Annotated in this window: 65 protein-coding genes (2 of these 65 running past the window's edge); all 65 read right to left on the bottom strand. The window is 37.9% G+C overall.

Annotated elements, in window-relative coordinates:
- Window positions 1–98 carry the beginning of a homocysteine S-methyltransferase family protein gene (locus tag H8S51_RS05960; RefSeq protein WP_186899076.1) on the bottom strand. 2350 nt of this gene lie to the left of the window's left edge, so only the first 98 of its 2448 coding nucleotides appear in the window; the start codon lies at window positions 96–98; the stop codon falls past the left edge of the window.
- A gap of 97 nt (window positions 99–195) precedes the next feature.
- Window positions 196–1287, bottom strand: coding sequence for a tRNA 2-thiouridine(34) synthase MnmA (gene mnmA, locus H8S51_RS05955; protein ID WP_117919781.1), 1092 nt, complete (start codon window positions 1285–1287; stop codon window positions 196–198).
- A 266-nt stretch (window positions 1288–1553) separates the two neighbouring features.
- The gene (fliD, locus tag H8S51_RS05950) at window positions 1554–2345 is read right to left on the bottom strand and encodes a flagellar filament capping protein FliD (RefSeq protein WP_241070928.1); all 792 of its coding nucleotides are present in this window, start codon (window positions 2343–2345) and stop codon (window positions 1554–1556) included.
- Between the two features lie 414 nt (window positions 2346–2759).
- The gene (locus H8S51_RS05945) at window positions 2760–3437 is read right to left on the bottom strand and encodes a uracil-DNA glycosylase (protein ID WP_186898990.1); all 678 of its coding nucleotides are present in this window, start codon (window positions 3435–3437) and stop codon (window positions 2760–2762) included.
- A gap of 23 nt (window positions 3438–3460) precedes the next feature.
- The gene (gene hisF / locus H8S51_RS05940) at window positions 3461–4222 is read right to left on the bottom strand and encodes an imidazole glycerol phosphate synthase subunit HisF (protein ID WP_117919785.1); all 762 of its coding nucleotides are present in this window, start codon (window positions 4220–4222) and stop codon (window positions 3461–3463) included.
- Between the two features lie 15 nt (window positions 4223–4237).
- Window positions 4238–4843, bottom strand: coding sequence for an imidazole glycerol phosphate synthase subunit HisH (hisH, locus tag H8S51_RS05935; RefSeq protein WP_117919786.1), 606 nt, complete (start codon window positions 4841–4843; stop codon window positions 4238–4240).
- A 150-nt stretch (window positions 4844–4993) separates the two neighbouring features.
- Window positions 4994–6235 carry a tyrosine-type recombinase/integrase gene (locus H8S51_RS05930; protein ID WP_186898991.1) on the bottom strand — a complete coding sequence of 414 codons (1242 nt, stop codon included), beginning with the start codon at window positions 6233–6235 and terminating at the stop codon, window positions 4994–4996.
- A 79-nt stretch (window positions 6236–6314) separates the two neighbouring features.
- Window positions 6315–6497 (bottom strand): excisionase, encoded by a 183-nt coding sequence (locus tag H8S51_RS05925; protein WP_186898992.1) that lies wholly within the window; start codon window positions 6495–6497, stop codon window positions 6315–6317.
- Window positions 6498–6634: 137 nt separating this feature from the next.
- Complete coding sequence (locus H8S51_RS05920; RefSeq protein ID WP_186898993.1) at window positions 6635–7081, bottom strand: phage holin family protein; 447 nt, start codon at window positions 7079–7081, stop codon at window positions 6635–6637.
- A gap of 78 nt (window positions 7082–7159) precedes the next feature.
- On the bottom strand, window positions 7160–9256 hold the full coding sequence (locus H8S51_RS05915; protein ID WP_186898994.1) for a tail fiber domain-containing protein: 2097 nt from the start codon (window positions 9254–9256) through the stop codon (window positions 7160–7162).
- 6 nt (window positions 9257–9262) lie between these two features.
- Window positions 9263–9640, bottom strand: coding sequence for a hypothetical protein (locus H8S51_RS05910; protein WP_186898995.1), 378 nt, complete (start codon window positions 9638–9640; stop codon window positions 9263–9265).
- Between the two features lie 18 nt (window positions 9641–9658).
- Window positions 9659–11701 (bottom strand): tail fiber domain-containing protein, encoded by a 2043-nt coding sequence (locus H8S51_RS05905; protein ID WP_186898996.1) that lies wholly within the window; start codon window positions 11699–11701, stop codon window positions 9659–9661.
- Window position 11702: 1 nt separating this feature from the next.
- Window positions 11703–12773, bottom strand: a complete 1071-nt coding sequence (locus tag H8S51_RS05900) for a hypothetical protein (RefSeq protein ID WP_186898997.1) — start codon at window positions 12771–12773, stop codon at window positions 11703–11705.
- 1 nt (window position 12774) lies between these two features.
- Window positions 12775–15210: a fibronectin type III domain-containing protein gene (locus tag H8S51_RS05895; protein ID WP_186898998.1), complete on the bottom strand. Its 2436-nt coding sequence runs from the start codon at window positions 15208–15210 to the stop codon at window positions 12775–12777.
- Window positions 15211–15213: 3 nt separating this feature from the next.
- A complete protein-coding gene (locus tag H8S51_RS05890) occupies window positions 15214–21858 on the bottom strand; it encodes a tape measure protein (protein WP_207724005.1) in 6645 nt (2214 codons plus the stop codon).
- The gene (locus H8S51_RS05885) at window positions 21855–22232 is read right to left on the bottom strand and encodes an HK97 gp10 family phage protein (RefSeq protein WP_186898999.1); all 378 of its coding nucleotides are present in this window, start codon (window positions 22230–22232) and stop codon (window positions 21855–21857) included. The genes H8S51_RS05890 and H8S51_RS05885 overlap by 4 nt, the downstream gene beginning before the upstream one ends.
- A gap of 11 nt (window positions 22233–22243) precedes the next feature.
- Window positions 22244–23026: a peptidoglycan recognition protein family protein gene (locus tag H8S51_RS05880; protein WP_186899000.1), complete on the bottom strand. Its 783-nt coding sequence runs from the start codon at window positions 23024–23026 to the stop codon at window positions 22244–22246.
- Between the two features lie 9 nt (window positions 23027–23035).
- Window positions 23036–23578 carry a hypothetical protein gene (locus tag H8S51_RS05875; RefSeq protein WP_186899001.1) on the bottom strand — a complete coding sequence of 181 codons (543 nt, stop codon included), beginning with the start codon at window positions 23576–23578 and terminating at the stop codon, window positions 23036–23038.
- Window positions 23579–23595: 17 nt separating this feature from the next.
- Window positions 23596–24009, bottom strand: coding sequence for a hypothetical protein (locus H8S51_RS05870; protein ID WP_186899002.1), 414 nt, complete (start codon window positions 24007–24009; stop codon window positions 23596–23598).
- Between the two features lie 64 nt (window positions 24010–24073).
- Entirely contained in the window at window positions 24074–24781 is a 708-nt protein-coding gene (locus H8S51_RS05865) for a hypothetical protein (RefSeq protein WP_186899003.1), read from the bottom strand.
- Window positions 24782–25094: 313 nt separating this feature from the next.
- The gene (locus H8S51_RS05860; protein WP_186899005.1) at window positions 25095–25424 is read right to left on the bottom strand and encodes a DUF7253 family protein; all 330 of its coding nucleotides are present in this window, start codon (window positions 25422–25424) and stop codon (window positions 25095–25097) included.
- A gap of 21 nt (window positions 25425–25445) precedes the next feature.
- Window positions 25446–27329 (bottom strand): HK97 family phage prohead protease, encoded by a 1884-nt coding sequence (locus H8S51_RS05855; protein ID WP_186899006.1) that lies wholly within the window; start codon window positions 27327–27329, stop codon window positions 25446–25448.
- The gene (locus H8S51_RS05850) at window positions 27319–28551 is read right to left on the bottom strand and encodes a phage portal protein (RefSeq protein ID WP_186899007.1); all 1233 of its coding nucleotides are present in this window, start codon (window positions 28549–28551) and stop codon (window positions 27319–27321) included. Before H8S51_RS05850 ends, H8S51_RS05855 begins: the two co-directional genes overlap by 11 nt.
- Window positions 28552–28570: 19 nt before the next feature.
- Window positions 28571–30319 (bottom strand): terminase TerL endonuclease subunit, encoded by a 1749-nt coding sequence (locus H8S51_RS05845; protein ID WP_186899008.1) that lies wholly within the window; start codon window positions 30317–30319, stop codon window positions 28571–28573.
- Between the two features lie 14 nt (window positions 30320–30333).
- The gene (locus tag H8S51_RS05840; protein ID WP_186899009.1) at window positions 30334–30753 is read right to left on the bottom strand and encodes a DUF7211 domain-containing protein; all 420 of its coding nucleotides are present in this window, start codon (window positions 30751–30753) and stop codon (window positions 30334–30336) included.
- Between the two features lie 26 nt (window positions 30754–30779).
- On the bottom strand, window positions 30780–31124 hold the full coding sequence (locus tag H8S51_RS05835; RefSeq protein ID WP_186899010.1) for a phage head-tail connector protein: 345 nt from the start codon (window positions 31122–31124) through the stop codon (window positions 30780–30782).
- 13 nt (window positions 31125–31137) lie between these two features.
- Window positions 31138–31458: an SH3 domain-containing protein gene (locus tag H8S51_RS05830; RefSeq protein ID WP_186899011.1), complete on the bottom strand. Its 321-nt coding sequence runs from the start codon at window positions 31456–31458 to the stop codon at window positions 31138–31140.
- Window positions 31459–31460: 2 nt separating this feature from the next.
- Window positions 31461–31895: a hypothetical protein gene (locus H8S51_RS05825; RefSeq protein WP_241070927.1), complete on the bottom strand. Its 435-nt coding sequence runs from the start codon at window positions 31893–31895 to the stop codon at window positions 31461–31463.
- Window positions 31867–32211 carry an NUDIX hydrolase gene (locus tag H8S51_RS05820; RefSeq protein ID WP_241070926.1) on the bottom strand — a complete coding sequence of 115 codons (345 nt, stop codon included), beginning with the start codon at window positions 32209–32211 and terminating at the stop codon, window positions 31867–31869. Before H8S51_RS05820 ends, H8S51_RS05825 begins: the two co-directional genes overlap by 29 nt.
- Window positions 32212–32509: 298 nt before the next feature.
- Window positions 32510–32740 carry a hypothetical protein gene (locus tag H8S51_RS05815; protein WP_186899013.1) on the bottom strand — a complete coding sequence of 77 codons (231 nt, stop codon included), beginning with the start codon at window positions 32738–32740 and terminating at the stop codon, window positions 32510–32512.
- Window positions 32741–32767: 27 nt separating this feature from the next.
- Complete coding sequence (locus H8S51_RS05810) at window positions 32768–35518, bottom strand: helix-turn-helix domain-containing protein (RefSeq protein ID WP_186899014.1); 2751 nt, start codon at window positions 35516–35518, stop codon at window positions 32768–32770.
- Between the two features lie 2 nt (window positions 35519–35520).
- Window positions 35521–36078 (bottom strand): PD-(D/E)XK nuclease family protein, encoded by a 558-nt coding sequence (locus tag H8S51_RS05805; RefSeq protein ID WP_186899015.1) that lies wholly within the window; start codon window positions 36076–36078, stop codon window positions 35521–35523.
- Window positions 36050–36340: a hypothetical protein gene (locus tag H8S51_RS05800; RefSeq protein ID WP_186899016.1), complete on the bottom strand. Its 291-nt coding sequence runs from the start codon at window positions 36338–36340 to the stop codon at window positions 36050–36052. The genes H8S51_RS05805 and H8S51_RS05800 overlap by 29 nt, the downstream gene beginning before the upstream one ends.
- 148 nt (window positions 36341–36488) lie before the next feature.
- Window positions 36489–37343, bottom strand: coding sequence for a DUF6591 domain-containing protein (locus H8S51_RS05795; protein WP_186899017.1), 855 nt, complete (start codon window positions 37341–37343; stop codon window positions 36489–36491).
- Between the two features lie 10 nt (window positions 37344–37353).
- Window positions 37354–38283: a DUF6591 domain-containing protein gene (locus H8S51_RS05790; RefSeq protein ID WP_186899018.1), complete on the bottom strand. Its 930-nt coding sequence runs from the start codon at window positions 38281–38283 to the stop codon at window positions 37354–37356.
- Between the two features lie 446 nt (window positions 38284–38729).
- Window positions 38730–38915, bottom strand: coding sequence for a hypothetical protein (locus H8S51_RS05785; protein WP_186899019.1), 186 nt, complete (start codon window positions 38913–38915; stop codon window positions 38730–38732).
- A 5-nt stretch (window positions 38916–38920) separates the two neighbouring features.
- Complete coding sequence (locus tag H8S51_RS05780) at window positions 38921–39133, bottom strand: hypothetical protein (RefSeq protein ID WP_186899020.1); 213 nt, start codon at window positions 39131–39133, stop codon at window positions 38921–38923.
- Window positions 39134–39149: 16 nt separating this feature from the next.
- The gene (locus tag H8S51_RS05775) at window positions 39150–39386 is read right to left on the bottom strand and encodes a hypothetical protein (protein ID WP_186899021.1); all 237 of its coding nucleotides are present in this window, start codon (window positions 39384–39386) and stop codon (window positions 39150–39152) included.
- On the bottom strand, window positions 39383–39598 hold the full coding sequence (locus H8S51_RS05770) for a hypothetical protein (RefSeq protein ID WP_186899022.1): 216 nt from the start codon (window positions 39596–39598) through the stop codon (window positions 39383–39385). Before H8S51_RS05770 ends, H8S51_RS05775 begins: the two co-directional genes overlap by 4 nt.
- A 2-nt stretch (window positions 39599–39600) precedes the next feature.
- The gene (locus tag H8S51_RS05765; protein ID WP_186899023.1) at window positions 39601–39798 is read right to left on the bottom strand and encodes a hypothetical protein; all 198 of its coding nucleotides are present in this window, start codon (window positions 39796–39798) and stop codon (window positions 39601–39603) included.
- A complete protein-coding gene (locus H8S51_RS05760; protein WP_241070925.1) occupies window positions 39795–40652 on the bottom strand; it encodes a hypothetical protein in 858 nt (285 codons plus the stop codon). The genes H8S51_RS05765 and H8S51_RS05760 overlap by 4 nt, the downstream gene beginning before the upstream one ends.
- Complete coding sequence (locus H8S51_RS05755) at window positions 40649–40846, bottom strand: nucleoside triphosphate pyrophosphohydrolase family protein (protein WP_241070924.1); 198 nt, start codon at window positions 40844–40846, stop codon at window positions 40649–40651. The genes H8S51_RS05760 and H8S51_RS05755 overlap by 4 nt, the downstream gene beginning before the upstream one ends.
- Before the next feature lie 128 nt (window positions 40847–40974).
- The gene (locus tag H8S51_RS05750) at window positions 40975–42264 is read right to left on the bottom strand and encodes a hypothetical protein (protein WP_241070923.1); all 1290 of its coding nucleotides are present in this window, start codon (window positions 42262–42264) and stop codon (window positions 40975–40977) included.
- Between the two features lie 85 nt (window positions 42265–42349).
- Complete coding sequence (locus H8S51_RS05745) at window positions 42350–42859, bottom strand: DUF5662 family protein (protein ID WP_186899024.1); 510 nt, start codon at window positions 42857–42859, stop codon at window positions 42350–42352.
- Between the two features lie 112 nt (window positions 42860–42971).
- Window positions 42972–43148 carry a hypothetical protein gene (locus H8S51_RS05740; RefSeq protein WP_186899025.1) on the bottom strand — a complete coding sequence of 59 codons (177 nt, stop codon included), beginning with the start codon at window positions 43146–43148 and terminating at the stop codon, window positions 42972–42974.
- On the bottom strand, window positions 43148–44530 hold the full coding sequence (locus H8S51_RS05735; RefSeq protein ID WP_241070922.1) for a hypothetical protein: 1383 nt from the start codon (window positions 44528–44530) through the stop codon (window positions 43148–43150). The genes H8S51_RS05740 and H8S51_RS05735 overlap by 1 nt, the downstream gene beginning before the upstream one ends.
- Complete coding sequence (locus H8S51_RS05730) at window positions 44518–44826, bottom strand: L-tyrosine decarboxylase (RefSeq protein ID WP_186899026.1); 309 nt, start codon at window positions 44824–44826, stop codon at window positions 44518–44520. Before H8S51_RS05730 ends, H8S51_RS05735 begins: the two co-directional genes overlap by 13 nt.
- The gene (locus H8S51_RS05725) at window positions 44823–45683 is read right to left on the bottom strand and encodes an N-6 DNA methylase (RefSeq protein ID WP_186899027.1); all 861 of its coding nucleotides are present in this window, start codon (window positions 45681–45683) and stop codon (window positions 44823–44825) included. Before H8S51_RS05725 ends, H8S51_RS05730 begins: the two co-directional genes overlap by 4 nt.
- 111 nt (window positions 45684–45794) lie before the next feature.
- Window positions 45795–46271 (bottom strand): hypothetical protein, encoded by a 477-nt coding sequence (locus H8S51_RS05720; RefSeq protein WP_186899028.1) that lies wholly within the window; start codon window positions 46269–46271, stop codon window positions 45795–45797.
- A 33-nt stretch (window positions 46272–46304) separates the two neighbouring features.
- Window positions 46305–50525, bottom strand: a complete 4221-nt coding sequence (locus tag H8S51_RS05715) for a DUF5906 domain-containing protein (RefSeq protein ID WP_186899029.1) — start codon at window positions 50523–50525, stop codon at window positions 46305–46307.
- 7 nt (window positions 50526–50532) lie between these two features.
- The gene (locus tag H8S51_RS05710) at window positions 50533–50769 is read right to left on the bottom strand and encodes a hypothetical protein (RefSeq protein ID WP_186899030.1); all 237 of its coding nucleotides are present in this window, start codon (window positions 50767–50769) and stop codon (window positions 50533–50535) included.
- Window positions 50770–50791: 22 nt separating this feature from the next.
- Window positions 50792–51334: a hypothetical protein gene (locus tag H8S51_RS05705; RefSeq protein WP_186899031.1), complete on the bottom strand. Its 543-nt coding sequence runs from the start codon at window positions 51332–51334 to the stop codon at window positions 50792–50794.
- A 24-nt stretch (window positions 51335–51358) separates the two neighbouring features.
- Complete coding sequence (locus H8S51_RS05700) at window positions 51359–51913, bottom strand: hypothetical protein (protein WP_186899032.1); 555 nt, start codon at window positions 51911–51913, stop codon at window positions 51359–51361.
- Window positions 51903–52067 carry a histidine kinase gene (locus tag H8S51_RS05695; RefSeq protein ID WP_186899033.1) on the bottom strand — a complete coding sequence of 55 codons (165 nt, stop codon included), beginning with the start codon at window positions 52065–52067 and terminating at the stop codon, window positions 51903–51905. Before H8S51_RS05695 ends, H8S51_RS05700 begins: the two co-directional genes overlap by 11 nt.
- A 109-nt stretch (window positions 52068–52176) precedes the next feature.
- Window positions 52177–52560, bottom strand: coding sequence for a cell wall hydrolase (locus tag H8S51_RS05690; RefSeq protein ID WP_241070921.1), 384 nt, complete (start codon window positions 52558–52560; stop codon window positions 52177–52179).
- Window positions 52561–52749: 189 nt separating this feature from the next.
- Entirely contained in the window at window positions 52750–53664 is a 915-nt protein-coding gene (locus tag H8S51_RS05685) for a DUF6353 family protein (protein WP_186899034.1), read from the bottom strand.
- 4 nt (window positions 53665–53668) lie between these two features.
- On the bottom strand, window positions 53669–53983 hold the full coding sequence (locus H8S51_RS05680) for a hypothetical protein (RefSeq protein ID WP_186899035.1): 315 nt from the start codon (window positions 53981–53983) through the stop codon (window positions 53669–53671).
- A 22-nt stretch (window positions 53984–54005) separates the two neighbouring features.
- Complete coding sequence (locus tag H8S51_RS05675) at window positions 54006–54611, bottom strand: hypothetical protein (RefSeq protein WP_186899036.1); 606 nt, start codon at window positions 54609–54611, stop codon at window positions 54006–54008.
- An 11-nt stretch (window positions 54612–54622) separates the two neighbouring features.
- On the bottom strand, window positions 54623–54814 hold the full coding sequence (locus H8S51_RS05670) for a hypothetical protein (protein WP_186899037.1): 192 nt from the start codon (window positions 54812–54814) through the stop codon (window positions 54623–54625).
- A gap of 63 nt (window positions 54815–54877) precedes the next feature.
- On the bottom strand, window positions 54878–55156 hold the full coding sequence (locus H8S51_RS05665) for a hypothetical protein (RefSeq protein WP_186899038.1): 279 nt from the start codon (window positions 55154–55156) through the stop codon (window positions 54878–54880).
- Window positions 55157–55219: 63 nt separating this feature from the next.
- On the bottom strand, window positions 55220–56053 hold the full coding sequence (locus H8S51_RS05660; protein WP_186899039.1) for a DUF6353 family protein: 834 nt from the start codon (window positions 56051–56053) through the stop codon (window positions 55220–55222).
- A gap of 51 nt (window positions 56054–56104) precedes the next feature.
- Window positions 56105–56863: a DUF6273 domain-containing protein gene (locus H8S51_RS05655; protein WP_186899040.1), complete on the bottom strand. Its 759-nt coding sequence runs from the start codon at window positions 56861–56863 to the stop codon at window positions 56105–56107.
- Window positions 56864–56904: 41 nt separating this feature from the next.
- A complete protein-coding gene (locus H8S51_RS05650) occupies window positions 56905–57198 on the bottom strand; it encodes a hypothetical protein (protein ID WP_186899041.1) in 294 nt (97 codons plus the stop codon).
- A gap of 35 nt (window positions 57199–57233) precedes the next feature.
- On the bottom strand, window positions 57234–57404 hold the full coding sequence (locus tag H8S51_RS05645) for a hypothetical protein (protein ID WP_186899042.1): 171 nt from the start codon (window positions 57402–57404) through the stop codon (window positions 57234–57236).
- Between the two features lie 48 nt (window positions 57405–57452).
- On the bottom strand, window positions 57453–57671 hold the final stretch of the coding sequence (locus H8S51_RS05640) for a DUF6353 family protein (protein ID WP_186899043.1). 594 nt of this gene lie beyond the right edge of the window; only the last 219 of its 813 coding nucleotides appear in the window; its start codon lies beyond the right edge, outside the window; its stop codon occupies window positions 57453–57455.

Here is a 57671-nt window from a genome sequence, read left to right as displayed (position 1 = left end):
CCGACCGGCATTCCTGCTTTCTGTAAATTCGTTCCTGTCGCACCATCAAGCAGTACCGGACCATTTTTTACCAGCTCTCTAAACGCTTCTCTTGTCATCTCTGCCAGTTCCTTTCTTTTCCATGTCATTTGTATTTCTGTGATCTGCCGTCTATTCATCGAATCACTTCAGCAGTTCTCTGTTGTTTATACTTTTCTAAAGGATGGTACCACCCCCGGCAACATATTCTCCATCATACAATACAACTGCCTGACCCGGAGTTACCGCACGCACCGGCTCTAAAAATTCACAGTGTATCGTATCCTCCCCTGTTCTTGTTACCTTGCACATACTTCCACTGTGAGAATAACGTATTTTGGCTTTTAAAAGCATCTCATCTTTAATATCCGGAATTGACATAAAATTAATATGATCCGCATCCAGTTCATAGGTAAACACATCTTTATTCTCGCCAAGTACAACTTCATTTGTCTCCGGACGTATCTCTGTGACAAAAACCGGATGCCCAAATGCGATTCCGAGTCCTTTTCTCTGTCCGATCGTGTAATGTGTGATTCCTTTATGTTTTCCAACCACAGTTCCGTCTGTCAGGACAAAATTTCCCGGAGGCGGTACCTGACCTTTGCATTCCCTGTCAATAAAACCGGCATAGTCGTTGTCAGAGACAAAGCAGATTTCCTGGCTGTCTTTTTTATGTGCAACCATAAGACCGATATTCTCGGCGATCTTACGGATCTCATCTTTATGATAGGCACCAACCGGCATCAGTGTATGTGATAGCTGCTCCTGCGTCAGATTATAAAGTGCGTAGGTCTGATCTTTTGCTGCCGTTACAGAATTTTTGATCGCATATCTTCCATTAGAAAGCTGTTCAATTCTCGCATAATGTCCGGTTGCAATGTAATCTGCACCAATTGCAAGACTCCTGTTTAACAGTGCTTCCCATTTTACATAACGGTTGCAGGCAATACACGGATTCGGCGTTCTGCCCTTTAAATATTCCGCGGTAAAATAATCCATAACATTTTTCTTAAATTCCTGTTTAAAATTCATGACATAATACGGGATTCCCAGACGGTCTGCCACTCTTCTCGCATCATCTACCGCAGAAAGGCCACAGCATCCGCCACTCTCCTCCTGCACAAATTCATCCTCATCCTGCCAGATCTGCATGGTCACACCAATGACGTCATATCCCTGTTCTTTTAAAAGGTATGCTGCCACGGAGGAATCCACACCACCGGACATGCCGACTACTACTTTCTTTGCTGCCATTTTATTCTCCATTTCATCTATCTCAAATTTTACATATAATCCTTATTCCTGCACACTACCTATTATTTGACCATACATCGCACCATTGTGCAATATTTTTTTCCGGCACGCTTATTATTTTTTTGCAAAATTTATGAGAAACCCAATCTGAGTTTCTCATAAATAGCCGTTTCTGCACAGACCAGCTTTCTTTCCGTCCATGCCAAACCAATATAATCATTACCGTCTGCTTTTCACATTTTATAACAGTAATGTAATTTCATCATCCCATTCTGCGATCAGATCTTAGAATTATAAAGCTCACCTGTTCTGTAATTATAAGTATAAGAACCTGATTTCTGATAAGTATTCGCCTTTGCTGCCTCACTCTTTGCATAAGATTCTGCACGTGATGCCTGACGTTTTACTTCTGTTCCATAATAACTGTTATCTGCAAACATTGTCTTAACTTTGCCCATATCAGCTTTCTTAAACTTCTCTTCATCGATCGTAAGTTTATTATCTGCTCCAATGGAAATACCGATATCGGAAAGTGACCTGCGGTTTGCCTCTGTCACACTTACCATGCTTGCACCAGCTCTTAAAATACTTTTTGTATTCGAATCGCCGACTTCATCAAGCAGGCTGTTATAGCTGTCTGTAAAGTCTTTCACAGCTTTATAAATCGCATCCGTATCATATCCGGTTGTCTTATTTCCATCCTTATCTGTCTTTGTCACTTCTTTAAATAAGGATTTATCTCCCGTCTCCTGAAGTGCTGCAACGGATTTTTCCACATTCTTCGCATCACTCTCGATTGCTGCAAGTGTCTTAGTGTCATCTTTGGATGTTGATGTTGAAGAAGATGTTGTATCACCAGAGCCGCTGACCTGCCCGCCTTTTCCATAGTAGGCATCTAACAGTTTAAAATAGCTGCCGGATTTGATTGTTGCCCAGTCACTGTAATTAATTCCAAGTATATCACTTCCTGACATACTGCTGGAAAATAATGAATTCTTAGATGACGTGGTATTTAATCCGGAGAACAAAACTCCCATTGAATATGAATTATAACCGGAAATCGTTGCCATATATCTCACTCCTTTGAAATAATACAATAGATTACCAAAAACTTCCCCGTTGTTTCTTATATCGTCATTTTAGGCTGTTTTCTTTACATTTTCAAGTATTTTACACATTCAAAATAACCATTTCGTGCGTATGGGTAACCTCACCAATTTTTTTGTATTTTTTCCTGTTTTTTTGTTTTAAATTACTAAAAAAATTGTTAATTTATTATTCATACTTTGTTCATATATGATTGATATACTAAATACAGTAAAAAAATACTTAGACAACTTGTTATAATATACTTGATAAATTTTTTTCATAATAGCCCAGGCGCCGAAAGGTGTCTGGGCACTCCTCATTTATAGAGAAAATAACCAGAATGTACGCTATACAGACATTCTGGTTATTTAAAAATCGATGTACCAGACATCGAATCAGATATTCTCAATCTGCCAGTCGATCGGCGCGATCCCATTTGCTTTTAAGAAATCATTTGCCTGGCTGAAATGTCTGCATCCAAAGAATCCTCTGTATGCTGAAAGCGGACTCGGATGCGGTGCCTTTAAGATCAGATGCTTCGGATTCGTGAGCATCGGGATCTTGCTCTGTGCGGGTCTGCCCCACAGCATATATACGATTGGACGATCCTGGGCATTGACAGCCTGAATGATCGCATCGGTAAACTGCTCCCATCCTCTTCCCTGATGGGAATTAGCCTGATGCGCGCGAACCGTCAGCACCGTATTCAAAAGAAGCACTCCCTGATCCGCCCATTTTTTTAAATATCCGTTGTTCGGTATATAACAGCCTAAATCATCCTGCAGTTCTTTATAAATATTCTGCAATGATGGTGGAATCTCCTTCTGTGATGGCAGTACTGAAAAACTCAGACCATGTGCCTGATTCTCATTGTGATACGGATCCTGTCCTAAGATCAATACTTTTACTTCACTAAGCGGTGTAAAATGCATCGCATTGAAGATATCATCTGCCGGCGGATAAATGACCGCCCTGCTGTATTCTTCTTTTACAAATTGAAATAATTCCCTGTAATATGGCTTTTTAAACTCTCCCTGAATTGCCGGAAGCCAGTCATTTGTGATCATTGCCATGATAAATTCTCTTTTCTTTATTTTTATCTTCTTACAGAAACACCACGCTCTGCCAGATAATCTTTCAGATCGCGGATTTCAAGTTCTTTATAATGGAATAAAGACGCTGCAAGTGCTGCATCTGCTTTTCCTTCCGTCAATGCATCATAAAAATGTTCTTTCGTACCCGCTCCACCGGAAGCAATTACAGGAATGGATACATTTTCCGCAATGGTGCGCGTCAGTTCAAGATCATAACCTGCCTTTGTTCCATCACAATCCATGCTCGTCAGAAGAATTTCCCCCGCACCGAGTCTGTCTGCTTTCATTGCCCACTCTACTGCATCAATGCCAACATCGATACGTCCGCCATTTTTATAGATATTCCATCCCGAACCATCAGCTCTTTTTCTGGCATCGATCGCCGCAACCACACACTGACTGCCAAACTTATCTGCAGCCTCACTGATAAGTTCCGGGCGGTTGATCGCAGATGAATTGATGGATATCTTATCGGCTCCCTCGCGGAGCAAGGCTTTAAAATCATCCACAGTACGGATACCCCCGCCGACAGTAAATGGTATAAATACCTTTTCTGCCACCTTGCGCACCATATCCACAACTGTCTCCCTTGCATCTGAAGTTGCAGTAATATCGAGAAATACCAGTTCATCTGCGCCTGCTTTATCATAAGCTGCTGCTATCTCCACCGGATCTCCGGCATCTCTTAAATTCACGAAATTAACACCCTTTACCACACGTCCGTTATTCACATCCAGACACGGAATAATTCGCTTTGTAAACATTTTTATCCTCCCGTCTTAAATCCCGGCAAAATTTTCTAGTATCTTAAGTCCGACTGTACTGCTTTTTTCCGGGTGGAACTGACATGCAAAGATATTGTCCTGTTCCACAGAAGCGTGAATATGTGTGCCATATTCCGTAGTTGCCTTTACGATCATATCATCCTTTGCTTTCAGATAATAAGAATGAACAAAATAAACATACGGATGTTCCGGCAGCCCTGCAAATAATCTTCCATTATTCTGAAAATCCAGTGAATTCCATCCGATATGCGGTATTTTTAATCCTTCTGTATCCGGTATCCGTAAGATCTGTCCGTCTAACAAATGCAGTCCTTCCACTCCGCTACTTTCCTCACTGCCTTCAAATAAAAGCTGCAGTCCAAGACAGATTCCAAGAAATGGCTTTTTCTCTTCTGCCACTTCACGAATTACTTTGTCCAGCTCATATTTTTTTAACTGATCCATCGCCTCGCCGAAAGAACCAACCCCCGGTAATATTACCTTGTCTGCCTGACGGATCTCATGAAAATCCCTTGTTACCACGCAATCCTGATGTAAAAAATCAAGTGCTTTCTGTACGCTCTTTAAATTACCTGCATCATAGTCTATGATCGCTATCATTTATTTTCATCTCCCGCTGTTTCTTAAAATATCCAGCAACCATGCGGTTTCCAGCTATCAGCCAAATTACATTTCGTTGCTCTTTGGTACGTCTTGTTCCTTTTTATTACTCAAATTATTTAGTACGTATTTAGTATACTAAAAAATATACTAAATAGCTGCCATAGTATTTGCCAGCTCATTGATCTCGGTCAATTGCTGCGCTCCAGGCTTCGCATCTACGTAGTTGTTCATTGTTGTACTAATATTGCCATGCCCCAAAATATATTGAAGTGTCTTTGGCGTAAGCGTCTGCATATTAGTTGCAAAAGTATGTCTGCAAATATGAGGTTCAAACTTCCGAATTGGTGTATCTGGATTTACAATATTGAAACGCTTAATGCAATTCTGCAAATATTCCTCAACATGAGCCCTAACAATTGTTTTACGGCTTCTTGTTGCCAAGAACACAAACCTTTCGTATGCATTACCCCTCTCATCATAGCAAACCGGTTCGATATCACCTTTTAAATATCGATTTTTCAGTACATGTTCAAAACTATTGTACACACCATCTGTCATAGGAATGAATCTTATGCCATTTGATGTTTTAGGTTTTCGCACTACGTGTTTATGATTCAGACATAATAACTGTTTTTCAACACGTATCATCCTCTTATTCATGTCTATATCATCCAAAGTAAGCCCACATAATTCAGACACTCTCATGCCTGTCCAAAACAAAATATAAATCATATCATAGCAGTGTTTACTATGTGCGTCTGTTGAGCAAAACTCCAAAAACCTGTTCATATCTTGTATAGTCAGCGCTTCCATCTGTTTGCTATCGCTTCTGTCAGTCGTAATTCTTCTAAACGGATTCTTTACAATATAATCGTAGTCAATAGCATACTCAAATGTTCTTTTTATAAGGCTGATTTGTGATTGTATAGATGACCCTCTATATTTCTTTTTCATGTCAGATAACCAGTCTTCGCAATGCTCTGGTTTTATCTTACCTATCTCCATATGTCCAAGACGGTATTCTTTTAATGTATTTACAGTTACATTATAACCCATTTTGGTATTTGGACTTAATTCTTTCCTATTATAAAGGTTTTCTAAATATCGCCCCATGACCTCAAGTAAAGTAAGTTTTGCACCATCAATGTCAATATGATTTTCAAGCTGTGTGCTTAATTCTGCCTCCTTTTCACGCAAGCTCTTTCCGCTCCGTTTACCTTTTGGCAACTGATCTGTTATATCCAGTCTATATGAGCTAATTACTCGTTCTTTCCCTAAAGCATCTTTATAGTGATACTCATACCGTTTTGTTTTGGGATTGTAATACTCATTAGCACGTAACTTCTTTCGTGTAGGTTTATTTTTTTCTGATACTGTTTTATTTGCCATATTCTCAGCCCTCCATAAAAAAGGTGCCTCGAACGAATACTCTTAGATGATATCACATTCGAAGCACGATGTCGATAATTTATATCTGCTCAACTTTGCTTATAAATTTTTCAAATGGTTCTCGTTTAATCCGTATAACGCGTCCAATCATCAAATGATATTTACATTCGTAATCATCCCGAACCAGTTCTCTTAATCGATGCTGTCCTATACCAAATAAATCAGAAGTTTCTTTAATAGATAGCAAATATTTTTCTTGCACAACGATCACCTCCATTCTGAGGTAATCATAAATGTTTCAATTGTAACCTACATACGGAAAAAATAAGAGGGAATGCTATTTTCGCTGTTGATGGTAAGCCATCTCTAATTATTTAGAGACAACCTACCATCATAATATTATTTTGAATCTGTTTTAGTATCAAGTAATTTCTGTGTAATATCTAATCCGGCAATCAAAAACTTCGGCACTTTCACATTCATTTCAACCAGGTTCTCTAAAATGCTGCGGATTTCATTGATCAAATATGTTGCAAGTGTGAACCATCCGAACCACAGAACAAAATTAAGCTGTATACCTATAATCTCACCCATTGTCACAAAACAATCTGATATAAAAAAAGCAAGTCCGATCACAAGCCAATACCACACCTTTTTGCAAATCCCTTTTGCCCCGATGGCACTTGAGACATTTTTGTTATAAAGTTTCGCCTTACAGTACCCGGTTATATAGTCAACCACATTCAGAATTAAGAAGCCAGCAAATAAAAACCAGTACTTTCCAAAAATTGTCACTCCAATCGTTGCAATTAGTCCATAGATCATGTTAATTTTGTCAAATTTCATAAATGTATCCTCTCTTCCTGCCCGCAGGCGGTTATTCAAAAGAGCCGGCTACATAACACATAGTCATGCAATCGGCTCTTAGGCTCTTGATTTTTTTAATTCTGTAATATCTTGCTGTATCGATTTAATCTGATCTCTCATCTCTGCATTTTCTTTTTCTAATATTTCCACACGGTTCCAAAGCTTCTGCACCATATGGATTGTTAGAAAGATAAACTCCTGATACCGCAATGCGTAATCATAAATGATATTTCCATCTTCGTCTTTACATGGAATTTTTGAAGATTCTACGGGAGTTCCATCTTCCTCATTATATGCTGTGTATTCGTATCTGATATCCTTACAGAATCCTGCAAACTCCTCTGCGACTATTCCAAGTTCCTGCATGGCATCTTCGACATCCTGCGAGATAGCACCTATATGCACGCGATCACCATTATTAAAGACAAATGATTTTGGTTGCAACTTCAAGAATAGTTTTTCATATACCTCTGTCAAATCTTTTATATCATGCTTCTTTGTCCGATCAGAGGTATTAATAGCGCCTGTTTTCGAAAAAACAGTTGTCCATAATTTATTTTTTGTTCCGCATGACATCTGGTTCGATACATTCGGACAAATGAATGCTCCAGATATATCTAATTGATACCCCGCTCCATGAAGAAACGTCGGAGTTGTATTATTCCCGACATGGCAGTTATTGTTCTTATTTAATCCCAGAATGTCAAGAATTGTTCCGTTTGTATGTGTTCCATGGATATATTTTCCAGATTCAATATCTAAACTTCCCGTTAATGTTCCGCCTGACAACGGAAGATATCCTTTTAATGCGTTGGCAACTGCTGTTATTCTGTTATCAAGCGTCGCATCTCCATTTGCAATGTTTTTTGATAATTTTGTCGTCACATTTTCGTCTCCGCTGATAAGATTCTGCATAATACCAGAATATATAGAATTAACTTCACTTTCTGTATAATATCGTTCATCATGCGTATGGCTGGATGGTGCGTATGTACTCGGTTTACCTGTCACGTCAGACCATGGGATTTTTCCGGTAAATGCAACTTCTTTCAGATCAGAAAACCACTTTACAATCTTTCCGAACAGTGTCGCATGGGATTCGCCGCTTTTGAGATTTTCTCTTGCGGTTGATGCTGTAAATGATACGATATTGCTCGCTGTATCCCCACCAATGGTTATTGCATTAGAAAGATTGTCCAATTTTTCCTTATCTTTCGGACTCATTAAGCCGGCTGCTGATTGTGTTGCATTGTTTGCGATAAGCGTTCCATCTTTTGTTAACTGGCAGATTTTTTTGACGGTACCATCATTATTAAAACAAATAAACCTCAAATCACCTTTGAATGCATCCAGTTCCCATCTTAAACCGATATCGTCTGGTGATATAATCTGAATGTTTCCACCCTCGCTGCTGGTATAAAGTTTAACTTTCTCGCCAACTTGTAATTGACCTGTTAACTTTCCTCCACTAATAGGAAGCGCACCGATATTTTCCGATGTCAAATTCACCTTCCCTGTGCGGTATTCCGTTTCAACATTTCCTTTAATACCGGTAACTGTATCGTCTGGTATAGAGCTCGATGGGACAGCCCAAGTTCCATCTTCCCTAAGGTATTTAGTTGTGCCAGCAGTAGTCGGTGGTGACGGAACAAGACCAACTTTTGCTTCGGTTCCAGATTTTACAAAAGTATCATATACTGTATCTGTAAACTTTGCATCCTCCGGAACATCTGTATCAACCGTGTGATTATTTACGGTATCGGCATTTCCGCCATTTGCTGTCATTGATGTTGGTTTTTCTGTCAAATCTGCATAACTTCCAGTAAAAGCAACAGTTTTTAAATCACTGAGGAATTTTTTAATTTTTCCTAATGAAACAGCAAGTTTTTCCCCAGTTGTAAGATTCGTTCTGATCGTTGCAGATTGAATATCGCTAGTTACATTACTTGCATCTCCAGTTTTATCAAGTTTTGCATCATCCAGTTTAGAAAATCTATCGTCCGTATATTCGGTCGATTCGCCCAAACTAACTTTTTTTATATCGTTTGCAAGATTTTTCGCCGCTATAGTTTTTGTTCCTCGTTCACCATCAATCAAAAATATGTCTTCGTCTTTAAGCGTTTCTACTTGATCGTATTCTATTAGTTTAGCCATTTACATTCACTCCTTTGCGTTCTCGCATAGCATTGAATCCAATAACAAGACTTGTTCGATACTAATATTCTTCGGAAGATCTTCTTCTGTAATAGTATTAATATCCAGAACAACATCAACAGAATTTATCGCATAAAGTTCATCCATAAATTTGTTATATCGGGGATTCGTATGGTCAATATACGGTTCATCACCAATTTTATACTCTTCGATTAATTTCTGTCGCGCTGAAATATATTCGGACAACTCTGTTTCAATCTTTTTAAGATTACGGCATATAGCCAAAGCACCTCTTCTTGAAAATTCCAGTTTTACAATATTATTCGATAGAAAACCGACATACATATCATAAAGTTTTCCAGTTTTAATCTCTAATTTTTTCATATGAACCTACAGTCCTTTCTATAAAGCAATTTTCATTTTCATTGCATCCATTTCATTTTCTATTTTTTCTATTTTGATAAATAGCTTCTGCACCATATGGATTGTTAAAAAGATAAAGTCCTGATACCGCAGGGCATAATCATATACCGGATTACCGTCGGCATCTGTTATAATGTATCTGCTCTCTTCTACAGGTGTTCCGTCGTCATTATATTCCCGATAATCATACTGAATATCCTTACAGAATCCTGCAAAATCCTCCGCCGACATTCCAAGCTCATGCATAGCATCTTCAACATCCTGTGAGATAGCACCAATATGTACACGGTCGCCGTCGTTAAATATAAATGACTTTGGTTGCAACTTAAGAAACAGCTTTTCATATACCTCTGTCAAATCTTTTATATCATGCTTCTTTGTCCGATCAGAGGTATTAATTGTTCCAGTCTTTGCGTAAACAGTTTTCCATAGCTTGCTTGCACCTCCTAATGTGACATCATTTGTAACATTTGGGCAAAAAGCTTCATCTGTGAAATTGTATTGTTTACCTCTTGCATGGATATACACTGGTGATATATTGTCTCCATTATAGTCACCCATATGAACATTGTCTTTACTGTTCATACCAATCAATCTGGTTAATGTGCCTGCTGTATTATATGTACGAAGCCATAAAGCATTTGATAAATTCAATGGGCATCCAACATCGCCATCAACTGAAAGTAATGTCTTGTTTTGCACACACGTTCCACTTTGATATTTGCCAGTATATATACCATCATAAGATATAATAATGCCTTTGGCGGACGGCAAGTTGACAGCTGTCTCATCAATCATGTACACTGATAACAATCCAGCTTGAGCACCCAAACCAAAAGCTCTATTGCCTGCACTACTTGCCGTTGTCAAATCTATTACAGCCTCAGACGTGCCAGGCATACTGCCGCTGTTATGACCTATAATTTTTCCATTTCTTATCTGCACATATTTTCCGCCATTATCCCCAATTGAACTTATTCCATCTGTGCCTATATAAACACCTTTTTTATTACTCCCAAGGTTATCAGGTCCAGAATATAAAGAATTTGTTCCGATTGTGAAACCGCCAATATTTCCTGTTGGCGCTGATAATTGTCCAGCAAAATAAGTGTTCCCGGATACATCGATTGCAAATTGTCTACTGATTATCTGACCAGTTGCCATGCTCATCTTTACACCTGCTGTACTATAAATACCGCTTGTGTAGACGTAATTACTACTCTTAATGCTTCCGGCTGCTGTAATATCCGTGGCAAACAGATCGTCTACTACAATATTTTTAGAAGTCAGTCTATTTGCTTCTATCAATCCTGTAGCAACTAAGTTTTGCACATTAATTTCAGTTGCTGTAATACTTTTTGCTATAATGCGATCAGCTGCAATTGTCCTTGGTGTAATCACTTCACCATTAATTGTATCAACGTTCTCTGCCTGAAGTGCGCCACTTATGTTATTCAACTGATAAATTACGCTCTGTTCGCTTCCTCGAAAAACAAGCCTGTCTACTGATAGAGTTCCAGCTACAATATCGTCAGCATAGATATTCACTCCGGTTAAAACGTTTGTTGCTATCACCTCTGAACCAACAACACGATTTGCTATTATTCCCTGTGATACTAAAAGCGATTCCATAAATCCTTGTTTAATATTAGCAACATTTATGTTTGCAAAATCAATTTCTGCATAATGAGCTTCGAGATAATCTGTTGTAATTCTATTTGCTTCAAGAAAATCAACTTTATCTGATACTTGTTTCACGTCATCACCCGTTGCAGATGGCGACGATAAATTTCCAGTAACTAATACTGAATGATTTCGTATTTCACAAACTACTCTATCTCCAGTTTGTCCATTAACAACAGTATATGTAGGGATATATTCCTCTGACCCATCGATCTTAACGTAAAAATCATTCTTATCGTTTTTTAAATCGCCATATATAGTTGATGTTTTAGAAGTCTCTTTTGAAGGTTGATTTACAACTTTCGCAAATGATTTTAACAAATGTGTTGACAATTCCATGTTACAAACCGCCTTCCCATAAATTATTAACAAATACTGCTGTTTCTTCTACTGTGCATCCGATTCCGCAATTAATAGACTGACTGATAACTTTGGCTTTTATGTTTTTTAAACCTGCTCTTTCATAGTTCAATAACACACAATCGCCAACTCTTACTGGACAGTAACCATGCGTATAAGTTACTTTGTATTCTAATTTTGATAAAGTTGCGAGCAAATTTCTTGCATACTCTTTCACATATTCCTCATTTGGTATACCGCTCAACGACGGATTTACAACACGATGAATAATTTCTCTGCCTCTTTTACTAATTGATACCGGACTATTATCATCTGTATTTTTAACAATTGCACTTATTGGTTTTTTGACACCTTCCGAATACACAACCTCAACCACGTTTGGAATGTCATACATATCTCTTTCAACTGTAACATCTGGTAATAAGATGGATCTTTCATCATCATTAAATGTCATTACTGGTTGCATTTTCTCTGTAGCAATTACAGGAGAAAAAAGAATGTGTCCTAAAGCATCTACATCATATGTGTAATGATCTGTAGCTATTAAATCCCTCAGATACGTAAGCCACGTATCGTCTGTGCCAGCTGTAAAATTAGAACTTAGGGTACTTGCTGTTTCTACGGTGATAACAGGTGCCCTTGTATTTTTCGCTGTCAATTCACTTGCCAATGTCATATAATTTGTACCTTTTTTTATTGTATATCCGATTGACGGTGATTTTTCTTTTAACTCCATCAACGGCGTATAACCATTCATTTTTATTGTTTGACACTTTCCATCATAATCATTGGATGGCATTTGATACAAAAACGTACCAATTGGAATCGTTTCTTTTACTCCATTTTGAATTGCTACCATATATGTTCGTATGTAGCATTCTTCAAGTATCTCAGAAGTTGTTATAGATGCAGAACCGAGTGTACTACTTGTTGAATCCCAATTAATAGAACAGTCAGAAATCTGATTTAATTCCTGACCGTCCATCCATGTTACAGGGTCAACTTTATAAAATCTGTAAGATTGTGACATAGTCTGAGTCCAATCCAGCATTTTAAGCACCCCCTTCAACTCTTGTTATACTAAATGAAATCGGTATTACCAAGTCAGCGTGTGTTTGGCTATATGAAACCTTTATTTGTGCCCAATATCCCGTGCCAGATGGTTCCCTTACATAACAATTTCCAAAATAATTAGCAAGCCTTCGTATTGCATATAATGTTTCGATATCATCTTTTGGTATATCTACTGACCATGTTGCCGTATGTTCCTGTTGCGTTCCATAATAACTAACCGGTCTTTTTCGACCAATGTATTTTTGCAAATTAACATCATTTGAAAAATCGTCAGATATATCAATGTTATATGGTAACCGTACCAATGAGCCACTCCAACTTGGTTCTGCTAAAATCAAATCTTCAGTTCCGACATAGTTTTGCCACTGTTCAGACCACTGAATAATAATTGCTTTCTCTTGTACTGGATATACTGGCACATCATAGAAATCAAAACTTCCGTTTCCAGTTAAATTTGCAACCACTCTGTATCGTGCATAATCTAATGCTGGATGCGGATCAATAAAAGTGTTATGCTCACGGTTTATAGCATTTTTTACTATTGCAGTAAATGATCCATCAAATTCTCTTCTATATATAGAAACTAATGCATCATCCAACAATTTCCCACCATTTGCATACACTACTTCACCGTTTTCATCAATTATAGAATCCAACCCATTATCCTGAATCTTATCATACACAGCTACTTCAATTGATGTTGTATAATTTTTAGTGTTATAACTGATGACCGCTTCTATATCAATCGCTGTTTCCAACATTGATACTTTAAAATATTGCTCATGTGACGCTGACAATCCAGTATTCATTCCAACTACAGTTTTTACAACGTATACTTCCCCATTTTCCAAATATGTCAATGCTGGATTAATGTTTAAAGTTGTTGATTGTTCAGATGCGTTGAATGACTCAGACCAAATAATATCGTTTTTCATCACAGTTTTAACCTGACCTGTTTCATCAACAGTTTCATATGTATTTCCAGCAGTTATTTCGTGATACCAGCTAATTGGTTTCTGTGTAGTTGGACCCGATTCATATACTAATGTCAACGGATATGTCAAAAGGTTTTTATTTTCATCTAAACCATTTATTGTGGCAGTCAACGTTGGCACTTGGTACAATTGAATTGTTCTTGTTGTGGACCAAGGACTCCAAGCCTCATTTCCGTTTGTTTTTGTTTGAAGGATTCCCATGGTTCGTATTTTAAACTGTATTTTTGTATCTGATGAAAATGTCATTCTGAGATTACTCAAAGGAAATGAGCATATTTGCCCCTGTTTCTTCTTTTCTGTATCGTATAATGCACCGACATAAACACCATTGATACTAATGTACAGCTCCGCTTTTGTTTCATTTGAACTGTCGCCGGAATTATGAGTCCAATATAAAACAGGCGAATGTGTAACATCTGCTGTATAAGCATCTGCCCAAGTTGTTGGTGCATCTGGTACCTCTCCAACAATTACAGATACAATCTCAGACCAACTGGAATAACCAGCGTCATTCTTTGCCCTAACCCTGAAGAAATACTTTGTTCCCGTTTCAAGACCAGAGACCTCGGCATGACTATAATCAGATTCTTCATTAACTGTAAGTGATGTAACATTTCCAGAACTATCGAAGTACCTTTGATATTCTGTATACTGCACTTCAAAACTTGTTGCGCCCTTAGAATGTGTCCAGTCAAGCCTTACTTCTGTTGATGTTTTGGCATAATAAGATATCCAGCTCGGTGTGTTCGGACATGGAGACACATTCGATGAATACTCAGACCACTCTCCAGTCTCAAAAGAACCCATATGATCATTTTTTTGATTGCTTCCACATGCCTTTGCTTTGTATTCTGCACCAGCATCTACTGCAATCGTCATACTCACATGATTTTTAACTACATCTGCTGAATATTCGCCATATCGTTTTGTATCATTTTTTACAACATAGAAATACACTGACTTCGTATTCTCATCGTATGTATCTAATTCCATTGTAAGAAGATTTCCACTTACACTCAAAGTTGGTGTACTTGGTGTTGCTGGTGTTTTGTCTGCGACGACTTTATATTCTTTCCATGCTGTATATTCAGATGTATACCATGCTGTATCTACATTATTATTCTTGTATGTATTCGACTCCGGTTTAATCCTGAATCGTATTTTCTTTGCATTAGAGGGAATTGAATATGTAAGATTACGAACATTATTTGCAACTGTCGAGCCATTTTCTCCCCAAAACCACACGCCATCACCTGTTGTATACTGAATCTGGTATTTAAAGTCTTTAGTGGTTTTATTTTTACTCCAGTCCTTATGAGTACTTGGTATATATCCATTCCATACCCATGTAAAATATAAAACATTAGTGGTACCCGATTGGATACCACATGTCACGTTCTTACATTTTTTATTTGCCATGTTTTATATTCTCCCTTCCACTATTGTAGCCCTAACAAGAGTCTTGATTGCTTCTGCAACTACGCTTCCATCATCATACGTAATACCATTCAGATTATAAGTATCTCCTCTGAATCTGCTTAATGATGCATCGAGCTTATCAATCGCAGATACAACATCGCCCATATCTTCATTTTGAAATTTCGCCTTACGTGTTACTTCTATCTGACTTCCTAATGACATAGCCTGTTCATAACTGAATAAGGCATTCAAATCTGAAACACTTTTTGTCACATCCGATAAATCTACAACAGGTCGAATTGTTGGTTCAGCATCTATTCCACTGTTTAATACATCTACAATTTTTCCAATTGCATTCTGCGAACCGTTAACAGCAGCTTTAGCAACATTTTGTCCTGCATATTCTGCTTTATCCGTATAATCAGCAAGTGCATTTATAAAACCTTTACCTGCAAAATCGCCAATTCCATAAAATACTTTTGATGGTGAGTTAATATCCAACTCTCTCCTTGCTGACACAACTGCTGCCGAAGCCATAAGTCTAGCTTGAGCAGCCACCTTGTATGTATTGGCGCTGATTCCGTTGACAAATCCATCAACTAAGTATGCTCCAGCAAGACTGAAACTAGCATAGAATGTTCTGATTGTATCCACCGCTGACTGTGCGACCATTCTAAATTCGGCATTCGAATCCGGATGCTTTACTTCCACCCCAATTATGAAATCGGTAATCATTTGACTTCCTGTATTAATAATCTGATCTTTTGCATCACTAAAAGCTGTTACAAAACTGGTTAATCCATTTTTAGCGATTTTTGATAATGACTTTCCAAATGTAGTCAGACCCTTGCATCCATCAGCTGAAATATCATTGGACAGGATAATCAATGACCTTATTGCCTTATTGATCTCCAGGATCTTATCAGTATTAATTTCGGATATGGAAATAGAATAGCTTGCTAAACATGATCCAAACCATGACAAATCATCTCCAAATGTGGCAAAATCTGCTATTTTACTAAAGAAACCTTCTGTCTCCGGTAAGCTATTGGCTAAGTCAGATAACGCTTTTCCTGTAACGACAGCTTTGTTGATATTTTCAGGATTTACACCTTCTACGGAATTTGAGAAGTTCGTTAAAGATGTTCCAAATGATTCAAGTTGTGTACCAAAAACATCAGTTGTATTGTCGCCTATAACTTTAGCTATAGCGCCTCCAGTATTTGGTATTGCATTTGCCATATTTGCAACCGCTTTTCCTGCAACAACAGCTTTATTCACATTTTCAGGATTTACACCTTCTACGGAATTTGAGAAGTTCGTTAAAGATGTTCCAAATGCTTCAAGTTGTATACCAAAAACATCAGTTGTATTGTCGCCTATAACTTTAGCTATAGCACCTCCAGTATTTGGTATTGCGTTCGCCATGTCTGCTAATGCTTTTCCGGCTTCTGCGGCTTTATTCACATTTTCAGGCTTTACACCTTCTACGGAATTTGAGAAGTTCGTTAAAGATGTTCCAAATGCTTCAAGTTGTATACCAAAAACATCAGTTGTATTGTCGCCTATAACTTTAGCTATAGCACCTCCAGTATTTGGTATTGCGTTCGCCATGTCTGCTAATGCTTTTCCGGCTTCTGCGGCTTTATTCACATTTTCAGGCTTTACACCTTCTACGGAATTTGAGAAGTTCGTTAAAGATGTTCCAAATGATTCAAGTTGTATACCAAACATATCCATGGAATTTGTTCCAAACCCAAGGAATGATGTAATACCAGATAACAATTCGTTTGCTGTCAGAATCAAGATAGTATCTGCAAGTGCTTTTACACCGGTCATGGCTGACGTGTCTGCATTGGATAATCCATCAAAGAACGGTTGAGCTTTTTCCATGAACCCAGCAAGATTCTCCCCTATCTCTGGTAATCCTGATGTAGCACCTACAGCAAACCCATTAACAATGTTACCAAAGAAAGATCCCAGTCCATAGCCGATTTTCTCCAGGATATCTATTCCTTTATTAAGAAATTTCTCCATTCCAGGGAAATACTCATCTAAGGCACCTATAGCTATCATCAAACTGCCAACTGCTGCGATCAATGCTACAAGTGCTTCAATGCCTACAAATGCTCCGGTCCCTGTAACACCAACTTTACTTAAAATCAGACAAGCAGCTGATAATGCTAATAACATAATTGATAATGAAGCTGCAATCTCTAATGTCGGACCGACATTCATTTTTGCAAGCACTCCGATAATCACTGCTAACCCAGCAGTAACTAATGTCATTACTCCCAACGTAACATATGCTTTAGGCGACACTGTACCGCATTTGCTTATGATGATCATAGCTGATGATAAAGACAGCAATAAAAGAGACAACCCAACAGCTGAACCAAGTACTGAATCGACCGGTAACTGCGCTAATAATGCAATCATACCGCCTAATATGGTAATTGCCCCGGTAATGATCAATAATGTACTTGTCGCTTTTTTCACAAAATGAGTAGAAGCAATAACTACAACAAACATTCCCATAACAACCGATATTGCAACTGTAGCAGCCACCAGATTTTCAGGTTTTATAAACGATAAACCTGCAAGAGCTACTGCTAATATACCGATTGTAATAGCGATCATCATTATTGTACTTTTACAATCTTTCGCCAACACTGTCACTGCTATTAAGCCAGCAAAAAGCGTCTCCAAAATTGCAATCGCTCCAAGAGCCTGTTTCATTCCCTCTGGTTTAACATGACTCAAAACAACAATTACACCAGTCAGAATAAGTAATGCTCCAGACATCATTAAAAGCATTGCTCCTGCCTGCGCTGCATTTTTCCCTGCAAATTTACTTGCAAGTATAACCGCAGAAAATACTAACATTATCTGTGATACTGCGTTCAATGATTTCTTAATATCCCCAGCATTCATATTCGCAAGCATTTTCATCGAACCAACAACTAATATCAGTGCTGCTGACATTGCAAGGATTCCAACTCCTGCCTGTGCGGCATTTTTACCAGCAAATTTACTTGCGACCATAACCCCTGCAAAGATTCCGAATATTACTGCTATTGTTTTGAGATTATCTTCTACTTTTGCAAAATCAAGATTTGCAATATCATCAAACACACCTATGAATAACTTTAAGGCTATAACAATCGCCAATATTGACACCGCAGAACCAAACTTAATATTTTTGCAGGCGATACTTAATATTGCCAATCCGGCTAACGCCCCGATCATAATCTTTATCGTTTGATTGATATTATCCATTTTCAGATCGTTTAAATCATTTAACACACCTACCATGATTTTCAACGATACTGCGATACCAATAAGAGTTAACGAACCTTTGGATAACTGAGGAGCAAATCTTCCCAGTAAACCTGCGGTTATTGCTAATCCACCAGCCAGTGCCGCAATTATTCCCAAATCCTTTAAAATGTGGTCGGATTTAATTTCGTCTACCCCTTTCAGGACTTCCACAAGAATCATTAATGACGCAGCCATCATTAACATACTTGTAGCTCCACTATTAGTTCCTGTTCCAACTCCAAGCTTATTATCAATAAGTGCCATAGCTGCCGTAAGAACTGCTAATGTTCCAGCAAGAACCAGAATCGCTTTTGCTGCTGTCAATAAATTTTCCGGATCTGCCTGTGATAATAAAAATAGAGAGCCTGCAAGTATTGCAATAGAAATTGCGATATTTCTGATAGCCTGTGTCTTTTTAATAAGAATATCAGCCTTGATAGACTCTGAAAGGGTATCAAAAACTCCACTGATACTTTTAAAAACACTGCTAACACTGTCAAACATACCCGCAAAAGACTCAAACGGTTTGGATATATTTTCAAGAGCAGTTCCAATCTGCTTCGTAACCTTTATGAGTCCGACACCCATGACAATTGTAAAAATTCCACCAATGTGATCTGAAATATACTGTTTGATCGAATCTACAACACCAAAAATCTTTGCTTTAAAGCTATCAGCTGTTCCAGCAATTTCATCAAGCTGGCTTTTTACATCTGCCTTAAATTCATCGAAAGCTGTTTTTAAATTTCCTAATACGCCATCAAAATTGAAAAAATATCCAAGTACATTTTGTCGGAAATCTTTAAAAATATCATCAATGTTGTCTAATGATATATGATCTAAAGATTTTACACGCGCTATGAACTCGTCTATTACAACTAATCCATTTTTAAAGTACGTGTTTACATCCGAAAATGTCTCTGAAAAAGCATTTTGAAATCTTTCAATATTTCTTTGAACAATCGGGATTTCCAGAAATTTGTTGATCCATTTTTGCAGTTCGGTGTAACCAGTTTGCAGGGCGCTTGTAGCTTTATTGATTCCGCGTTCAGCGATTGAAAAATCCATTTTAGAAAGTACGTTTTTTACTTCCTCCAGATTTTCTTTCACAACAGGTAATTCTGTAAACTGTTGAACCCATTTCTGAATTTCAGTGCATCCTTTCTTAAAAGCCGTTCCACATTCTTTAATTGCGTTATTAACCAGCTTATTATCCAAAAGAAAATCATGAAATTCTGTAAGTAAATCACCAATCGTAGCTGTAACATCTAAAATGTCCAAATCGAATGCATTCAATACGATTGATGCTCCTTTGAATGCCAGTTTAAATCCGCCACCGACTATTGTTGTGCCTATATCCAGAATCGCAAATAATCCCTTAAAAGTCCTGGTCAGTTTATCTGCTGTATCATCGCTCACTTTGAGTTTTTCTGTAAAGGAATTAACTGCTTTGAGAAGATTGTATAGTCGTTGTGATTTTTTCTCGATAATGTCATCATCAGACATACCTTTATAAAACACATCGTTCCATGCTTTTTTCATCGCTGACAAAGATGAGACAACACTGTCAATCACATTCGAAACTGATCCCCATACTAACTCTGCTCCGGTTGGACGATCAATGTTATCGATCAGATCGTTGATAGATGACCCAGCCTTATTTGCTTCTTTTTGCAAATCACGAAGTGCAGTTATCTGTTCTTCTGTATATCCTGCATTTTTCAACTGCTCATCTGACAGATTTGCTAATCCGTCTGCATTTTTCAACTGTTCATTGGTCAATGATGACATATGCCGGACACTGCTTCCAAGTTTTTCATTTACAAGATTTTGTACAGTTGCATAATCATATCCGGCTTCAGTTAATGCTTTTATTCTTGCTTCGCCTGTACCGAATTTTCCATTTATAACAGCATCTACCACTTCTCCATACTTTTCCATTTGAGATGCCATGGATGCAGTAGATTTAGTAGCATCTGTCAGATTCCCAACAAGGCTTTTTATTGCACCTTTTAGAATATCTCTTTTCAACAAACCGTGACTAAATGCAGTGCTTAAAGCCTTTTCAAACGAACCGGTCTGCTCAATCATCATATCTAAATCTACGTTATGATTTTTAGCCAGTTCTTTCACTTTATTTTGAAATACTTCAGTCTCTATTCCAGCCTTACTCAATTTCTCTGATAAAGTATCAAAACCAGATCCAAATGATCTGCTTAAAATAGAGTTACGTTTATCAGATGAATTATTAATCAATTCACTGAATCTGTCAGATAAACCAGTTAATCTCTCTTTTGCTTCTTCAAAGTCGCCAACGATTGTTTCCCAGCTCTGCGTCCATCCGGACTGTGCTGCCTCTTTTAATGTATCAAACAGCTGTGTAAACGTCTTGACCTTTGTTGCTGCATCATTTGCAGTTTTTCCCATTTCGAGAATTGACTTAATCTGTTCATCTGCATATCCCATTGTACGCAATTGATCTTCATTCAAATCGCCTGTAAATTTTGATAATGTTTCGGTCAGGACATCCGATGTAAGCCATCCTTTTTGTAAAGTTTCACGAAATGAACCTTCATCCTTGATCATCTGATCAATAGCTACACCATGAACACGTGCAGTCTCTTTAAGCGCATCCTGAAATACCTGACCACCCATTCCAGCGTTTACTACTGAGTTCCAATCCATCAGTTTTACCGTACCCGCTGCCAATGCCTGTGAAAGCTGGTACATTGCAGTGCTTGCCTGTTGAGATGTTGAACCGGATACTGCCGCCAAGTTTGCGATACCCTTAATAGCAGCCACTGATGTATCAAGATCAACACCTGCTGCTGTGAAAGTACCGATATTTCTGGTCATTTCCGTGAAATTATAAATTGTCATATCTGCATAATGGTTTAATTCATCCAATGCAGAATTGACCTGATCCAGTGTTGTTCCTTTACTTGATGTGTTTGCAAGTATTGTCTGAACAGCATTGATCTGTGTTTCATATTCTTCGAAACCAGATTTTATTGGATCTATTGTAAAAGCGGAAACCATTCTTTCTCCCGCCTGTATAGCCGAATTTGTAATGTTCTGAAGTGCAGTAATCGCCATAACTTCAAGTCCTGAAAAATGAATTTTTACAGACTCAATAGCGTTTGACATAGGTGTCAGATTACACTTCTGTGCTTCGGAATTAATATTTTCCAAGCCTTTTGCAGCCCCTTCAAGATTGAGGCTTTTCTTTAATTTTTCGATTGTAGACATGCTGGTTTTAACATTCTGTTCAAACTTCTGATTGTCAAACCGCATTTCAACAACGCGTTCGTCGATTGTTGTACTCAAAGCTCAGTAACCTCCTTCCACGCATGGCTTGCAATTTGGTCAAAAATAGGCTGGATTGCAGGATTGATGTAATCTCGCCCCTGTACCCAGCCTCCATTACGAGTCGCATGACCATACTGTAAGATGATTGCTATTGGAACTCCATTTTGAATATTTTTGTTATAAAAACCGATTGATATAGACCCCTTTTTCTGCTCTATCTTGTAATACCAAGAATTTGCAGTTAATCCAGAGTCAACAGGAGTCGCAGACGCAAGGGCTGCTACACCTTCTCGACCATACTTATCAAGATCACCGATTTTAACTGTTTCCTTGGCTTTCTCTAAGAATTTAGTCAACTTTGAAAAATCGCCCTTTTGTCTAAACGTTATCATATACACGCTCCTTATAATTCAGTTACATAATCAAGCGCTATCCATCCTGCACCGGACTGTAATCGCCCCCAACCAGCAGCTGAACCAGAACCAGCTCGTTTTTCAACAATTGTAAATGTGCCAACACCGGTATACGCACCGGTTAATCCATAGTTTGTCCCCGGACCTTTTCGAATCCGAAGCTGCTTAGTCGAAACTTTTACTTTAAATGCTTTCTGTGTTGATTCTTCTTTTTCTGTTACATCCGATACAGCACTTCCTGATAATTGATCTGTAACCTGTTGTGCAAGTTTTCCTAATCTGGAATACAGCCAATCGCCCGGACATGCCTTATTTGCAAACCAGCGATGAACTGTTATCAGCATCTCGTCAGATTTTGGAGAATATTTCAATGCTTTTTCCTTATCAGGAATCCACAATAACTTTGTTTTTCCATTGCGCCGACAAATATCTACACACAAACCAACAAGCGAATTATAAACTTTATTGTTCATCTCGTACGGTGCTGTTTTATCTGAAGCACACTCGATCGTTACTGCACGGTTATCATTTGCTGAGTTCGATGAACACCAACTTCTATCTTTTTCATCTACGCAAAGAACAACTCGTCCATCAGTACCTATACCGTAATTGCAGCTCGCTTTTCTTGTTGGGCTTACGAAACAATTTCCAATGCTCTCTGCCGAAAGCTGTCCAACAACGCAATGTGGTGTAATTCTGTCAATGCTATGTTTTCTCGACTTGGTTTTGTTCGGACTGATTTTGGTGTAGCTTATTAATTTACTATTGCTCATCTTGTACCGTCACCCCTTTGAATTGAATCTTTTTTTATTCGCTGCGTTTATCGCCGCGTGTCTGCTATATATATCTCTTTTACTATGTTTCTTTGGTGGTCGATTCTTGAAATTACAGATTCTAATCAGCATGATTAAACGATTAAAATGCCATGTTTCATATTCAGGTGGAATACCTAAGGATAACATCCAATAATACACAAGTTCTGACGTGACCTGCTCCCGGTTATGTGGAGTATTTTTTTCTTCCGGAACTGTGGATGCTGTCATTGAAGCCCCCATGTATTCTTCAATTTCCTGAATATTTTTAGCTGTCAATCGATTATAAATTTCTGGATCAACATTTTCTGTAATTGTCATGCATCTTATGTAATCCACAAATTCAGCCAGTGTTTTATCACTCTTTGTAAGAAATGGCTTGTTCCACTTACTCTCCCATTTTGAAATTGCAAGTAATGAATGCTCTATCTGTAGTTTCTGTTCATCTGCATACACAAATACCTCATTCTTTTCATCCCAAAATTCAATGGGTGGTATTACAATTTCAAGCATAACTCACCCACCTCTTTTTAAATGGAAACGATCTTGTTTGCCGACGCTGTTTCTGCTGTCACGACAGTATCAGTATCACGCGGAACAATTCCTTTTACAAATTCAGACGCATAATCAGCATTTGTTGCCAGTTCCATGAATAAATCGCTGTATGCCTCGGTCTGAGAAAATGCTTCTGAAATTTCAGGAGATTTTCTAAAGTATTTTCCATCCGGCGTCTTTTCGCCATAAGCTTTAAGAACTAATTCTTTAAATGTCTTAATAATCGCTGGACCATCCTGTGCGTTTACAATGTTCTGTAACATTTCAGCTAATCCACCCGCGGTTCCCATTTCCATTTCCATGATTTCAGCCTTAGAGAGATTAAACCAAAAATCCTCGGTACGCCGCACACCATTGTAATCTGTATAAGTAATTGTCTTTTTTAACATAATCGTTATCTCCTTTCGTAAAAAAAAGAGTCGCCAGCCTGACTGAATACGACTCTTTTACTTGTTAACCAACTGCTTTCATAATTGAAATAATCTCGTCCGGTAACGGAAGTCTTGGCTCGACACCATCGTTAGTATCAGCACCTGTTGGATCTTTTCCATACAGAATCTCTTCCAGTGCTGCCATTTTCTTTGCATCGACTTTAGTTGATTTAAACACCAATGTGGCTGTCGGTTTTAACTTCGTCACTCCATCAACAACCGATGTAATATTAACCGGTGTTGTGGTAAAGTCCCAAGAAAGAGTAAGTGCCGCAGGGCTGTCATTTACAGACTCATAGCCTTTTTCTGATGGCGAAGCCATGCATCCATATACAAGATGAATCTCATATCCATGGTCATTTGAATCCACATCATTACCAATGATGGTGGTGTATGCGAGACCAAACATTTTTCTACTCTGCTGTCCTGCATAAACTCCCGGAGCCACTTCAACTGAACCGTCACATTCTGCAAACTCATCAGGCGCCATATAAGCTTCGATCGTTCCACCAAACTCTTCTGCCGAAATAAGGTTGAGATATTTGATATTATCGGCATAAAGTCCTGTAGCCTCTGCTCCAGACGGGCTCTCTGTAACTGCCGTAAGTCCGTTCCATGCAACACCTTTCGTATATACTCCTCCGGGCTGAATCGGATATAAAACACCTTTACTTACACCAGTTTCGTATAAACGCTCGCCTGTGTTATCCCAAACAAGTTTCTTTTTCATAAATGTTGTTCCTCCTTAATAAAATATTTCAAAGACATCATGATTAAGATTGTCTTTGGTGTAATGCCGGTTATACCGACAAGTTAGCAATGCTGATATATCATCAATCAGCCTGCTATCTGGATCACTGTCTATGACAGTTATAGAATACTTTTTTTCTGATAAATAAACCCCGTCATTTGCAAATGTATTCTTGATGTCATCAAGAGCATAAACAATGGCAGGGTACTTCATTCTTACAGAAGAAGGTGGCTGGAAATAAACTCTGCAATTATCCCCAGATGTAGGGCAGGACAATACCTCACATAAAAGATTATGTAACATCAGTCGCCGATTCATTGTACACACCTCCAACTGTTAATATCAGTCTCGGATACTGAACTTCAATATTTATAATTTTCCATTTAGCACCCATAAACTCGATATATCGCATCAAATGAAAGTTATCGCGAGCCCATGGATCGGCTACAATGCTGATTTCATTTGATATATTAAGATTATCATTAAGCGTATCAGATGATTGATATTGACGAGTGTTACGAATCAGATCGCCGTAGCATTCACGTCTTGTAATTCCATCCGACCACACGCCCGGTCGTATTTCCGAAGAAACCGCATAGCCGATTATTCCATGAAACTTCATTTTGATTTTTCTCCTTTACGATCAGCCTGCTGCATGATCACTTGTATCGCTCACACTGTTACTGGATGCTGTCACATCTTCTTCAATTGCAATAGCAGAGTACACTCTGTGAAGAGCACCAGAGACACGAGTTTCCAGAAGAGATTTTTCCTGGTTGAAATCAATGTCAAACTGTGTGAAATGGCTGATTTCTCCACCTTTGGTTGCCCCCAGTGCATAATCTTCAAGATTGCATACAATACCAAGCAATTTCTTTGTCTTACCATCCGAGGTTTTACGTTTCTTACCTGCAAACTGCTCTGCGGTATAGATTCCGGCAACGTTTAATGCTGACGCTAATTCCGCTACTGAATTGTACATACGACGTCCATTAAGATCCCTTGCTAAAAGCATGGTATTTAAAGATGCCGGCGTGCAATAATAATCTGGTGTTCCGCTTCCTTTGTAGTTTTCACGGGCATGAAGAACAGCCTCAATGAGTGCCTCTGCATAAATATAATTGGAACCAAAATTTAAGGAAGTATTACCACCCTGAAGTTCTTTCTTCGCCGCTGCTAAATCTAAGTCGGCATGAATTGTATAGAGATCATCGTCACTCCAGATTGGACGAACTTTATCCGGGGCAATCTTATCAGCATCACCATCTTCCCTACCATCGCCTAACATGATTGCAATTGCGAGCTCCTCGTCAAGCATCATACGATCGATATTGTATAAATAAGCAACATAATCAAAATCTGTAATATCAACAATATCATCCCGGTGAAGCGCGTTTTTGACATAGATTGTCTGTGGATCGGTAGTTCTACGAACCAGACTAAAATTGCCCGCATTCTTTTTCTCTTTTCCCTTCTGATATCCTTTAGCTTTAAGTCCATCGATATTACGGATATCTACCTGACTTGTTCTGATTCTTGAAATCGGACTCTTATGTACTTTAGAAAGTACTCTTGAAATCCATCCCTGATCATTGGTAATTAATTCCGGTGCTCCAGGTCTCACTTCCTGATAATCCGGGAATAATTTTCCAACTGTATTGGTATCAAATCCACCGGATGTTGCATCATGCTGAAGTGTATGTTCATTTGTGTATGCTGTAAGAGCATTCTGGAAAGTTCCGATATTGCTCATTTTAGCCATTGCCAAAATTTCCTGCTGATCGGAATGTGTTAAGGAGTCTTTCTCCTGCTGCTGGTCACCATCAAATACATTATGTTTCATACTGTTTGTTCCCCCTTTAGATTTATTGTTGTCGTTTTCATCTTTTTCTTCTGTCTTATCAGGTTCAGTTGGTGTTTCTAATGCCTGTCTGACCACGTCGTAAACCACATTTTTCTGTTCTTCCGAAAGTGTATCAAAGATTTCTTTCGCTGTTTTATCTGTCTGTTTTTCTGATGCTTCTTTTGATTCATCTTTTTCGGCAGTCTTTTTTTTGTCTTTTTCATCCTCATCATCGGAATGATAAAGCATTATGTTTTCATCATATCCAATAATAATGCCAGACTCTCCATCACCGTGTGCCATTACATCATCGATAAACGCACCTGGATTTGCTCCTGCAAGTACGAGACTTACTTCGCGAATGATTCCATGAATAACATCATGTCCGGTCTGTACTAATTTGTTTGCCATGATCGACAATGATCGAACATCGCCATGCTGTACAAGTTCTTTTGCAGTTTTTCCAGATTCAGTTTCGTTAAATTCGCAATAAGCATACACGCCGTCATCACGATTTTCCAGGTATGCATGTCCTAATACATTGGAAGCGGCACTGTGGTTATGATTCCATACTAACGGGACTTTTTCTCCATTCTGGCTTTTGAACGCATCTTTTTTAATGATTCGCCCATCAGCACATTCCAAGTCGTTTCTCGTGGCCCAGCCACCAAAATCATACTTCATTTTGATTTTTTCCTCCTGTTTCATTATTTTCATTATTGTAAGCTGCCGTTTGCTCAGATGCCCTTATGTTACTATTGTTAAGTACATCTGCTTTAGGATCATCTGACGGGGCAATACCAATAATTTGACGTATTTCGTTTGATGTTAAAATTTCGTTTCTTGTAAATTTGTCTGCAATCTCAGCAATATCATTAACCGGAACAAGCTTAAACGGATCGCGGAAATAAACGATTGACTTATGCTGTGTCCTTGCTGTTTCTGTTATGAACTTGCTTTTTAGTTCATCCACGATGGCTGAAATAAATGGTTCGATTGTCCGGTTATAGTAATTAAGCATCGTCTTTTCATCCGCGGAACCATCCAAAATTGCCTGCGTTATGCCAAGCTGGCTGTACAGCATGTTTGTCAAATATTCAATCTGTTTCATCAGATTATTTTCAACCGGACGATTAAGCTGTGTTATCTTTTCGGTTCCATCTATATATGCGATCCCATATGGTGAGCCAAATAACTGATTCTCTATACTGGCTTTACGTTGTTCCGCCTGACGTTGTCGGGCTTCCGTTTTTATGGTGTATGGTAATTGGATAATTAAATCTAATTTTCCTGAACAGCAACGTTCATCAACCGCATCCAAAAGATTCAGTTTATGAATTAATCGTTGCATTACACTGTTTGGTTCATTAATTACCGAATATAGTGGATTCTCAATGATTGCCACATCTTTTTTTGACATTATAATGGTTTGTTTCCGACCTTTTTTGTCATTGTATACTTCCGCTTTGATATGTTGCGGAAACCACTCCACAATCTTTCCAACACGCATAGAATCGATATCATATCCATTGGTAATATCTGGATCTATGTCGGTATCAACCGGTACAATCGCTATATATCCTTCATCCATTACTGATAAAACGACATCCTGTATAAATGCACGTGATGTCTGATCGATATTTGCACGCAACGTAAGACACTTATTTAATCCAGAGTCCATTACGTTTAAGAAACGTCCTTTATCATCTAATTTTACATGCTGAATTGTCACCGCGGCTACATCAAGCGCGATCCGATTATAAACAGCATTTACAATTGATCTATAATTTCCCCGAGTTGCATAAATACGGTATGGATGATATGAACACCCATATCCGTTATAGTTCGTCGGGTCTTTATTCATAAATGCATTCCAGCCATGCTGGAGTCTATCAATAAATCCCATTTCCAGTTCCTCCATGTTTTTATTCAAAAGCGTCACGATTTAATTTGTAAGCAATATAAGCATCCATCATAGCGGCTACTGCGTCTATTTTTTGATCGTATCGCTTTTTTAACAATTTACGATTACCATTTGTATCCTCCATAGTAATACAATTTCCCATAGCAAATGTCATAAGTTCTTCATCAAACAAAAGCATTCGTTCTTCAGATAATTTTTTCAGTTCGCCTAAAGGAACCGATTCTGTTTTTGTACCCTGAATAACTTTCTCTATTCCAAACGGTCCATTCTCGCTTTCCCATCTAGCAACAAATTCTTTAGAGTTGTATGGATCGTAACCAAAACACCGAATGTCATATTGGCACTCAACGATATGTTCATCTAAATCGTCATAAACATCCATCATGTCCAAAACAGTACCATCAAGTACTATAAGACTTCCTTCTTTCATAAATTGATCATATTTGTTTCTCATTGCTAATGGGAGTTTCATAAGAGTTGATGACGAGATGTAATCTCTTGTCTTTATACCGAATGCGCCATTTGATAATGGAAATAGAAATGTAAATGCACAAAAGTCATCGCCTTGCGATAAATCTACACCAAGGGAACACGGCATTTGCCAATATGTCCTCTTTTTTTCTGGAGGAAGTGTTTCTTCGTAAGTAAAGAAATATGTATACCCTTCCATTGGTAAACCAAAACGTTTTGCCAGAATATCGTTTCTTGCTGCCGGAGCTTTTTCGGCTCGCTCAACATCAAGTTGATATGTTTCATATTTTACTGTTTTTCCAATGTTTGGATTTGCTTTTAACCACATATCCGGATTGGAAACTTCATCAATGGAATCCAATTTATACCACCAGATGGATACATGCGGATTGAAATATTCTCCTTTCAATATATCCATCAATTCCATTTTGATTGTATCGCCTGCTCCATTACGAACAGTACCCTCAGAACTGATTGCCACAATCAAATAATCATCAACTTTGGAGGCGCCTTGTTCAATAGCTCCAATGACATCTTCCCGAATGTCGCCGGACAACCATTCATCGACTGTCGCCACTTTAAGTTGCAGACCCTGGAGCTTGTCAATTCTCATTGGGCGTATCTCCAATAAGGAACCTGTCATAAAATTCTCAATACCTCTTTTGGTCGATGCCAACTTTGTCCGGTTTGCTTTTGATCCGGATGTATTCATCAACGACCCTTCTGTAAGGAACTTATAAAAAGGTCCTCTTGCTCTGGTGATTGCTGTTCTAATTGGCGATAATACTTCCTCAGCTTGTTTCATTGTTGGTGCGGTCGTGATCTGATGAGTTGTTGTTACATCCACGTTTAAAAAGTAATTTTGCAAGCATGAGGCATACATAGACTTTGCAGCTCCTCTCGCAACAATCAAATACTGTTTGTTAACAAGACGAGTTTTTATCCATTTAGTGACATAATGCCCTCCGTGTCCATCCTCATAAGGTTCATATATACTCCGCTCAACAAAGTAATACCACCCAAAGATCTGTTCAGCCCAAACTTTGAATGAATCAAGCAGATTCAAATCAGATCCATCAGTTAAAGTTAGTTCGTTTTCGCAATAACTGATAAAACCTTCAACTGCTGCATCATCATAATAAATACCCGGATCGGCAATTAAACTGTCGATTCGCTGCATTTCCATTTCAACTTCTTTGCAAATTGGTATGTCGCCCCGAATTACGGCATCTCTAAACTTACCGTAGTATATCGGAACAGCAGTATTAGATAGTGCCATAATTTATATCTCTCCTATTTATCCTTTTGTCCTTTTTTGGGATTTACAATTTGCGATCCTGCCATTTTATTAACAGCTGTGCCCATCGCATAAGTCGCAAGCTGTCCACCAATATTTTTTCCAGACTGTTCAAGAATCCCCATCACAAAATCTCTGCCTTTCTTTTTCTGGGCTGGTGTTGTATCCCTTAATAAGTCACTATAACGCTTTTCTAATTCCAGGCGACTTATCTGCGCTCTCAGCTCGTCATCAGACATTCTCTTTGATGCTTTCTTAGCTGGTGGATGTTTTGACGTAGCAACTTTCGTTTTACCTGTCTGTCCACTATTGCTTTCGGTATGACCTCTACTTCTTGCTAATTCTGCCTCAGATCGACGCACTCCCCATTTCATTCCAAGAATGCCATGATGTTCCAACACGTCTTCATTGTTCACTTTGATGCACCTCCATTACTTTTTTTTTACTTTTCAGCAGCTACGTTTAATCTCCATTCGTATTCGCTAATCTGCTCTTTATAGCATTCAAGAACTGCTGAACTTAACGGTGGATCGAATACAAGTTTTACTTTTAAATAAATATATGACTTTACAAGATTAAACGTTGCGTCATCATCCACGAACTCGGTCCACACTGCTGTGCTATCTTTAATCTCAAATCCCTCAGCAGGTCCAACTCCTAATTGAGACAGAATTGAAAATGCGGAATTGATATGTATGATCAAATCTGCATCAAACGCCTCATCATCAGCAGATATTCCGCCAATCATTTTTTTGATAGAGTTTAAGATACTCTGTGTAATTTCCATATGACTGATCCTTTCAATTCTGGACTTTAATATATTCTTTTTTGCAATATCCTTCTGCACCGGCAGCCGTATACACCTTGTAAAACTCGTCGTTAGATAAATCCATATCAATCATTACCTGTTCGCCAGCTTTGATCGTCGTTACTGGTGTAGATGTAAGATTTGCTTCTGATCTGACATTAAGTATTTCGCAGTCAGTCACGATTCCACGAACACTGTTCTCTTCTTCATTTTTAGCATCAATGCCCGCTTCCGGAATGTGTGCTTCTGTGTTGTTTTCTGTATGGTTTTCTACATGCATGTTACGTTTTTTTTCTTCTTTCTTATTATCCATTGTTATCCTCCATTATGCCGCCATGGGCAAGTATCGTTTTTACTTCGTTCTGTTGATGAACATTGTATAAATAATGTTTCATCGCCATAATGTATTGCATTATGTGTTGTCAAAGTTGTACTAATTAAAAATTCTGGATTTAGCAGATAACCGGTTCGATCATAAATATCTTCCTGTGTTATTGGGTTTATATGATGAATCAAAATTTTTCCGTGTATTTCATATCCATCAATTCCAAGATCACATCCATTATCTCTAATGATGACCTGTCGTCGAACCTGCAACCATTCTTTTGACTTATAGAAAGCCTGGTTCAAATATCTGTCAAACCCAAATGTTTCAATGCCAACTGCTCCATCTAACTTGAGATACTTGAATCGTTCTTCAAATGTACGAAGCCGCGACATTTCAGAATATGTCCGTATCGATATTGTCATCACCGCCTTGTCCACTGTATCCTCGAAAAGCATTTAATGCATTTTCGTATAGTTCTTCTACTCGTTCTGCGGATTGCAATGCTTTTGTTTTTGCATCCAAAAGATCTCTTTGCTCTTCCAAAATCTCTTTTTCAAGTCTAGCTTTTGTCGATCCTCGTTTGACAAATTCTGTTATAAGTTGTGAAGATGCTGTTCCATCCCTCAACTGTTGCTCAGCTAAATCCATAGCCAATGCTATCATCTGGTTTTCTCTGGATTCCGGCGTCAAAGCCGGTCGCATTTTTCTAGGTGTATTTTCTGGCTTTGACTTTTTCACACTTTTACCTCCATTCGCTTGGTGAATATAGCAGTATAACCTTTTTTATAGCCAGTATTTAAGGTGGTTTATACGAGTTTTGGATTATAATTTAAAGGAGAAGTATCATGCAACACACTACTGTTTATGAAAAAAAAAAGGACTATCTCATAAAACCACCTTAAATACTGGCTATAAATATAAAAGCGGTTCTCAAAAAATCCCTCTGGGGAATTTTCAAAGACCGCCGCGATGTGAGAGGGGGTATGCATTTTTAGCACCCCCCTACTATACATTTTCTTTCTGTATACTTTATTTTTTATTGTGTTATCTTTTTATAGATACCTAATTCATCATATTTGATAATTTCATCTATCGCTCTCTCTGTTTCTTTATCATTTTCTTCTTCTGATAATTGATCAGATGTTCGTGCAATTCTTCCGAGATATGCGGTAGAATGGTATCCTTTTTTCTCATCATACAAGAACCATTGTGTGAAATCACTAAATGGATTAAAAGGATTATCAAATGTTGTCAGTGCACATCTCATTCTTCTTGTCTCCTTTCTGCTCACGCATTAGTTTTTAAGATACTTCATTACTGTTGAAGTTGAAATGCCAAGTGATTCTGCAATTTCAGCAGTTGTGTAACCTGAAGCTGCGCGCGCTTTAATTAAATTCTGTTTTGCAGAACTAAGTGTTGTGGTTGCTCGCGGTGTTGCTCGCTGACGTATTTTATCGATGTCCGTGTTGTTAAGAATCTGTGTAAGTTTGTTTTCACTGATTGCTCCAGCCTGAATTGCTTCCCATTCTTTATCAGTGATATCAATCGTTGTTCGCTTAGCACCAACAGAAATACGAGCTGCTAATAAAGCCTGCTGACTTGCTTTTTTAATTTCTGATTTGTCCATGTCCGGATTCTCTTTTTTCTTTGCAGCAACGGTTGCATTTGCCATGATCTGGGCTTGCCTCTCTCTAGGGGCATTCCGTAGTGCTAGGTTTAGCTTACCCATAAGAGAGTCTACCTCAGACTGATAAGCGGCTTTAGCTGATGATGAATACGCTATCTTCCCAGTACCAACCATCTCTTTTCTCGCCCGGTTTGCCAGGGCTTTCATATAATTCGCATAGTCAGCATAGACTTCCTCCTGTGGGGTACCTGATGAAAGAGTACGAGCATCTCTTGTCTCTGCCATCTTTGTGCTTTTTTGGGTCCTTACCTGTATCTTCCCATTCTTATCAACATACTCTTCCTTTACTTCTTTGTAACTCAAAGAACCATCATCATTGATAATGGGGGTGCCTCTACGTTTCAATACCTGTGTCTCTGACTTAGCTCTTGAAAGTAATGTTGATGCACCTTCATGATACTTACCATCGGCATCTACGGTACCCTGGTACTTCTTTTTCAATGATGCTATATCATTATCGATCTCGGACTGTTTGTAATCCAGCTTATGTTTCTCAGCATCGATAACAACCATACTATGCCTAACCGCTTTTGCCATCTCATCAGATGTTGCTCCTTTTAATGTCATATCAGTAATTAAGTTTGAGACCTTTCCCATTTCAGTCTGTGTATTTTTCATGATCCGAATCTTCTTCCCGGATTCGTTATAATAGTCTTCGCCCTTTTTCACGGTTCCATATGACATCTTAGGATCAAAATCTTTAAGACCTTCAAGTGGATTTGTCGATGTAATTTTTACTTTACTCCGAGACGAATTACACGGAATAACCATTACAGTATCACCATCAAAGTCAGCTCCGGATAATCGTTCAGCTACTTTGGAATTTATACCGATTGCATCGGCAGGATTATTACCTAACACTCGACGCCCTTCCGCCTGCTTATTATTAACTTTTAAGATAGGTATCTCAAACGTGCCACCATGCGGAAACCGAACCAACGCAACAGTTTCTCCATCTGTAAAGTTCGGTGCATACACTTCATTATCTTTAATAGATGTCAACGGAAGGATGACCTGATAACGCTGACGTGGTAATGCTGCCGCTTTCAAATGAACTGCTGCGGAATCACAATCATCAGCAAAGGATTTTAACAGATTCTTTTTTACAGTTGGATTTGTAAGTGAACAGATTTCATCAAATTCCGCCTGTTTATCAGACATGGCAAGTCCTAACTGTTTTTTTATCAGCGATATACTCTGCTTTGCCAAAAACTGTGATGGCAAATTTCTTGACCACTGATCCCAATCTCCTTCTTCTCGTGCTTTATTGATAAGAGATAAGTGCTCTTTACCATCTTTTCCAATATAATAACTTTGTCCGCCATGTTCTTTGATGAGGGAACCAAATGGATTATCTGGATCAGCTTTTATCTTTTTTAAAACATCGGTCATTGGCGTACCGGATTTCTTGTTCGTATTGAACATAACGTCCACGCCATCTGGAAGATTATCTGAATAAATCGCCATACCTTTTAGATAATGTGTTTTGTCAACCATGATACGGACCTGTGCGTATCTTGATTCTCCAAGAGACAAATCCTGTACACCTGGTCTGATTTCAATGACACCATCTTTTTTAATACCTCCGTCTTCAGCATAACGAATCGCCAGACGTTTAGAGCTCATGCTCTCCGGATACACAAATGATTTATGAAAGGTCTCGCCGCCATCGTAAGATATGTAATCCTTAACTGAATGAATGTTATCAAAATCATATATAGCGCTTGATGTCTTTTTTCCATCTTCGTTTACTTTATATGGTGTTCCAGGAGGACATAAAACCTTGATGTTGGTCTGTTTTCCTTTATTCGTTACCTGTGGAACTCCACCTCCAAATGTTTCATAACCCTCCATTTGAAGAATATAAAGAGCCTGATTCATCTTTTCCTTAGAAACACCAAGCTCACGTTCCACTCCTGTACCAACATCGATCATTCCTTTTTCATTGACCATCTTTTTCAGAAAATCAGCTGTCTTCTGAGCCTGATTCATACGAACTTCGGAATTTGTATTTAACAAAGAACGTACAGATGAGTCATTTTTAAATCCCATCTTCTGTGCAATTTCGTTTAAGCTGTAACCTTTTTCCCGCAATCCTTTTGCTGTTTCAACCTGAAGCGATCTACGCTCATCCTTCGCCAAGCTCATCTGAGTCCTAAGCTGAGTTGTTGTCAATCCCATACTTTCAGCTATCTGAGTCTCTTTCATTCCAGATTTCTTAAGTTCTCCGACACGGGCTAAAAAATCACCACTGTGCTGATATGGATTTTCTCCAGAACCCCAGGGATAACGACCGGATCGTTTTGGCATACCATAATGTGCTAAGACATCATCTTTGTTTTCCCATGAATTATCCATTGTTATCCCTCCTGTTCCTTAATCTTGTTAAGCACTTTATTAAAAGTTATGATCTTATCCATTATTGGAACAATTTCATCAGCTTCCGGATTGTGATAAAAAATTTCATCATTTTGGTATATTCGCAACTCAATATCAATGTCAGATGGCTTAATTCCATACTCCAAACAAAATAAAGCTGTATATATCTCAAGCTGTTCCATATGTGCTGGAATCACACCTGTTTTCAAATCATGAATACGTAACATTCGATTCCGAAAACATATTGAATCAGCTGTTCCAAAACAATTATCGGAATAATATAGCACCTGTTCTGGAATCATCCGAAATCCAATTGCATCATTCACATACATATTCAAAGTTTTTGCAGATTTCGGGAGCTTCTGTCCAAGTGATATACATTGTGCTGCAAATGCATGATAAATTGTTCCCTGCTGAGTCGCTTTGAATCTCAAATAAGATTCTGCTATTTTTTCTTCATCGTAATTAATCCAGTGATATTTACTGGCTCCAAGAAAAGCGTGCTGCCCTTCAAGTTTGGAATGTTTGTTGAAGTTCATTCAATACTTCCTCCTTATTTTCTGGACATATGAATCTTGAGAAGGACATCTCATTCATACGCCTGACATAATATTCCTGATTTGGCTGTTTTTTTGCACTCGCACTTTTCTTACATTCCAAAGAAGCCCACATGTCGTTATACAAAATAAGAATATCCGGAATCCCCTGAATATAGTTTGCATCATTCTTCATGACAATGCATCCGGGAAACCGTCTCTTTAATTCTGCAACAAGATTTGCCTGAAATTTACTTTCCAGCATAATCAGAACTCCTTTCCTAAAAACGTAAAAGAAAATGGATATTTTATCCCTTCTCTTCATAAAAGGGTATGTTTTTTTCGCGCGCAAAAAAATAGGCATAAAAAAACAGAGATACTGTTTAAGTACCTCTGTCTGGTAAATTATTAAATTATTGTTGTGCTCCTGCCTCTATCAGTTTTGCAGATATCCTTGCTGATACTTCTGCGTAATACGCAACCTCGACATCTGTTAATTCGTCTTCACTGATATTGTTCATCTTCTGCATAGTATCTGTATACTTGACCATGTAACTCGCATAGTCGGCAAGCAATGATGTTGTATCGTCAGATTCATTATATTTTTTCATAAACTCACAGTATTCATCAAAGAATGCTTCGTAGTTATCCATTGCTTCTTTAAATTCCGGTCTAATAATGTCTGTACTACTAACTGTTGCGTCGGTTTGTGCTGAACTCTCAGTATCGGTTGACATTGTTGTACTGTTTTCAGTCGACTCTATTTCTGTCACTTCTGTTTCAGTTGCTTGTATACTTTCGGTCTCTGTTGTTTCTGATTCGTCAACAATTTGACAAGATATGTCAACTGCTTTTATTTCATTATTGGTCGTTATGTCTAAATAATATTTTCTATTAAGCGCATATGCTAAATACATCTTATCATCAGTTCCAATATCCCCCTCGTAATGAACATCATCAAAGCCAGCTGCCTTACAAGCTTCAACATATGCTTCGTACTCATCATCTGTAAAATTGGTAACGCGAAAATAATATTGACTGCCACCATCTGGTTCTATGATTGCCACTTCACCGTTTTTGAAATAATCCTCTGTAACCGGTAAAAGATCTGAATACTTGATATCGTCTTCGGATTCAGATACTGTTGAGTTTATATCTGTATTTGCATCAGATGTTACATTACTCTCTTCACTCTTGTCACTTCCGCATCCAGTCATTAACAACATTGCCATGACCAGAATCATTAATGTTTTTAACGTTCTTTTCATATCTCATTCCTCACTCGGTAGTTGTTTCAGCATCATTGCTAACGAACACTGAAATTTTATCGCTTTCTGAAGAATAACCTGCCGTAACAAAGTAGCCATTTGTATTATAGGCTTTGTAATAACTATTGTCAGAATTACTTGTACTATCAGCCTCTATATCTGTAAAACCATTTTTCTTGCAGTCGTCAATATATTTTATGTACTCATCATGGGTTACCCCATATCCAGAGAAAGCAAATACATCAGTATTATCAACATCAACATTTACTACTCTGAACTTTGTTTTAGGAATAAGTTTGCTTATATCGCTATCGGACCATTCAAAAATATCTTGGCCTTCATCTAATGTATATGATTGTTGATTATTTTTAAAATCATATGTCATCATATACATCTTATTGTTGTCACCAATATATGCTACCTCAACTGAATCAGGCTCCATTAATTCATATTGCTGAATGTTTTCAACTAATGTATATGTCCCATTAATCACACAAGCGGTGCTTTCAGCTGTTTCCCCTGGATCTGCAAAATGTCTATTATATCCCAAAATATAAATAGCTTTCACGTCATCATCAGTCCAGTCTCGTTCTGCTGCCAGTGCATCAAATACTGAGCGCTGATCATCTGTAACATCTGGTTTTTGTGTGAATTTCATTTCTACATCACAAATAGTATATGAACTATTATTTGTATAACTAAAAGCTACTGTATTTTGTCCATCTATTATCCCGCTTTCAACCCTCCAATCAATGTCTTTAATATCAATTGGATAGTCTTTACCTGTATTGAACGTACCGCCATCTTCGTTTACATCAGTATTTATATCTGTATTGGCATCAGATATTACATTACTCTCTTCACTCTTACCATTTCTACATCCAGTCATTAACAACATTGCCATGACCAGAATCATTAATGTTTTTAACGTTCTTTTCATATCTCATTCTCCTTTTCTCGTTTTAGTAACGACACTTTACATTGTAACATACTTAACCTGTAAATCCAATACCATTATTTCTTGGATATCCAAGAATGGTCAAATGCCCACTTTTATTTTCCACTTTTATATATTTATTAAACTTTTCACTCACACTAATAGAAAAATAAAGTGGGAAAGTGACCAGAATGGATATCCAAAAATTCGGAAGCCGCATAAATAGCGGGTTTGCGGGCTTTCATTTCTGGTCAAATCCATTTTTAAAAGTGGGCAGAAACCGGACAAATGGCCAAATTTTACCCCAAAATGATTAAATGGATATCCACAAAATACCCATTTTCGTCGTATTTTGACCACAATCCCACTTTTATTTCAAACAAAACTGGGCAGAAAATGACCATAAATGGATATCCAAAAATTATTTTGATTAATTGGATATCCAAGAATTAGCTCACTGCATCCAATAAATTCTTCTGCATCCGCAATCCACGCCGCAAAATTTCGGCTTCACTGAGCCCATATTCAGTCGATAAGCGATCTAAAATAGATTTTTCTTCTACTGATAGGCGCAAACGATACTGCAAATCCTTTCTTCCGCCGTCATCTCTAATCGGTCTGCCACGTTTTTTCATCAAAATCACCTCCAAATTTTACCTGTTCGCTGATCCCGAATTATAATTCTGCTTTCAATATGAAATCCAGACAACTCACAAATAGCAAATATAGTATCAAGCAGCTTATGAAAACGTATATCTTCATTTGCTTGATCCTCTTTTTCAACATTTTTAATCGCCTGGTAAGCAGTTGGATCTAAATACCCCTCAGCATTCCTTTTATCATCTTTGTTCATCCATACCTCCTACACATTACACAACAATCTGTATCTTACATTCTGCATATGTTTTTATTGCAGCAATCTCTTTTGCTCTCATATTACATATTTCTTTTGGAATATATCGTCTCTGGCCTTTCCATAATAATCTGGTTTTTTCACCGCAGGTTGTAAGTACCGACATCTGATCGTTTCGAAAAATTTTATACTGTCCAATAATATCAGAAACAGTTACTGCATCATCTAACTTTATTCTCCGCGCTTTTCTCATAATTCTGTCTCCGACGTTTCGTCTGATTGATCTGATTTTCCACCAACCTCTTTGTCATAATCGAGAAAAAGTTTATATTTTTCAACATCAGCACACCATTTCGCTGCATTGCACTTCTCGATACACTGACAAATTCTGTGCACAACAACATCAACAACATATAAACAAATACCAACCAATAATCCGATATAAACAATATTTCCTAAAGACATAGTTATTCCTCCTCACCTTTTCTACAGTTTTCATTTTTAATCTGTCCCAGTAATGTTTTTAATTCTTCATTCTCCGAATTTAACTCATGAACTGTTGCTTCCAATTCACTAATTACCATAAGTTGTCTATCAGTAACCATAGTCTGAAGAATTATCGTACAAAGCATAACAATAATTACTACTATGTTATGTTTATTCATTCCTGCGTTCCTTTTTCTCCAGTACCTCTGCTATAATCACTAATCGCTGCCACGCTGCTACTTCCATCTTCATAATCTTTAAAACAATAACCACAAATCAATTCACTATAAGGCAGCTCCTCAATCCACTTACAGAAATCACGCCACTCATCCAGCTTATGATCCTTACGAGATTTATAAATATTCGCCAACACCTCATAATTTATCATCACATTACGAGTCTGGTTGTAGCTGCTCGGAAGAAGCTGAATCATCTGCCACCAGAACTTTTTGTCTTTTGTTCTAAGATAAGCTTCTCGGTTCGTATTTAATACTCCAATAGTGATTCTTAAAGCATCCAGAGGAGAAAATATTATCGGGCATTCAATCGATCCATTTTTAGGCGGGTCTTTATACCAGATAGCATCGTTATTATCTCCGATCCAGTCTGAAATCAAATGCTCGCAACTGAAATCATCCAGCGTAAACTCTTTCTCCTGAATCTTATGCATGGTACTACAGCTATTAGCAACTGTACCAACCTTGTAAGTATCAAATTCTTTCCACCAATATAAAGGTGCAGTAATTCTTACATACACCGGCATCATTCTCATGAACTTTCTATGATCTGTACCAGCGTTAGCTAATCGCTGCATGAGGGTATAATCATTAATTCCCATATAAAAGTCATTTTCCTTACTATCTGTACGGCATCCATTATTTTCTTTCTCGCAAGATCCGCAACACCCTTTAAGCAAATAACTGCATGCTTGACTATCACTCTTCTCCCAGCTATTCATCGGATTACGCATACCCTCAATAATAAACTCCATCTGCTCTGGACTCGCCAGAACTACATGCTCTACTTTAATCATTTTTGTTTCCTCCTCTCACGCTCCAATTTCACATCAACTGCTTTTTGCATATCTTCCTCGCTGATGTTAAAAATGGACTTCAGAAATTCAAGACCGATATAAGCATCTGCCATCTCTTCTAAAAGTCCAATTCTATCATCATATCCCCAGATCTGCTTACTGACCTGCTGTTGAAGCTCTGCAAATTCTTCCATAGCAATTGTACATTTTGTTCTCTATGGCTGAGTCTCAACACTTTTACGGATTATACGTCGTCGATCTTTTTCCGACAGTTCAATGTCGCTATTCATCCCCTGGATAAATTTACTTCGATCCATTGACATCACCGCCCTTTTATTAAATTGGTTGTAAAACCAGCGGTGCATAATTTGTTGTCAATATCAAGAAGATCATGGACATAACTACGCCTTTCGTTAGTAGTACAACCTCTTTTCAATTCCGGAACGGTAAATGTCTCTTCATCTAAGAGAAGACATTTTAAAATAGTAACGAACGTTTTACCATTTCCACGACCATTCTGGAATGAATTAAGTTCGCCTTTTAAATATTTCTTCTGCCAATCACGTAATTCAAATCCGAATACACTTTCAATTCGCTTGAAATCGCCAGATAATAAATCACCCCATTGAACTTTCATTTTTCTTTTCACATACTCAGCCTCAATAATTTCAGCAAAGCCATTCGGAGCCTCTTTGAAGTATCTGTTAATTTCAACCCTTTCGAGTGACGGTGTAATCACATACAAAATTCCAACCGTATCGAAATCACCATTTTTCGGATCTACCAGAAATTCTTCCGTATAAACTTTATATGCTCTATCTGCCGGCACGTAAGGCATAGTAATCGGATACAGCTCGTCCATGACGGTATCAATCAGTCCGCTGTGATAAGGTGCATTAGGATTGTTAATATTGACACCGTGATAGCGATCGACATCTATGTACTCAACGGTGCCGTCAGCATATACGTACTTAAATAAGGAAGGCATGCGTTTGCACTGATAGTTGACCTCTTCACCTTTCAGACCGCTGATGTCGGAAATATCGTTCCACACGTCATCGGTATCATCAATCGGAAGAAGCGGTTTGTTATTGATGAGACGGTTCAGAATTGCTTTGGTAAAGCCGATTGACATGCCGGAATGATCATCTTCGCAAAGACTTTTAAATGCTTTTAATGCACTTTCATAGCAGGCACAGCCATAGTCCCACTCGCCGTCTTTTCCGTCCGGCTTTTCATGCTTACAAGCTAAACTTATTTCATTTTCAGCCCACAATTCCATATTGGACTTCTCACGACAGGACTCCAACAACCGGTTGCGATCATCAATGTATTCATTTGCAAATATCTTTCTGCAATTACCTCCAAAAGATTCAACAATTTCCGGAAGATTGTCATTTACAGCATCAAACATCAAACCATGCTCTGCACACCATTTGACAGCTTCGTCCAGTCGATCGTCGACTCTGTTTGTCCAGAGAATAAGCTTTTCGCCGTTAGCCTGTCTCTTTTTCAGATAGGCGATTAATTCTTTGTTCGGATCACCGATTTCTGGATATTTGTTGACACACAAAGTTCCATCAAAATCTACTGCTATAATCTTATTTTTCATTTGTTTATACCTCTCTTTTTTTTTCAAAAATAAAACCCACAAGTCAATCACAGCTCATGGGTTTGTTATATTTTATTTTTGTACTCTATAATTTCGCAAGTTTTTCCTTGATCCTGTCAAGAATAACCTCCACTGTAGCTTTGGTCCCAGGAGCCAGTTTTATGTATTTGGAATGTTCATCATACCAATTAAATATTTCGGTAAGATTCTCTTTCTGCCAACTAAATGACCACCAATCACAAATCATCTCGATAATATAATCGTATGGCATTTCCAAAATTATCTCGCCTTCTTCTGGATCATCGTTAATAAGAATCCAATGTTGCCAGTGGTGCGGATTCCGGTGAATATGGAGTAACCACGCTCGCTGATAGTTCTGTACTACTTCATAAGATCGATTATGACCATAAAAATATGCATCATAAGCATCATATTCATCAGGCTCATTCTTAGACTTATCATGTGCAAATTCAGCAAACCATCCTGCGTTTGTAACATTCTCAACGACATCTGGTAAATTTTTACAAAGCCATTCATAACCTCGTCTTACATTAGAACGGTGCTGAGTGAGATATTGATCATACTGAGCACTCATTTTTTCACCTCACATTTTTTCTCCAGGTCAATTGGTACATCTTCTTCTCCAAACATACAGCTGTCTATCTCTCCAAAATAATATGGACAACCATTACATTTTTCATAATTACTCATTTTCTCTCACCATCCTTTTTCGTTGTCAGCCTTTTATAAAGTTCCTTTGCTTCTTCGCCCTGAAAAGCATTGATAATCTCTACAGACTGGTTCATACGTTTTCTACCGATAGTTAACACATCGGTATGATCATTATTAGCAAAGTCAACGCCAATTAAAATTGTATCCACCATTATTTTTCTTCTCCTTTCCAGTTTACCGGCTTCTCCGTTTCGGAGTTATATCCATAATCAAGACATCCGCAGCAAGGATCAAATTTTTCGTCCAAATCCTTATGCTCGCAAGTTTCACAATATTTTTTGAAATTTACTTCCTTATAAATATCTTCTGCCATTACTCCTCCTCGCCATTTCACATATCGCCCTTCGTTGAACTTTTTCTTATCTTTTAAAGCTCTACTAATTGCCAGATCAATACCGGACCTCGATTTCAAGTGATAAAAATATAAATCTGTGTATGGTGTATTCATTCTATCGATTCTTCCGGCTGATTGTTCCATAATCTTATAAGAGTAATTCTGTGAATAAAATATAATTGTGTCAGTCATGATACAGTTCCATCCCTCAGCCCCGGCATTATACTGAACTAGATAAACCCACACATCTCCAGTAGGAACCGGTTGATGCTTGTGTCCGTTCCACTCAGCCATCTCATACCCAGCGAAAATATCCTTCAGTAATTCAAGCTCGTAATCAAAATTGTAAAATATAATTGCTTTTGGATGTTTTTCAATAATTTCCAGCAATGCTATTTGCCTCGACTGATCTGTATTTACAATTTTTCTCCATACATAGCATAACTCCGAGGCATTTTGTATCGGCTCATTCTTATATAAATTCCATCTTGTTTTTGTAACGTCTTTATATTTATCAACATCATACTCGACAAATATGTCCTCATGATGTGATACAGTAGGTCTTTGAAAATCCATATTGACAAGGATCTTATTTCGAAGTCGCACAAGTCGCCCAGTATTCACATACCTATCTATTTTTGGAAACTTCGTAAATCTACTGTATATGACATGCTCTCGTATAAATTCGCTACGGTTCTTATAAAAACCATTTGCAACAAATACTGGAATATAATCCTGCCAAGTATCTCCAGGGGTTGCGGATAACAAAATCCACTCATTTGTTTTAGCGATTTTTAGAAATGCTTTAACCCACGTTCCCGCACCAACCACGCGCTGCTCATCAAATATAAAAAATGCATCTCTGACCTCGGCGTATTTCTTTATATTATTCCACGAATCTACCACCACCTTATTAGAATATAAATTACAATCTGTATGTATTGAAAGTAAAAACGGAAGCATTTCTCCGTCCCATTCTAATGTGTCACGTTTTCTCGCAGTGGTGATGATATATAAATCTTTCGGCGGATCATTCATCGGATAATATTCTTCTGTTCCTAACTCACCACCATTTTGTACATAATAGTAAGCCAGCGCTGTACGAGATTTTCCACTTCCAACGCCACCACATAGAATACATCCATTCTGCATTCGCCCAACAGCATCTTTTTGATAATCCCGTAATTCTATTCCTGCCATTTACTTACCTCTGCTACTACGAAACCATCTTCAATATCAAATACAAAATCATCACTGTCGATTGATGCCTTAGGTCCAACTAAAACCCAATATGTTCCGATCAGTTCTTTTGATGTTCCGTTCTCTTCGTAATACTCACGAATAAGTTTTTCTACTGATTTACTTACACAAATTTTACGGCAATCATAGCTTGTTTTATTCGTTACATGATACCCGGCAATTTTGGCAGCATTATTGTAGAAATCCGCTATACAAACTTTACAATTATCTTCTGATATAGAGTATCTTTTCTTCATGAACGCAATCTCCTTTCGATCCAAACGTTTGAATAATACATTGGTGTAAACCAGTAATTATCAGTTAATTCGCCGTTTACAATCGGACTCGTTAATGAATTTCCAACTTTAACGTATCCAGCAACACCAAGTAAAGAAATCTGAATATAGCACATCAGAGCTACTGTCTCGTCAATATCCTGTGCAACAGCCAGAACACAATTTTGGTAATTCAGCTGTATTTTTGCTTCGTCTATGTATTTCTGTGCCGCGTGAACCCCTGCAATTAATGTTGCCCCAGCTCCACAGCACGGATCATTAATCGAAATATAACCTTTTTTCTTTATTTCTGTCACTATTTCAGCTCCTATGGTTAGTTCTGTCATTAGACGACAAACATTATATGGTGTGAAAAATTGTCCCCGTAAATTATTACCAAGGTTTAGATTCATGAAAATAGTTCCTAAAAAATCTTGTTCTGGATTATCTGTCAATGCCATTGTTACAATAGCGGCAAGTTCTGGAAATATTTTCTGCTCTTCTTTACCGTATTTTGTGATGATATCCATATACCGTTTTTCACGTCCTTCATAGTGTTTCTTATCTAATGGATTAGATATTGCACAAGCATACATCACAATAAAATCACGCCACACATCCCACGCTCGATGTTGATTAAGCAATCCGTTAAATACATGTAGAAATTCTTTCTCCCAATTTTTATTCTGTAACTCTTGATGCATATTATTTGTACCCTTTTTTACCGGTTCTGTTATCATTTGTTTCTTTGTTTCCGGCGGTACATAGGTCGGAGTCCACTTTTGCAATGGTTTCTTTTTCGTCATTGATTTTTTCTGATTATTTTTATTCCAAAACATTATTTAGCTCCCCCTTTCAATACAAATAAAGCTACTACCTCTTTATATATTTGAGGTAATAGCTTTAAATCATATCTGAATAACATATTGAGTTACTTATTGTACCGACAATCATTCTTCATTTCTACGTCTGGTATACTTAGAAGAAATTGGGTCTTCATCGTATTTCGGAAACAATTCCATACTCTTAACATACAACGATTTTCCACGCGGGCCCTCATATGTATTTAATACGGCATTAACTCGCTCAATCCACATATCATCAACGGAACATATTGAGTCAGCATCCAGTAACACGCCGTCATCACCATCACGTACAAGATACACCTTTGGCGGCCAGTTACTTTCGTAATTGAGTTTTACGGAAACATAATATCTCGGAACAAATCCTTCTTCTTCTCCCTCTCTTGGTTTTGTGATTTTCACATTAAACCCGTCATCGAGTAATCTTTGTGCCTGTTCTTCATCCGGAATTACTAAATTAGCCTTCCGCTGATCACTGTTGAATCGGTCACGTTTTGGATCTCCTGATAAATTGGTATCAAAAATAAATGTTGAATTTTCAATAATAATAAAATTGTTAGCCATGTTTTTTTTCTCCTTTTTTCATGTGTTTTTATTTTAATTTTCCGGTGGATTCATAATGTCGTCCATATCACCATCATTTGCGCCAAATGATGAAATATACGGATCGTCCGATACAAACCATTCAAAATCACCATACTGTGAAATAGCTTCTACCGCCTCATTAACAAGTTTGTCATAATAAGTTCTGTCAATATCAGCGGTTTTATCGAGCTCCCGAACCATCTCTGATTCAAGCCAACGATATCCTTTTGCGCCCGTTGCGGCATAATACTTGCCGTCTTTTTCTTTCACCAGCAATCCGCCACCACGACCAGCTTTAATCGGACAAAACTGTCCAACTTTTCCGATGAAATGATAATCATGCCCCTCCGCAATAAGTGGATTTAATCGCTGACAAGTGTTTTCAAATGTTATATCTGAAAGAAGACCTTTTTTATAATCACTTTCAGCCTTTGAAAACTCTTTTTCATACTCAGATACATCTGGTAAATTCTCATTTAAATCCAAATATAAAGATGTACTCACAGATTTTGTTTCGCACATATCCTCGAATAAGATTTCTTCTCTGCTAAACAGCTTTTTGAACACATATGGTATCTGGAATTGTGTGCCAGTTGCAGTCCATTTTCCACCTTTCTTTTTATTGTCGCCAGGAACATAGCCATACATTTTCTGGCATTCTTCAGCAGACTTATATTTCGCAATATAAACAGCATCATTAACCAGACACATACGATCATATGTTGCTTCATGCTCGAAGGTGTATCCATATCTCTCACCGAAATCCATAACAAACTGTATGATTTCAGGAGTAGCGTCAGGAATTTTGATGGAATCGGTTTTGATGTGAGCCACTTTGAATCCACGTTTTAAGACCTCATTCTTGAGATCGATCATAAATAACGCTCCACGTTTTGCAACGATGTTGTCAATGTTTCTTGGGTCACGGAACGGATTATCAAACGATGCGAATGTCAGACCGTATACCGAATTGACAGCGGTTTTCAAAGCATTAGCCAAATCTTTAGATGTCATCTCACCGTCGATTACTCTCTGAATATACGGTGTAAGTTTTCCGTCCAGCATTGTATTAACAATATCCCAAGCCTCATGCTTGATACCCACACGACCTTCAACAATGTCTCGGAACGCTTTCGTAAATCTCGGACCGAACAGAACCTCTGCTATTGCACTATGCGGATGCATGGACGAAATATCCAGAAGTGCTGCGTTTCCGTACATACCAGGAACGCCTTGGGCAAGTCCACCTTCTTTAACTTCTTCACCTCGATATGTAGATTTCCCATGGTCGAATACATACCCAGGAAAATATGGAAGAATGCTAGCAGAATCAAATGGAACTTCAGTCTTATCGCTGTACTTCCATCCATAATGCATTGATTCCATCATCTTAGGGCAAGCTTCCTTAAGAAACTCCATGCTTTCCGGATCTAATGATTCAACCGGTTCTGCAAGATTTCTGTAATGAAATTCGCTCTGCGGTTTTCGATTGTTTCCAAATATAATTCTGGTTGTGAGTGAATTTGTTGTGTCATTAACCGTCATTCCTGCTAAATCTGCCAGAATTTGACGAGCTGTCCAATCGGCTTCAAGATAGTTAAATGCCGCTTCAGTTGCAATGACATCGTTGTCACAATATTCAGCAACCTTAATCCAAAGCTCTTCTGGAACAGGCTGATCCCATGGTAATCCAAGTTCCTGATGATGTGTTCCAGCTTTAATAATCCGAATCTTCTCATCTGAAAATCCTTTTTTCTTTAAATCATCGTCAGTGAGATTTCCCATCTCAATTTCAAGCTTCTTTAAGCTCTTTTTATTTCCAGCCGATGCAAAATCGTACACATCTGTATAAGATATGTTATATGCTTCTCCAAAAAAGCAGTTCTTATCTCCACTTATAATCTTCTGCGACAATTTGTAAATCTGCTCATTTGTATATCCCATAAGTCTTGCATACAAAATATGGTTATCATATCTGCGGCAATTAAATCCTACAAGGCGGAATTGCATCAACTTTTCAATATCACCTGGTGATGGATTGATCATTCTTACAACCGGCTTCCCCTCGCCTTCTGCTTTCCAATTCACCAGAAAAAGATTCGGAAAAACCTCAATATCGTAAAATACCAGTTTCGCTTCATCATTACAAACTGCTAATGCAGGTTCCTCAGATTTGAATTTCATCTGATTTACAAGTTTTAAGCAATAGTTTGCCTGATGCGTACTGTTAGCTGCAAATGCTAAAATTGAATTTCGTAAATCTGTAACGTCATATTTCAGCTCACTTTTATATGCATCTTCCAGTATCTTGTAAATAAAATCTATACTGGGTTTTGTTCCCGGATGTATTTCTTTGTTAAGATTCCGAATAATCAATGTCCGCAGGCTTCGTTCACTTTTAATGGTATCAAAATTTACCACCTTATTTTCTCCTTTCAACGGTAATCCAGAATTAATACTAGCAATAGGAATATCATTACACTTTGACAGTTTGCGTCGTAATGAACTATTTCCAGTAAACACCTTTATTTCTATATGCTCATCATATATTCTGCTAAGCTTTGACAGATCTCCATCATAAATATAATGCAGATGAATCCCATGTCCGCTTTTACTCAGTTCTGCATATGTGGGTGGCCATTTACTTGCTTCTTCGAGATTCTTTTCGTAAGATTTATTTCCATTCTCATCCGGAATATCAAAGTCTATAACAATGTGGTTTTCTGGAATTTTTACATAATGAAGTTTCGATGTATCCAAATCCTCAAGCTTAGTTTTTACCGTAGCCCATTGCTTTTGTGGTGTTTCTTCAATAGACGCATACTGTGCCGGATATTGCGCACACTCAATGTCAAATATAGATTTGATATCGTCTCTGAATTGAATACACTTATTTTCGTCTGAGTTACAATTGTTCTTTTCAGTCGGCATCTCTTCGAATTTTTCTGTCCGAAAACCAATATAATAACTTCGAACCCGTGTACCATCGTCAAGATTGAATCGCTCCTGGAAGTCTCGAAAATAATTTTTCAATTCTTCCTTAAATACACGCTGACTATATGGATATGCCACCTTTGCGTCATCGCAGTAGTTTTTATACATCTCCCATGCAGCCTTCAAAGTGGTACCGTCTTCTTTTTTAAACACATGATACGAATCTATCACGAAGTTATAAAAATCATTTGATGCGCCCAGCATTGCAATTGGAATATAATCATCATATTTACCCGGATCATTCATATATACATCACGACAATGATATGCAATAGCTCCAAGCTCAAAACCAACCTGTTTCATAACCGTTTTGTATTCCTTAGGACTTAACTTATTTCCAGATGGCGACACATCGATTAATCTTCGTATCAACCCTGATTTTGCATCCGTGATTTTAACAGGCTTATTTGTTCCGACAAACAAAAAACATTTGAAACGATTAGTGTATGTAGACTTGAACTTTTCATTGACAGTCATAAGTTCGTGCGATACAAGACTGTTAAGACGGGTGTTGTCCTCTATCCTTGATAAATCTCCATCATGTTGAATAGCAACTAACGGATTGGTTTTAAATGCTTCTAAAGCAAAAACATTACTTGCCGATCCGAGTGCCTTTGCCTCAAATACAGAGTAATATCCGTCAAATAATTGTTGGATAATATTTAAAACTGTAGATTTACCAGTACCAGCAGAACCATAAAACACCATAAATTTCTGCAATGTCTTTGATTCACCAGATACAACCGCTCCTATTGCCCACTCGATTTTTTGCCGCTCTTCTTCTGTATATAATGTTGAGATTAATCGCTCATAAGCAGACAAATCGCCAGCTTCAAGCGGATAATTCAACTTTTTGCTGGCGTAGTCTTTTTTATTCGTTGCTGTATTGGAAAATATAAGCTTTTCATCTAACATATGGAAGTTATCACGCATATGCTTTTGGCAATATCTATGCCAATGATCAATCATACCGTTTTCTGAATCCCACATATGCAAAACCTTTATATCCGAGGTAAAGCGATGACGGTTTTCTTCCGCATATTTATCCAATTCTCGATCTATGAGTTGTAAGGCGTCCTGTTCGTCTGTTGACCATAAACCACGATCTTCAACCCAAATTGCATAGAAGTCACTTCCACGGATCATAAGATCGTCACTCTTTTTAATAATGAACTTCGGATAAATCTCTATCACCCCACGCTTTGTGCTCCGGGTAGAAATCATCAGAAAATCGATCATTGTATCCTTACTCTCCTTTTACTTTTTTCAACTCATCCACTTCTTCACGTAACTCAGCGATCTCGTTCGTGATCTTAGACTGAATGTATCCCAGCACAAAGATAGACGCTGTTGCAGCAACAGCAAACCTGGTCGTACGCTTATTAAGTTTAACCTGCCTGACAAGATCTTTTCCCATCATGTCTAATCTGCTTTCCGTAATTCTCATGTGTTTGAAAATATAGCGTGTCATCATTTCATCCATTTTTCTTATCTCCTTTTTCATCCTATACAAACCGATCTAAATACCAACATGCCTGATACCAAATATCAACAGTTCTCAAATCATATGCGCAATTGTTAATTGTGAACAATCCTCCACATCCGTTCGGCTCATATTCTCTGTCCAAGAAACACTGAATTATAGTCTGTGCCTGCTCTTTATTAAACTTTGCGTCGTCCATATCAGCAAGTCCCAGACTTGATAACATATTCCCAAACCATTGTGCGGTTCTGTTCCCAATATCCGGATTTGACATAATATGCTCTTCTAATCTAATAGCAAGCGCGATCATCATTTCCAGCATACTGCATGGCCGTTCATCTAAATATTCTGATACTGTACACATATCAATATGCGCACATTCATGCCCGAAACGATATCGTAATTCGATACCATCTTCAAAACGATTTCCATCCATGTCAATTAAATATGTAAAATCAACACTATGCAGAAAATATAAAAGTTTTCGATAGCTTTTCTTTTTATCTGGACATACAATATCGTACATCCACTCAAAATACATGTTAATCAACTCGTTTTTCGTCATTATTCCTCCATCTGACATAACAAGTTAATGGTAGATTTCAGAGAAAATTCTCTGATCCAACAGAATTTCGTAATCAACTTTTCTGGCATCATTTCGCACATACACAGCGTCATCCTCATATTCTCCAAAGTGATTTAATGAATCTTCTCCTACCACGCCCTCTACATCCTCAATAATCTCATTATCTTCATCTGCTAACACATTATCTGAATAATAGGTAAGCGAAATCGTGTCATAATCGTCATGCTCCATAAATTTCTCTGGAGCAATTACATATGGTACGTCATGGGCTTCCCTTGTGTTCAAGATTTTGTTTTTCATCATTTCCTCCTTTTCTGTACTTGCTGTATATCCATTTTCATGAATTATCTGACATGCTTTATCCATATTGCTTGCCAAATCACACTGATTCTCTGGCTTGTCTGCTGGTTTACCCTTTTTAGAATATACATTTTTTACTGAATCTATCTCTTCCTGTGCGATGCGTTCGTACTTATTTTCAACGTATTTCCATATACCAATAGCACCAACCATTGCACCGCATACAAATCCACTACAAAATATTACTTTACTGCTCATCAATATCCTCCTCGTTATTAATAGTCATTACAGTAAGCGCGAGACCACCAAAAAGTAAAGAGGCACTTAATAAAATGCCCCCTGTAATGTGACGTTTTCTTTTAGTATCTAACACAAAATCCAACATTGATATGAAATTACCAAATCCATCCATATTTAATGCTCCTTTCCGCCCAGTAAAACTGCAATACCACCAAAGAAACAAATTCCAGCAAATGCTGAAAAAGTAAATCCCATAATTCCGCTCATGGTAAAACCTCCTTTCATTGATAAGAAAAATAATGATGACCGACTCTATATGTCGGAGTTCCGTATTTGCCATACCAGCCGGCAGTGAAATATATAACTTTGTCGTCTCGTCGACAATCAAGTTCTTCTACAACCAGCTGGCGAATAGTGTCGTCAATGTAACATTTTTCGATTCGCCCATTCCACATAGAAGTAAACTGATTTTTCTGATAAATCACATCTTCTATTGAATCCGGGAATAAGTCAGATTCAAACCGATTCAGAATAGTATCAATAACAAGCCGTTTTCCTAACTCAGATTCACCTTCTGCTTCCGCCATAGCGACAAGAGCGATTAAATCTATATCATTGTCTGATATAGAACATGCATTATTGATTTCTAATACCAGTTCGTCCATTGTTACTCGAAAGTTATAAATATTTGATGCCCTTACTTGCCACACCTCATATCCTGAATTTATATCTTGAACTGTTTTTGCATAGCATTTATATGTGGGACTTGTTATTAACAAAGATGTCAAGCTTATAAATAATGCTACAGTTCTAAATTGTGCGTGCAGTTTAATCATCTCCATTCTTTTTATGATTTAGATAAGATCTAAAATATTGCCATCCACATTGAAATCAAGAAGCCATGCCTTCTCAAGAGATCCTGCTTCATTTTCCCTGTAAGTTTCAATGGCACGGAAATCTACATAACCATCACCAGAACCGTTTTTTACCCATCCAACACTCTGACTCAATTTGGTTCTCTTAATTCCAAGCTCGTCATAAACGTCACTCAAAAATAAAAATCCATCTGCGTTTAATTTATCGTTTGCATACTGCTGTGCTCCTCTTAACATCATTCTGTTATAATCTTCGTTATTTTCGTATGCTTCGCTTGTTGATGCATCAAAAAACATTACATAATCACTCACTGTTGGATCAGCAACATCGACAGTTTTTTTTACTTTCTTTTCTTTACCTGTTTCCGGGTCAGTCACAGTTTCCTCAAGTTTCTTTGCTTTGATGTTGTATCTAAGTTCATTATCAACTTCCTGTCCAAAACGCTCCACAACACGTTCACGATATTCCTTAAGCGTTTTATCCACAGTTGCATATGCTGCTGCTAATGCCACATTGCGCTTACGAAGAATCTGATTGGATGCCACCATGCTCACGATAGATAAAGTGCCTAACGCCACAGATGGTGCATAAAGTTTTGCCAATTTTACTCCAGTCTGGATATATACAATTGCCAAATCTTTTTTTGCATCGTCTTCCGAATACTGATCGGCCATATCCTTATTATCTGAACACTGATGAATCGTATCAATAGTATTTTTAGATTCCTCTAAAATAGACTCGATCTTTGTTGTTGCCTTACATGCCAAAACAGTGCTGGCTACAGTTCCCACTACCCCTGCAACGATAAGAATTTCCGGACTGTATTTTTTTGCTTTAATTGTTACTTTCTTCATACTTGCTTTTACTGATGTTACGATTGTTTCTTTATTCATTTTTCTATATCTCCTTTTCAAAATTAATTGGTGTACCAACTGTTCCTACGCTATTCTTTGAATCTGTGGGCTGGAAAAATTCTCCTGGCATCGGGTATTTATATCTAAACATAAGATAATTTGCCGCATCGACTAAATGCTCTGTATTATAATCTTTCTTAAAAGCTTCAATACATAATTCAGCAGTTGCCAATGCGTCTACTCTGCCACTTCCAAAATTTTCACGCGCCGGTCCATATTTGTAATATGAAACTTCAATTCGATGCTTTCTTTCAAGATCAAATTGATCTGAGTATTCAGTTTTTAAAATACTTTCCATCGTCACTGATTCCTCCTGTCCATTAATCTAACTGGAATGCCTTAGGTAATTTAATAATGTATCCGCCATCTCTCAAACGCTCAACATATGCATTACGAAGATTAGACCAGCCGTATTTATTATCTGTATAGTTACTCGGAACCCCGACAAGCTCATAAAAATCTGCAACACTGACCAAATCGTACGTGGCAATTATTTCTTCCATTCGGTCAAGCACCTCTTCTGCCTCGCCGCGATTATCAATTATGATGTCATCAAAATCGTAGCTATTTCGACTTCTATTTCCACCGCTACTATAATTTCTCCGACTATCATTGTTGTAATATTGCCGGTATGATACCCTAGATGCCGGTGTCTGTTTGTTTCCGTTCTTACTGTTAATTCCGAGAATCGCTTTTACGGAATCTAACAGTATTTCTTTTGCTGCTGGAACAACAATGTCCTCAATAATATAACTTTTTACATTTGCTACATCATCTGGAACAAAAGCATCTGTGATTTTTTGTAATCCGCTCTTTTTCTTTGATCTGACTTCACCTTGAACCACTTTTTCTATCTTTTTTTCTGGAACAGGCTTGCTGATTTGTTTTTCTCTGGATTTATCAGAGTTTGATCTATATTCAGCCATATAATCCCCCTTTAATTTATAATTTGTAATTTTCCTGGAAGAGTTATTTTGGTCCCCGGTATACGGTTATTCTTTTTCTTGAATTGATGCATTAAATTACTTTTTGCTTTTTTCTCTGAATCAGCAAATGTCGTTCCCTGCCATCTATTTACTATACATTTATTAAACTCCATCACGGGTCCGTCATAAGAGTATTTTGTCATATGGTTTCCCTCCATAAAAAATAAAGAGAGAGTACCTTGTTACAGGCACTCCCTCCCCGGAATTTAATCCTCATTTTCTTCGTTGTCCAAATCAAAATTTTCTTTGAAATCATCTTCGACGACTGCATCGGCATCAACTACTACCTCAGATTTTCGACTCTGTTTCCACTGTTTTACTTTAGTCATTACTGGCTTAGCTACAAATTTGCCGACTAAACCGCCTGCAACAATAACTAACCCAACAATAGCCGCCGTTTTTAAACCGTTGCCAGATTCCTCTCTTTCCATAAGTTCTCCAGTTGTTGTTTCCATTACCTCGTTCTCTACATTGTTTTCGTTCATTTCTTTTTCCTCCTTTGAAAAATAGGTTTATTATTCCATAATAGACTGTGTAAAAACTGCGTATTACATGAGCTTCGTAAAATCGTATCTCGGTGACACCTGGTAATCCAGCATTAAACACGGTTCATCATTATCCGCTACGGTGGCACGAAACTCTACTTCAATTTGTCCATCTGTTAGGATATTCCATCCAATTTCGTCGCTGGTTGATGTATGTGACAGTCCGATTTCATCATAAAATTCACTCAATGATATATACTCTTCCATGCCGGTTGTAAGTCGGTAATTCAAATCGTTTACAACTTTTCGTACCGTCTGCACATCAGATCTGAAATATCGCATGGATACCGGCTCAAGAAATAACACTTGTCCTCCGCCTGTAACCATAACAGTTGCTGATTTCATTGGGTTTTCATCTACTTTTTTTTGCGCAACATGCTCTCTGATTACTTGCTCTTTTTTTTCGCCGATTGTTTCTACCACTTTTTCCCGATAGTCACGTAATGCAGTTTCTGATAAGCTGTATGCCGTAGCCAATGCAGCATTACGTCTGATATTTACAGAACTGGCTCCTATTAAACACGCCATAGATAGTGTTCCAGTAATAGCCGCTGGAATATAAGGTTTCCACGCTACTTTTATAGCATCAATAGGTTTGAGGCGGTCTATTATCGGAATCGCTTCTTTATGCTGTGCAAGTGCTTCTTCGTGCAAAATACGATTCTGCTCTTTTTTCTCATTTTCTATGAGAAGTAATGCTTTTGGCGTAGCTTTAACAGCTAACACTGTTGTACTTACCATACCGGCAATCCCGATTCCGGTTAAAATTTCTGGACTGTGCTTGATAGTAGCTTTCTTCAAATCATTGTACACTTTAGACACATTAGGTTTATGCATTTTTATTGTATTCCTCCATAAATATAAAACAGGGCACAAGATCCTGTGATTTTATCTAAACAACCAAAATTCCGGACGAACCCCACAAGAGCCCGAAGCTACATAGTAGCCCTCATTGCCACTGTGGTACACAACAGCGAAACAAGCCGAAAGAAACTCCTCTTTTGTAGCATTTCTAAGCCAACCCCATTCAATTTCGTTATCGTAATACGCTACCCGATTACGTCTCTGTTTCATAAGTGGGAGCTGCTTATCGCCGTCAGCCTCAATATGCTCTCTGTCCCATTCATCATCCCATCCACAGATTTCTCCAAGTGTCGGGATAGATAATTCAGAAATACGGTCTCTAATGACTGCCGGAAACATCTTGAATAAATCTTTTTCGATCCATTTTCTCAAATCAGATTTTTCGTAACCGCCTTCATTGCTGCTATTCTCATTCATGGGACGTTTGGTAACGTAGTCGTCAAATATAAACAATACCTTGCCGTCCGTAACCTTCTGAGCAGTCGCTGTGAAAGTTCCAAGGTCGCCCAGTGGAATGATAATCTGATCTCCAACTTTAAAATATTCTGGAAGAACTGAGCAACATGTTCCCGTAAATGCAGCTTTAAGATTTCGAATAGCTTCAATTGCTGGGAATAATGCATCTACATCAAAACAGCAATATTCTTCTGCTGCTTTCTTTGTGCTGGCTTCGCTTGTAATAGCAATATACTTCCTATACATTCTTTCTACCGTAGGGATATCTACTCCCTTTCCTGTTAAATCGATAATCTCTTCTCCTAATGTTGTTTCTCTTACACACATAATGCGAATCTCCTTTCAAAATATAAAATTTGTTTTAGTAACTATGAAATAAGCAGGTCAATAACCCATTCCGCCATATCTTTTGCACAAGAAAATTGATGACTTGTGAATTGATTAAGGCATGAATACTTATCCATTTGATCTCGAAATTCTTCAATAATAATCAATGGCGGTGTATCTTGATTCTCTTCAAGGCGAGTTAGTATTTCTTTTATCGCCCATCGTGAATAGCTTTCCTTCTTTAAACTATACTCTCGCCAATTGGATGTTTTTCTCAGCAATTGTTCAAGACAATACTGAGCAGTGTAAACGGCACGTTCATTTGCGGACGTCATATTTTCCTCCAAAAAGAAAAACAAAAGAGTCCGTATTAGGACTCCTCTGTTTCTTTGTTTTTCTGGACAAGTGCTTCATTGATCTTTTCTTCAATTTTCTCATCCATTTTCTGTTCGTCTAACCAATCGGATACCAGGTTTACCCCCACTCCGATTATGGTTACTGCGAATCCAACTAACTTGATCATTTTTGATTTCTGTTTCATGATGTCACTCTCCTTTCATAATATAACTTGTGATTGTTGCGATGCTGATTAATAATCATCCTCATCCCACAGTCTTGGTGGATATTCAATATCAATTACATAAACCTCAAGACCATCATTTAATACTGTTTTATGATGATTGAAATCAATCCAACTAATTCCATCCTCATAGAACCAGCCCAACGCTTCTCCACCCGGTATTTTATCAATGCCAAGAAAATCGTATAGATCGTTTACGCAAATTTCTCTTCCGAGTGCCCAATTTCG

Origin of the sequence: Roseburia rectibacter, assembly GCF_014287515.2 — a bacterium.
GTDB lineage: Bacteria > Bacillota > Clostridia > Lachnospirales > Lachnospiraceae > Roseburia > Roseburia rectibacter.
The sequence above is the reverse complement of the archived record's forward strand: the minus strand, read 5'-3'. Positions and strand labels throughout refer to the sequence as shown.

Bases quoted from the DNA above. Each gene is read 5' to 3' on its own strand.
- mnmA (WP_117919781.1), bottom strand. From the start codon at position 1,287: ATGGAGAATAAAATGGCAGCAAAGAAAGTAGTAGTCGGCATGTCCGGT.
- fliD (WP_241070928.1), bottom strand. From the start codon at position 2,345: ATGGCAACGATTTCCGGTTATAATTCATATTCAATGGGAGTTTTGTTC.
- H8S51_RS05945 (WP_186898990.1), bottom strand. From the start codon at position 3,437: ATGGCAATGATCACAAATGACTGGCTTCCGGCAATTCAGGGAGAGTTT.
- hisF (WP_117919785.1), bottom strand. From the start codon at position 4,222: ATGTTTACAAAGCGAATTATTCCGTGTCTGGATGTGAATAACGGACGT.
- hisH (WP_117919786.1), bottom strand. From the start codon at position 4,843: ATGATAGCGATCATAGACTATGATGCAGGTAATTTAAAGAGCGTACAG.
- H8S51_RS05930 (WP_186898991.1), bottom strand. From the start codon at position 6,235: ATGGCAAATAAAACAGTATCAGAAAAAAATAAACCTACACGAAAGAAG.
- H8S51_RS05920 (WP_186898993.1), bottom strand. From the start codon at position 7,081: ATGAAATTTGACAAAATTAACATGATCTATGGACTAATTGCAACGATT.
- H8S51_RS05915 (WP_186898994.1), bottom strand. From the start codon at position 9,256: ATGGCTAAACTAATAGAATACGATCAAGTAGAAACGCTTAAAGACGAA.
- H8S51_RS05910 (WP_186898995.1), bottom strand. From the start codon at position 9,640: ATGAAAAAATTAGAGATTAAAACTGGAAAACTTTATGATATGTATGTC.
- H8S51_RS05905 (WP_186898996.1), bottom strand. From the start codon at position 11,701: ATGGAATTGTCAACACATTTGTTAAAATCATTTGCGAAAGTTGTAAAT.
- H8S51_RS05900 (WP_186898997.1), bottom strand. From the start codon at position 12,773: ATGCTGGATTGGACTCAGACTATGTCACAATCTTACAGATTTTATAAA.
- H8S51_RS05895 (WP_186898998.1), bottom strand. From the start codon at position 15,210: ATGGCAAATAAAAAATGTAAGAACGTGACATGTGGTATCCAATCGGGT.
- H8S51_RS05885 (WP_186898999.1), bottom strand. From the start codon at position 22,232: ATGATAACGTTTAGACAAAAGGGCGATTTTTCAAAGTTGACTAAATTC.
- H8S51_RS05880 (WP_186899000.1), bottom strand. From the start codon at position 23,026: ATGAGCAATAGTAAATTAATAAGCTACACCAAAATCAGTCCGAACAAA.
- H8S51_RS05875 (WP_186899001.1), bottom strand. From the start codon at position 23,578: ATGCTTGAAATTGTAATACCACCCATTGAATTTTGGGATGAAAAGAAT.
- H8S51_RS05870 (WP_186899002.1), bottom strand. From the start codon at position 24,009: ATGTTAAAAAAGACAATTACTTATACAGATTACAATGGTGTGCGGCGT.
- H8S51_RS05865 (WP_186899003.1), bottom strand. From the start codon at position 24,781: ATGAAAAAGAAACTTGTTTGGGATAACACAGGCGAGCGTTTATACGAA.
- H8S51_RS05860 (WP_186899005.1), bottom strand. From the start codon at position 25,424: ATGAAGTTTCATGGAATAATCGGCTATGCGGTTTCTTCGGAAATACGA.
- H8S51_RS05855 (WP_186899006.1), bottom strand. From the start codon at position 27,329: ATGAAGTATGATTTTGGTGGCTGGGCCACGAGAAACGACTTGGAATGT.
- H8S51_RS05850 (WP_186899007.1), bottom strand. From the start codon at position 28,551: ATGGGATTTATTGATAGACTCCAGCATGGCTGGAATGCATTTATGAAT.
- H8S51_RS05845 (WP_186899008.1), bottom strand. From the start codon at position 30,319: ATGGCACTATCTAATACTGCTGTTCCGATATACTACGGTAAGTTTAGA.
- H8S51_RS05835 (WP_186899010.1), bottom strand. From the start codon at position 31,124: ATGGAAATTACACAGAGTATCTTAAACTCTATCAAAAAAATGATTGGC.
- H8S51_RS05830 (WP_186899011.1), bottom strand. From the start codon at position 31,458: ATGGATAATAAGAAAGAAGAAAAAAAACGTAACATGCATGTAGAAAAC.
- H8S51_RS05825 (WP_241070927.1), bottom strand. From the start codon at position 31,895: ATGACAATATCGATACGGACATATTCTGAAATGTCGCGGCTTCGTACA.
- H8S51_RS05815 (WP_186899013.1), bottom strand. From the start codon at position 32,740: ATGAGATGTGCACTGACAACATTTGATAATCCTTTTAATCCATTTAGT.
- H8S51_RS05810 (WP_186899014.1), bottom strand. From the start codon at position 35,518: ATGGATAATTCATGGGAAAACAAAGATGATGTCTTAGCACATTATGGT.
- H8S51_RS05805 (WP_186899015.1), bottom strand. From the start codon at position 36,078: ATGAACTTCAACAAACATTCCAAACTTGAAGGGCAGCACGCTTTTCTT.
- H8S51_RS05800 (WP_186899016.1), bottom strand. From the start codon at position 36,340: ATGCTGGAAAGTAAATTTCAGGCAAATCTTGTTGCAGAATTAAAGAGA.
- H8S51_RS05795 (WP_186899017.1), bottom strand. From the start codon at position 37,343: ATGAAAAGAACGTTAAAAACATTAATGATTCTGGTCATGGCAATGTTG.
- H8S51_RS05790 (WP_186899018.1), bottom strand. From the start codon at position 38,283: ATGAAAAGAACGTTAAAAACATTAATGATTCTGGTCATGGCAATGTTG.
- H8S51_RS05785 (WP_186899019.1), bottom strand. From the start codon at position 38,915: ATGAAAAAACGTGGCAGACCGATTAGAGATGACGGCGGAAGAAAGGAT.
- H8S51_RS05780 (WP_186899020.1), bottom strand. From the start codon at position 39,133: ATGAACAAAGATGATAAAAGGAATGCTGAGGGGTATTTAGATCCAACT.
- H8S51_RS05775 (WP_186899021.1), bottom strand. From the start codon at position 39,386: ATGAGAAAAGCGCGGAGAATAAAGTTAGATGATGCAGTAACTGTTTCT.
- H8S51_RS05770 (WP_186899022.1), bottom strand. From the start codon at position 39,598: ATGTCTTTAGGAAATATTGTTTATATCGGATTATTGGTTGGTATTTGT.
- H8S51_RS05765 (WP_186899023.1), bottom strand. From the start codon at position 39,798: ATGAATAAACATAACATAGTAGTAATTATTGTTATGCTTTGTACGATA.
- H8S51_RS05760 (WP_241070925.1), bottom strand. From the start codon at position 40,652: ATGATTAAAGTAGAGCATGTAGTTCTGGCGAGTCCAGAGCAGATGGAG.
- H8S51_RS05755 (WP_241070924.1), bottom strand. From the start codon at position 40,846: ATGGAAGAATTTGCAGAGCTTCAACAGCAGGTCAGTAAGCAGATCTGG.
- H8S51_RS05750 (WP_241070923.1), bottom strand. From the start codon at position 42,264: ATGAAAAATAAGATTATAGCAGTAGATTTTGATGGAACTTTGTGTGTC.
- H8S51_RS05745 (WP_186899024.1), bottom strand. From the start codon at position 42,859: ATGAGTGCTCAGTATGATCAATATCTCACTCAGCACCGTTCTAATGTA.
- H8S51_RS05740 (WP_186899025.1), bottom strand. From the start codon at position 43,148: ATGGTGGATACAATTTTAATTGGCGTTGACTTTGCTAATAATGATCAT.
- H8S51_RS05735 (WP_241070922.1), bottom strand. From the start codon at position 44,530: ATGGCAGGAATAGAATTACGGGATTATCAAAAAGATGCTGTTGGGCGA.
- H8S51_RS05730 (WP_186899026.1), bottom strand. From the start codon at position 44,826: ATGAAGAAAAGATACTCTATATCAGAAGATAATTGTAAAGTTTGTATA.
- H8S51_RS05725 (WP_186899027.1), bottom strand. From the start codon at position 45,683: ATGTTTTGGAATAAAAATAATCAGAAAAAATCAATGACGAAAAAGAAA.
- H8S51_RS05720 (WP_186899028.1), bottom strand. From the start codon at position 46,271: ATGGCTAACAATTTTATTATTATTGAAAATTCAACATTTATTTTTGAT.
- H8S51_RS05715 (WP_186899029.1), bottom strand. From the start codon at position 50,525: ATGATCGATTTTCTGATGATTTCTACCCGGAGCACAAAGCGTGGGGTG.
- H8S51_RS05710 (WP_186899030.1), bottom strand. From the start codon at position 50,769: ATGGATGAAATGATGACACGCTATATTTTCAAACACATGAGAATTACG.
- H8S51_RS05705 (WP_186899031.1), bottom strand. From the start codon at position 51,334: ATGACGAAAAACGAGTTGATTAACATGTATTTTGAGTGGATGTACGAT.
- H8S51_RS05700 (WP_186899032.1), bottom strand. From the start codon at position 51,913: ATGAGCAGTAAAGTAATATTTTGTAGTGGATTTGTATGCGGTGCAATG.
- H8S51_RS05695 (WP_186899033.1), bottom strand. From the start codon at position 52,067: ATGGATGGATTTGGTAATTTCATATCAATGTTGGATTTTGTGTTAGAT.
- H8S51_RS05690 (WP_241070921.1), bottom strand. From the start codon at position 52,560: ATGGACGAACTGGTATTAGAAATCAATAATGCATGTTCTATATCAGAC.
- H8S51_RS05685 (WP_186899034.1), bottom strand. From the start codon at position 53,664: ATGAATAAAGAAACAATCGTAACATCAGTAAAAGCAAGTATGAAGAAA.
- H8S51_RS05680 (WP_186899035.1), bottom strand. From the start codon at position 53,983: ATGGAAAGTATTTTAAAAACTGAATACTCAGATCAATTTGATCTTGAA.
- H8S51_RS05675 (WP_186899036.1), bottom strand. From the start codon at position 54,611: ATGGCTGAATATAGATCAAACTCTGATAAATCCAGAGAAAAACAAATC.
- H8S51_RS05670 (WP_186899037.1), bottom strand. From the start codon at position 54,814: ATGACAAAATACTCTTATGACGGACCCGTGATGGAGTTTAATAAATGT.
- H8S51_RS05665 (WP_186899038.1), bottom strand. From the start codon at position 55,156: ATGAACGAAAACAATGTAGAGAACGAGGTAATGGAAACAACAACTGGA.
- H8S51_RS05660 (WP_186899039.1), bottom strand. From the start codon at position 56,053: ATGCATAAACCTAATGTGTCTAAAGTGTACAATGATTTGAAGAAAGCT.
- H8S51_RS05655 (WP_186899040.1), bottom strand. From the start codon at position 56,863: ATGTGTGTAAGAGAAACAACATTAGGAGAAGAGATTATCGATTTAACA.
- H8S51_RS05650 (WP_186899041.1), bottom strand. From the start codon at position 57,198: ATGACGTCCGCAAATGAACGTGCCGTTTACACTGCTCAGTATTGTCTT.
- H8S51_RS05645 (WP_186899042.1), bottom strand. From the start codon at position 57,404: ATGAAACAGAAATCAAAAATGATCAAGTTAGTTGGATTCGCAGTAACC.